The following is a 54,471-nucleotide window of genomic DNA, read 5'->3' on the forward strand; positions in this document are numbered from 1 at the left end:
AGAAGTTGCCCGATAGCGAGTATCTCGAGGCCTCTCTAACGATCTTCCAGGAGCGTTTTATTTTGACGTCTTTTGCTCCCGTCATGCTGCTCCCATTATTCTGTATCTAGCATGGATTATAAAACCTCATCGAACCGCTTAAAAACAAAATGAGTGCAAACTTTTTAAACTTTCATGAGTACCAAACGATGGCGATGAAAATGCGAGTGAGAACATTGGTTGGTCTCATCCTCCTGGTTTCCCTTTTAGTCCTCCCCTCAGCTACCGTTTCAGCCGACCGGACCAGGGTGGTTTACGTTGCCACCTTCGAGGGGGTAATCACCAGCTATTCCGTTGATCAGTTTTCACGGTACATTGAGATCGCAGAGTCCAATCACGCCGAAGCCCTGATAATAGAGCTCGACACCCCCGGCGGAAGGGGAGATGCAATGCAGGAGATAATCCAGCGGATAAAGGAGTCACGGGTTCCGGTTATCATCTACGTCTATCCCCCGGGAGCAATAGCGGCATCGGCCGGTACGTACATAGCCCTTGGCTCCCATCTAATAGCCATGGCGCCCGGAACAAGTATAGGCGCCTGCGAGCCGATACTTGGCTATTCTTCAAACGGGAGCATTGTGAAGGCCCCCGAGAAGATCAGGAACTTCTACATAGCCTACATCAAAAGCCTGGCCCAGGCAAGCGGGAGGAACGAAACCGCGGCTGAGCTCTTCATTACGGAGGATTTAAGTCTCACGCCCGAGGAAGCCCTGAAGAGCCATGTTATAGAGGTTGTGGCGGATGACCTCGATGATCTCCTTCAGAAGGCTAACGGAATGACGACCAAGATTCCCGTCGCCGGAAGAGGCAAAGTAACCCTGAACTTCACAGATGTTCGGGTTGTGAGGATTGGTCCGTCACTTAAAGACGAGGTAGTCAGATACATATCCGATCCGACCGTAGCGTACGTGCTGATAAACATTGGAATCCTTGGACTGATATTTGGATTTCTAACTCCTGGCTGGCATGTTCCCGAGACAGTGGGGGCAATACTTCTAGTTCTTGGCGTTATAGGCCTGGGTTACTTTGGATACAACAGCGCGGGTCTGCTACTCGTTGGGCTCTCGATAATCTTCTTCATAGCCGAGGCACTGACGCCGACCTTTGGCCTCTTTACCGTTGCGGGGGTAGTAACCATGGTAATCGGCGGAATTCTCCTCTTTGGAGGTGGAAACGAGTACCTGATACAGAGTTCAACGTTTTCGACTCTGAGAATAGTCATTATAACAATAGCCCTGCTTCTGGGCCTGTTCTTCGCCTTTGGTGTTGCGGCGATAATCCGAGACAGGAAAAAGAAAGCCCAGACCGGCAGAGAGGAAATGATAGGGGAAACCGGAAAGGTCGTTCAGGACCTCAGCCCGGAGGGAATGGTGAAGATAAGGGGCGAGCTCTGGAAGGCAGTGAGCAGGAACGGGGAAACGATAAAGGCCGGAGAAGTCGTCGAGGTTGTTGATATGAAGGGTCTAACTCTTATTGTTGAGAAAGTTGAAGAAAAGGAGGTGCCGTGAATGGCGGGTGTAGGAAGTTTGATTTTGGGAATTGTTTTGCTTTTTGTTTTGATTTTCCTTGCAAGTGCCATAAAGATCGTGAAGGAGTACGAGAGGGCAGTGATATTCAGGCTCGGTAGGGTCGTTGGTGCAAGGGGACCGGGACTGTTCTTCATCATCCCGATATTCGAAAAGGCCTACATAGTCGATTTGAGAACCAGGGTTCTCGACGTCCCGGTTCAGGAAACCATAACCAAGGACAACGTGCCCGTTAAGGTGAACGCCGTCGTTTACTTCCGCGTTGTCGATCCGGTCAAGGCCGTAACCCAGGTGGCCAACTACATAATGGCAACCAGCCAGATAGCCCAGACAACGCTGAGGAGTGTCATAGGCCAGGCCCACCTTGATGAACTCCTAAGCGAGAGGGAGAAGCTCAACATGGAGCTCCAGAAGATCATAGACGAGGCAACCGATCCCTGGGGAATAAAGGTCTCCACGGTGGAGATAAAGGACGTTGAACTTCCGGCGGGAATGCAGAGGGCAATGGCAAGGCAGGCAGAGGCCGAGCGTGAGAGGAGAGCGAGGATAACCCTGGCTGAGGCAGAGAGACAGGCCGCCGAGAAGCTCAGGGAGGCGGCTGAGATCATAAGCGAGCACCCGATGGCACTCCAGCTGAGAACGCTCCAGACCATAAGCGACGTCGCGAACGACAAGAGCAACGTCATAGTACTGCCACTCCCGATGGAGATGCTCAAGCTCTTCAAGAGTTTTGCCGATGCCGGCGAGGCTGTAAAGAAAGTCCTAGAAGAGAAAAAGGCCTCCGAGTGAGGCCGCTACCTTTTTAAACTCTTTTCTGTCGATTCATTCAGCCAAGCTTTTGAAAGTTTAAACAGGTGTGTCAAAATGAGCGAAAGGGAGAGGCTTATCGAGAAGATGTTCGAGGCGAAGGCCGTTCTCTTCGGCCGCTTTGTTCTGGCTTCAGGAAAGGAAAGCAACTACTACATCAACGTCAAGAAGGTAGTCACCGATCCTGAGGCACTGAAGCTCATAGCCCGCCTGATGGCCAAAAAAGCTGAGTCGGAAGGGATCGAGTTCGACAGAGTGGCCGGTCCCGAACTCGGTGCGGTGCCAATAGCGACCGCCTTATCCCTTGAAACCGGAAAGCCCCTCGTTATAGTCAGAAAGAAGCCCAAAGGGTATGGAACCAACAGTCAGATCGAGGGGGAAGTAAGAGAGGGAGAAAGGATCCTGCTCGTCGAGGACGTTACAACGACCGGGGGGAGTGTTCTGAAGGCAGCCAAGGTTCTCGAGTCTCTTGGAGCTAAGATAGCTGCCATATCAGTTGTCGTTGACCGCGAGGAAGGGGCAGAGGAGAACATAAGAGGGAACGGCTACAGGTTCCTGCCCGTTCTCAGGGTATCAGAGCTGCTGAACTTTAACTCCAGTGAATGACCCTGTGGATGATCTCCATGATCGAGTGCCCGTATTCGCTCCATTTTGACTTTTTGTGATGCTTTTTCCCGAGAGTCCATGTGGCCAGGTTTTCTCCGAGTTCCAGAAGATCCCTAGAAGCTTGAGTTCGGGGGAACTTTGCAAGAACCGGTGTTCCGTAGTTCGAAGCTAGGGGAACATTGCTGTCAAAGGATATAATACCCAGAACGGGTACCTTAACAACGTCCTCAATGAAATCCATGACCTCGTCAAGATCTCCCCTGGCTTCTCGGACCTTGTTGATGACAACGCCCACTTTCAGGCCGAACTCTTCCCCCAGGGCTTTCAGCTTTATGAGCTCGTTTTCCAGCATTCTCTTGAAGCTGTATATCGGTGACCTCTCCAGCTCTAAAACTATCAGCTGGTATTCCACAAGGTTGAACGTCGATAGTGTGTCGAAGGGTATCCCAACCGGGGAATCCACTATTGTCATGTTGTATCTCCTTCGATATTCGGAAACTACCCTGGCCATGTTCCTCGGGTCTAGATGGAGCACGTCGTATATGTTGGAGCTTCCCGGAACTATGTAGACTCCCGTCTTTGGATCCCTGTAAACGGCGCTGAAGGGGTTTGCCTTCGGGTCTTTGAGAATCGAGTGCAGGTTCACCACCGGGTTGTATATCCCAAAATGGAATGCAAGCTTGGGTAAGAACAGATCACCGTCGATAACAACGGTGTCCAGTCCCTCTTCTCGGGTAAAATACACACCAAGGTTGCTGGCTATTGTTGTTTTCCCCGCCCCTCCCCTTCCGGTGATGATGATGCCTGGCATTGTGTGCACCCGTACTTCTCAATGTAACCTTACTGGTAGAAATAGTTTTCTGTACGACCTAAAAACAAAATGGGGTAGAGAGGATTAAACTCTAACGTAATCGGTGAGAGTTTTTGCCTTTACAAAGACGCTGGCCTTGTCCTTTCCGTAGAAGAGCTCAACTAAACCGTCGGATTCAAGTTCTTTCAACGTTGAGAGAAGGGCTGGGCGGGGTGTTTCGAGCTCGGCGCTTAGGTTTTGGAGAGCAACGGCTTTTTTCTTTGTTGCCAGAACCTTGTATACAAGTTCTTTCCTGCGCCCTAACATCCAACAAACACCAGTGTAATGTACGACTCACTATAAATAAACTTTGCTGGAAAAATTTGGGCAATGTGGCAACCGCCATAATTTATAAACCTTTCTTTCCACAGTTAACTCATGCCGTTTGAAATCGAGATCAAAAGCCTGAGTGACGAAGGCCTTGGGGTTGGCTTTCTGGGCAGGAAGAAGGTTTACGTCCCTTTTTCTGCTCCGGGCGATCTGGTTAGGGTTTATAAAACACGAAGAAAGAAAAGAAAAATCCTGGCAGAAGAATTCGAGTTTTTAAGGCGATCAGATCTGGTCGTTGATCCAACGTGCCCCTACGCGGGAAAATGCGGAGGCTGCCTTCTCCAGCACCTCCCCTACGATGAACAAATGCGCTTTAAAGAGGCAAAACTTAGACGGCTTCTTGGGATGGATATTAAAGTTATCCCTTCTCCAAAAATTTTTGGCCACAGAAACAGGATTGACGTTGTCATTTCGACAAGCGGTATTGGGTTCAGACGTTATGGAACCTGGTGGGATGCGGTGGACATAGACCACTGCCCCGTGTTCGGTGACTCCTCCAAGAGGGTTCTCTCTTCTTTGAGGGAGTTTATTGAGGATCACGAGGTTACCCTTTATGAAATCCAGAAAAACGAAGGTTTCCTTCGCTACATTGTTCTCCGGGAAGGTAAGTTTACTGGGGAACTCATGGTGAACTTAGTTACATCACCTGGAGAACTGTCGGAGGAGTTTCCCGACTACTTTGACTACGCTGACTCCATATACTGGAGCATCAATAGAACGCCGAGTGATGTCTCCTACGGAGAGATCGAAAAGTTCTGGGGGGAGGAGTACATAAAAGAAAAACTCGGGGACGTGATCTACTTAATCCATCCAAACAGCTTTTTCCAGACGAACAGCTATCAGGCTGTCAATCTCGTTGAGGTGGTAAGCGGATTCTCTGAAGGCGAGCGGATTCTCGATCTTTACTCGGGTGTGGGCACCTTCGGTGTTTATCTCGCCAAGCGGGGCTTTAAAGTTGAAGGAATTGAGATCAACCCCTTCGCGGTGGAGATGGCCAGAAGGAATACGGAACTCAACGGTGTTGAAGCGGACTTTAAAGTTGGCTCCGACCGCGATGTGGAGAGTCTCTCTCGTTACGACACCGTTGTTGTGGATCCGCCCCGGGCGGGGCTTCATCCCAAGCTCGTTGGGAGAATTCTAAAGGACGAACCCGAAAACCTTATCTATGTTTCCTGTAATCCGAAGACGCTCGCCAGGGATCTCGACGAGCTCTTGAAAAAATACTCCGTATTGGATGTCGTGGGGCTTGACATGTTCCCCCACACTCCCCACGTGGAAGTCGTCGTTAAGTTAGGTTTGAATCGGAACCAATAAGTTAATATACAATTCCGCCATAGTTTGGATTTAGAAGTGAAGAGGTGATAGAAAGTGCTGGATGAGAGAGATAAGATCATCATCGAAATGTTGACCAAAGACGCCAGGACACCGTTTACCGAGATAGCCAAGGTTCTGGGCATAAGCGAGACCGCCGTGAGGAAACGCGTCAGGGCCCTTGAAGAGGCAGGAATCATAAAGCAGTACACAATAGTCGTGGATCCCTCCAAGTTGGGCTACAACTTGGTTAGCATAACCGGGGTCGATACTCTCCCGGAGAAGATCTTTGAAGTGGCCCAGAAGCTCAAGGAGTTTGAGTTCGTGAAGTCCGTCTACCTCACGAGTGGGGACCACATGATAATGGCGGAGATATGGGCGAAGGACGGCGAGGACCTCTCTGACATAATCTCAAACAAAATCGGGAAGATCGACGGAGTTACAAAGGTCTGCCCGGCGATAATCCTGGAGAGGCTCAAGTGAGTTCCTAATTAGAACAGACCAAGGGCCTTTGCTTCGAACTCCCTTTGGATCCTGACCCCTTCGAGGAACAGCCTACGTGAGAACTCCCTTAGTCTTTCGTTTTTTCTTCTCTTTGATTCGTCGAGGAGCTCAACGGCCAGAAACTTCAGGGTTCTCGCGAACAGATAGTCGTTCTTTTCCAGTCCCAGGGCTAGCCTGTACGTTTCTTCATCGTATATCCCTTTAAGGGCAAGCTCCCAGGTAAAGAGGAGTCTCTCTTCTCCCCGAGGGGATTTGGCTAGATAACGTGCGGCTTCTTTTGGCTTATCTATTGTTTGGAACGCCAGCTTTACAGCTAGTTCCCCCGGATATTTCGTTTTCTGATAAATCTCTACGGTCTTTTCGAAGTTTCCGATCTCTAGGTAGATAAGCCCGGCCTTTTCCAGGAGCCAGCTTCTCAGGGGTTCTTCCGTGAGCTCGGCTAACGTCTCCATACTGAAAACGTCCCCAACGTCTTCAAGGAGTTTGAAGTACTCGATGAGGTAATTCTTCCTCTCAAGGCCAAACTCCTTGAACTGGGGCTTTGGAGGGGCTTTTTTGGGCCTTTCAAAACGGGGAACTATTCCGGTTTTAATCTCTCCCCTCATGCGTAGAAGCTCTGCCCCGGGCATTAACTTTCCGTCTTTGAACACTATCCCCTGCGGGAGAGGTTTAATGTGCTCTATATCATCCTCTGTGAGGCCTAATTCACTCAGTGAGACCCCAGCAGTTCCCTTCTGGACTATTACCTTGGCCAACATGTCTGAGATGCTTTTTAGGGCTTTTTTCTTTAGGTACTGGCTTTTGATTTTTGTGGCCGCGTTTATAGCCAGTTTGAACTTTTCAGCCCTGGAAAAAATGTATGAAAGATTTCTGAGGACTTCATCTCGGAGTGATTCGGTCGATATCTTGAGCGCTATCTCAACGGCCCGCTCTGGGACTTTCACTGCGTATGCCTCGACAACTCATTTAAGGGCGTAGTCCCGCCAGTAGGGATTCTTTATCTCCATTGCAATGGAGTATGCTCCATCCAAGTTTTCTCTGTTCAAAAGCTCCCTAACTTTCAGCACTTTCTCGTCCATCTCAACCCCTCAGCCCAGGGAACCATATTTTTTTGCCTTTCCTTTCTTTCTCCTCGTCCCACTCGTGGAGTATCTTCACTGCCTCGCTCGCCACCAAGGCAGCTTCCTTTTCTCCCGCCTTGCCGAACTCGTTGGTGATCCTGTTGGCGAAGACAGCACAAACACAGCCTGCTCTAAGGCCGTAGATGTTGGCTAACGTGTAGAGCGTCGCCGCCTCCATTTCGAAGTTAGTAACCCTCGCCTGCCTGAGGTCGTCGAGGATGTTCCTCGCGAAACTTGGGAAGTAGCCGTTTAAACCGGGCCTTCCCTGCCCGAGATAGAAGCTGTCCGTCGAGGCGGTTATGCCTATGTGGTACCTGACGCCCAGATTCTCGGCCGCTTCAATTAAAGCCATCGTGACCTCTAAATCAGCGACTGCCGGGTACTCAACCCTAACGTACTGCTTTGAAGTTCCCTCGAGCCTTACCGCCGCCTTGGCAATGATTAAGTCCCCTATCTCTATCCCGGGCTGTATCGCACCGGTCGAGCCAACGCGGATGAAGGTGTCTGCCCCTATCGCGGCTAGTTCTTCAACCGCTATGGCCGTGGATGGTCCACCTATACCCGTTGAGGTTACGCTTATTGGGACGCCCTTATACTTCCCGGTGTGTGTCCTGTACTCGCGGTGGAACGCTATCTCCCTCGCCTCGTCCCAGAGCGAGCTTATCTTCGGGACTCTATCAGGATCTCCGGGAAGGAGAACGTAGCGCGCGACATCGCCCGGCTTGCAGGCTATGTGGTACTGGTAGCCCTCCTCTGTTTGAGGCCTCTCGGCGGAGATGAACTTCTCTCCCATGGCAACCACCTTTTTATGTCGGTGAACTATAATAGGGCTTGAAGCTAAAAAGCCTTTGGGGCTGAAAGCATGCTCAGGTGTACGCGGTGTGGTAAGACCTATCCCGAGACATTCAGGCTGAGGTGCGACTGCGGTGGAACCCTGCTGGTGGAGAGGGAGGTCTATGACTTCTTCGGCAACCTCATGCCGTACTTCGACGCCAGAAGATACGTTCAGTTTCTTCCCGTTAGCGGGAGCCTTCTGCCCCCTCCGGTTCCGGCCATAACACCGGTTGTAGAGCTTGAGGTCGAATCTGTTAATGCCCTCTTCAAACTCGACTACCTTCAGCCGAGTGGCTCTTTCAAGGACAGGGGGACGTGGGTAACCGTGGCAAAGCTCATGGAGGAGGGGATAAACGAGGTTGTCCTCGACAGCTCTGGAAATGCCGCCTTGAGTATGGCCCTCTACTCCCTTCCAGCTGGGATTACGGTTCATACGTTTGTTTCTTACGGTGCCCTTCCCGAAAAGCTTGCCCTCCTTCAGAGGCTCGGGGCGGTTATCCACTTCGTAGACGGCGACAGAATGGCCGTTCACGAGAGGGCAGTTGAGTTTGCCGAGAAAACTGGGCTAACCTATGTTTCCCACTGGCTCAACCCCTACTTTCTTGAGGGAACCAAGACGGCCGCCTTTGAGGTTTACGAGCAGGTTGGAGTCCCAGACTACGTTTTGGTCCCAACTGGTTCTGGGACACTGTTCCTCGGCCTCTGGAAGGGTTTCACGGAGCTCAAGAGGATGGGAGAAATAACGGATCTCCCGAGGCTTGTTGCGGTTCAAGCAACTGGCTACGAGAGCTTATGTAATCGCTCGCCCTTAAAGAACAAACTCGCCGACGGAATAGCGATTCCAGAGCCTCCGCGCCTTGACGAGATGAAGCGAGCCCTAAAAGAGACTAACGGCCTCTGCGTGAGCGTTACCTGGGAGGAGACTGAGGAGGCTTGGGAATGGCTGAAGAGAGCAGGCTTTCTCGTTGAGCCCACCTCTGCTGTTGTTCTTGCCGCCCTGTGGAAGCTGGTCGAGACCGGTGAAATCCCTGATGGTTCGAAGGTTCTGCTCCCCCTCACAGGCTCGGGCCTCAAGCTGACCGAAGGGATTTAAACTTTGACGTCGATTACCTTGCGGAGGTGAGGGAAATGGGTGTTAGATACCCTGCCGTCGCTGGGAGCTTCTATCCCGCTGACGAGGAACTGGTAGAGATGCTTGAGAGGTTCTTCAGGGATCTCGGTGAGGAGGGGAGCGAGAGGAAAATCACGGCTGGCGTTGCACCGCACGCTGGCTACGTCTTCTCGGGGTACACAGCGAGCAGAACCTACAAGGCAATCTTTGAAGACGGTCTGCCAGAAACCTTCGTGGTACTCGGGCCGAACCACACCGGGTTGGGCTCACCAATAGCGGTCTATCCAGAGGGTGAGTGGCTAACTCCCCTTGGAAGCATTGAGATCGATGCGGAGATGGCGAAGGCGATAGCTAGACTCTCTGGAATAGCAGATCTCGACGAGATGGCGCACACCTACGAGCACTCCATAGAAGTGCAGGTGCCGTTCATCCAGTATCTGGCCGAGAAGGCCGGAAAGGACGTCAAAATCGTTCCCATAACCCTCGGAATTCAGGACGAGGAAGTGGCCAAAGATCTCGGCAGGGCCATCTTTGAAGCCTCTAAGGAGCTCGGAAGGGACGTTGTGGTCATAGCGAGCACCGACTTTACCCACTACGGCCCCGTTTACGGCTATGTACCGTTTAGGGCCAGGGCTGATGAGCTTCCCCACAGGATAAAGGAGTGGGACTTTCAGGTAATAAGGCACATCCTCGACTTCGACGTCGATGGGATGTTCAATGAGATCAGAAAGCTCGACCACACGATGTGCGGGCCCGGTGGTGTCGGAACCGCGATAGTCTACTCCCGCCTGGCTGGAGCGGTTGAAGCCGAGCTTTTACACTACACGACCAGCTTTGAGGTGAGCCGCTCGACTGATGCGGTGGTTGGCTACGCGAGCATCGTGATGAGGAAGTGAGCGAAAGGGTGATAAGATCCTTTTCTTTATTTATACCATGCAGGTTTCCCGAGTGAGAACCCTTAGGGACGTCCAAAGGATACTCCGCGTGCATAAGGAGGAGCTTAGGGAAAAATACGGAGTTAAGAGAATTGGGATTTTTGGCTCTTATTCTCGAGGAGAGCAAAGGGAAGACAGCGACGTTGACATCCTCGTCGAGTTTGAGAAGCCGATAGGACTCATAGACTTTATACGGCTCCAGGAGTACCTTGAAGGTCTCCTTGGGGTTAAAGTTGACCTTGTGACCAGAGGGGCGCTCAAAAAGAGAATCAAGGAGAGAATTCTCCGTGAGGTGAAGTACGTATGAGAGACCCTCTTTTGTACGTTGAAGATATCTTGGAAGCCATCGAAAAAATAAAGCGCTACACTGAAGGCATGGAATTTGAGGATTTTGAGGACGAGAAGACGGTGGATGCTGTTATATGCAACCTTGAAATCATTGGGGAGGCCGTTAAGAACCTTCCGGAGGAATTTAAAGAAATGCACCCGGATGTGCCCTGGAAGGAAATCGCTGGAATGAGGGACAGACTGATTCATGCGTACTTTGGGGTTGATCTCTCAATAGTCTGGTACACAATCAAGAACGACCTCGATGATATTGAATTTCGCTTAAAAAGTATTCTGGAGGGTCAAAGATGAGGGTTCTAGCTTCGGCTCCCGCTAAAATTATCCTCTTCGGTGAGCACAGCGTGGTTTACGGAAAGCCAGCAATAGCGGCCGCCATAAACCTCCGAACGTATGTCAGAGCCGAGTTCAACGACTCTGGAAGGATAAAAATAGAGGCCCACGACATAAAGACGCCCGGTTTGATAGTTTCCTTCTCCGAGAACGAGATATACTTCGAGAGCGACTACGGAAAGGCCGCTGAGGTTCTCAGCTACGTCAGGCAGGCGATAGAGCTCGTCCAAGAAGAGGCAGATAAAAATGGCAGAGGTATAACCGTCTCGATTACCTCCCAGATTCCGGTTGGAGCTGGACTTGGAAGCTCGGCCGCCGTTGCTGTTGCCACAATTGGGGCGGTTTCAAAGCTCCTCGGCCTTGAACTCACCAACGAGGAGATAGGAAAGCTCGGTCACCGCGTTGAGCTCCTGGTTCAAGGTGCCTCAAGCGGCATAGACCCGACGGTTTCTGCCATAGGGGGAATAATCCACTACGAGAAAGGTAAATTCGAGCACCTTCCCTTCATGGAACTGCCGATAGTCGTCGGCTACACAGGTTCGAGCGGCTCAACCAAAGAGCTGGTGGCGATGGTGAGGAGAACCTACGAGGAGATGCCTGAGATAGTCGAACCAATCCTGACTTCGATGGGCAAAGTTGTGGAGAAGGCGAGGGAGACCCTTTTGTCGGAGCTTGAAGAGGGGCAGAAGCTCGCCCGCCTCGGTAGGCTCATGAACATCAACCACGGCCTTTTAGATGCCCTTGGCGTCTCCACCAAGAAGCTGAGCGAGCTGGTCTATGCAGCTAGAACCGCTGGAGCTCTGGGGGCAAAGATAACGGGAGCTGGAGGAGGTGGCTGTATGTACGCTCTGGCCCCGGAGAGGCAGAGTGAAGTTGCCACAGCTATAACGATAGCCGGTGGGACGCCGATGATAACCGAGATAAGCCGCGAAGGGCTTCGCATTGAGGAGGTTCTACCATGATAATCGTCAAGGTCGGTGGAAGCGTCTTCAGCGACAAGAAGGGGAAGCCGGAGAACTTCGATGTGGAGACGGTGAGAGATATTGCGAGGGAGATAGCGAACTTTTATCCCAGAGAGGACTTTATCGTAGTTCACGGCGGAGGGAGCTTCGGGCACCCGGAGGCGAAAAAATACGGCATAAGAGATGGCCTGCCCGAGGACTGGGAGTCAGCAAGCCTCAAAAGGATCGGCTTTACTCTAACCCACCAGGCGATGCTTAGGGCCAACGCTAAGTTCATAGAGGCCTTCGTTGCAGAGAACCTGCCCGCCTTCTCGGTATCTACCTCCTCCGTCTTCATAACCGAAAACGGGGAAGTGGCCTACGGCGACGTTGAGGTCATCCAAAGGCTCGTCGACCTGAAGTTCATCCCGGTTCTCTTTGGCGACGTCTCCATCGACCTGGCGAAGGGAATAGACATCCTCTCTGGCGACCAGATCATCACCTACCTCGCCAAGATGCTTGAGCCGGAGAAGGTGATCTTCCTCATGGACGTCGACGGGATCTACGACGGAAAGCCCGGAGAGGGGGAGTTAATTCAGAACCTCTCGAAGGACGAGATTGACGCCCTGCTCGAGAGGCTCCACTGCTCCGCCGCCGGAACCGACGTCACCGGCGGAATCTGCAACAAGCTCCGTGAGGCAAAAAAGATAGCCGAGCACTCCGAGGTCTGGTTCGTGAACGGGAAAGTTCCCGGAAGACTGAGCGGGGCGATAAGGGGGGACGGCTTCGGGACGAGGCTGAGGGGGTGAGAGCTTGCTAGCCGAGGTAATGACGGTAGGTGATGAACTCCTCACGGGAAACACCGTTGACAGCAACTCCGCCTTCATAGCGAAGAAGCTCACCGAGAGGGGCTACTGGGTGAGAAGGATCACCACCGTTGGAGACGACGTTGAGGAGATAAAGAAGGCAATCAACGAGGTTCTTGGGAGAAGGCCCGAGGTTCTCGTTATCTCCGGCGGATTGGGTCCGACCCACGACGACGTTACCATGTTAGCCGTCGCCGAAGCTTTGGGAAGGAGGCTCGTTCTCTGCAATGAGTGTCTGGAAAAAATCAAGGCCTTCTACGAGCGCCTTTACAGGGAGGGCTACATAGACGACCCGGCTTTGAACGAGGGAAGGAGGAAGATGGCCTACCTGCCAGAGGGAGCCAAACCACTTGAGAACAGCGAAGGGGCGGCTCCTGGTGCTTATATCGAGCACAATGGCGTTAAGATCTTCGTCCTCCCCGGAATGCCGCGGGAGATGAAGGCCATGCTGGAGAGAGAAGTCCTCCCGAGGCTTGGCGAGAGAAAGTTCGTCCAGCTCAAGTTCCTGGCCGAGATAACTGACGAGAGCAAGCTTGCACCCATATTAAAAGAGGCCCTGGAGCACTTCAATGTCAGAATCCACTCCTCGCCAAAGGGTTTTGGGAAGTACATAGGCGTGATAATCTTCGCCGAGAGCGAGGAGGGGGCAGAAAAGGCCGCCCGCTTTCTGGAGGAAAGGGGGATCTCACTGGAAAGGTGGAAGCTCTGATCATCAAGCTTTTCGTCTTTTTTCGCAGAAATTTCCATCAAGGCTGACAGCTCGGAACCCTCTGCAAAAATTAAAGCATTATAGAAAATAGAAACCTGCACACAACTGACCTTCTCCGCCCTAAAGGACGAAGCTGGCAAAAGAAAAAGGTCAAGCTTAATAGAGCTCTTTCTCGGGCATGAAAATAAGCCCGTCCTTGGTGACCATATAGCTCCAGGACTTGAGGTTGTACTCGAGGAACGGGCTTCTGACGACGGTCAAAACCCTCTTTAAACTCTCACCTTCAACCTTAACGCTCAGTCTGAAGACGCTCAACGAGAAGCTGTTTACGAGCTCCACGATGTTCTCTGGAAACAGCCTGACGTTGAATGTCATCAGTATTCCGTTGTTGCCGCCCAGGGACAGGGTTTTCGTTATTGCGGGGATCATGAGGGGAAGATCCTTGGTGTGCCTGACGCCATAGATGTCGAGGCCCAAAACGACGTAAAGAACGTTGCTCATCCCGCTAAAGGTTACTCTCATGCGTCCTCCTATTATTTCGGGATCGTTGGTACTTAAAACCATATCCGGGTTCATACTCTCCTCCAGGAGGGGGTTTATGGAAACTAAGGCAACGTTTTTGAGAGTGACCTCTGCATCAGGGTAAACCGTCCGTAGATATTTAACTACTGAGTAATAAGCATCGTTGAAGGAGATAACGACGACCTTCTCGTAGTCGGGCTGGAGCCTTTTGATTAAGTGGTAGATTATCAACTCGACGTCACTCCCTATCTCGTGGCTTATTAACGTGGGGCTCAGCTGTCTGGTGGACATCGCCATTATGTCCAGTGGATCCATGATCACTCACCGTAAATCCTCTTGAGCTCGGAAACGAGGTCCTCAAGGCTTTCCACTGTTACAGAACCTCCAAAGCGATCCTTAAGGCTGTCTATGACGACCATCTCAAGCAACCTTGCGCTGTACTCCCCGAAGAGCTTTCCAACGGCGGCCTTGAAAGCTGAAGGATCCTCGTAGGCGAGTTCGAGGCCCTTCCCGGTGGTGACCCTCAGGTGGGTCTCCAGGACGGCCTTTAACCCCGGGTTGACTTTCTCAAGGGCAGCGGAGAGGGCCTTTGTCAGTATCTCGGCGCCTTTACTCATAAATAACCACCCCCTCATCGGTTATCTCGTAGCGGTAAATCTTCCTCGAATGGTTCGAGCCCCTGGCCTTTATAATGGCCAGCCGGCGCTCTATCCTGTCATTGACCACTTCATAGCGGAGGCCGATTATGACGTCGCTGAGGGTGCTGGCTCCGGTCATCGGGACGACCCTAAAGTCGGTCTCATCGTTCAGGGTGAAGTAGATTGTGGTCCTGTACTCCTTGGTGAGCAGGGTAAGGTAGCGGAGCATCTTGGTAAGCTCTTTCTCGTTCATGTGCTGCTTCAACGCGGTGAGGCTGTCCACGACGAGGACTTCCGGCTTATGCTCCTCTACAATCCTCTTTATCCTGATGAAGGTCTGGACCGGGGTATAGGCTTCGGGGATTATGTTGAGAATGGTAAGGCTTTTGTCGTTGAGAACTTTCTCTATTGGGAGGCCGTAGTTCTTGGCCGCCCTGAGGAGCTGATCCATCGGCTCTTCGAAGGCCAGGTAGAGTGCCTTCCTTCCCTCCAGCGCGTTGTTCACGGCGAAGTGGAGGGCGAAGGTGGTCTTCCCAGTTCCCGTCATGCCAACGAGCAAAACGCTGGAGCCCCTGTAGAGGCCTCCACCCACAAGCTCGTCGAGTTTCTTTATTCCCGTGCTTATCTTCTCCCACGTCGGCTCGATCTCAGCCCTCCTGAGCTCGGGGATGTCCAGGAACTCTATACCATGTGAGCTTATGGTGTACTCGAACTGGGGCTTCTTGATGCCCCTGCGCCTCATCTTCCTGACTTCCATCCGCCGGATAAGGGACTCCCCACGGCTCTTCGACTTGAGGACTATAACCCCATCGACCACGAACTCCTCCATACCGCAACCGACCTTTTCCTCGCCCATGGGCTTCTCGGCTATGAGAAGAACCGTGGCACCGGTGGCCTTCATGAACCTTCCCAGTGTTGTATGGAGGAACGCTCTGAGCTTTGCCTGTCCCATGAGCTGGCCGAAGACGCTTATGGAGTCTATGACCACCCTCTGGGGCTGGAAAGTCAGTAACTCGCTCATTATGAGCTCTATCTCCTTCGCTATGGCATCAGAAGAGACCGTGACCAGGTCTATGAACTTGAAGAGGCTCTTCTGTTCGAGTTCCCCGAAGTCCATTCCAAGCTGCTTCATCTCCTCGAAGAAGTCCTCCCTGGTCTCGGCGAACGATATGTAAACGCCCTTCTCACCAAATTTTTTGGCACCGTTGTAGAGCCACGTAGCGGAGAAGATAGTTTCCCCGAACCGGGTTCTCCTGCTACGAGGACGAGCGCTCCCTCTGGAAAGCCTCCCTCCACAACCTGCTCATCGAAGAAATCTATATCCATCTTTCTCATGCATTTCTCACCGTTTTTATTATGTAGTCTGGGTCTTTAAGTTTATCTTTCGAACCTCTCATACTTTCAGGTAACGAGGACATAACCCCCAGAAGATATTCAGTAACACCTTTTGGGGCACCAAACCTAGAATGAACCATAATAAAGTCTACTCGAACGTGAAAATGAAACTAAGCCCCTGGGCTCTCTTAACTACAATGTCCAAGCATCTATCCTAAAGCATGCCATGACAGTGACAAAAACTTTTTATTTCTCTTGGTACTAATTAAATTGGATAACTATGTCGCGTAAGGTATACCTCTTTGTAATGTTCTTTGTCCTCACACTGTGGGGACTCCAAAAAGCATCTTCCAAAGGGTACTTGAGTGAATTCGACGCCCCTCCTGAGAACCTGAACCTGAGTGTAAGAGCATACAACACCACGCTCACCGTTGAGTGGACGCTTAAGGGTGGAGAATTGGTTAGAACACTCGCTAGAGGTAGGGACGCGGTGATTCTGATTTATCCCGGCTGGATAAGGGAAAAGGAAGACGATGTTGGGTTCAGCATTGCTGATGTCTCTAACGTCTCGGTGATTTTGGGCGACAGAAAAGTTGAATTCAATGTCATGTATCATCCCTATAATATCATCGTTTCAAACGGGAGTAAAAACGGGGAAATTTGGGTCGTTGATGTCCCCTTTGACTTTCCTTCAACGGTAAAATCAGGAAAGATTGAGCTCCGCTTTAGTACCTACCACACATGCAACAACATCACAGTGGGCGTTATCTACTTCCACAGCACGGGCAGGGGACAATACCACGACCTCGTGCTCCCCATGTCAATAGACCTGGGCGAGGGATTTCCAATGTTTCCCAACTTCAGGTCGGAGTTCAACTTCACGATCGATTCCTCCAAGATGCAGCACTTCTTAAGCTCCGCGGTGAACGCCCATTACCTGGTCGACTGGATTGACGAGCCCCGCGGCTGGCTGAGTGTGAAGACTGTGAACGTCAGGGTCTGCCCACCCAAAACCTCTTAACTTTCCCTGCCCTTCTCCTTCCGGTGGTGTGAATGCAGACATTTGATAAAGAGGAACTCACGGTCATCAGGAAGTTCGAGCACATAGAGCACTGTCTCAAGAGGAACGTGCAGGCACACGTTTCCAACGGTTTTGAGGACGTCCACTTCGTCCACATGAGCCTTCCCGAGATCGACAAGGATGAAATCGACATGAGCGTCGAGTTCCTTGGAAGGCGCTTTGACTACCCGATTTTCATAGCGGGAATGACCGGCGGAACTAAAGGCTCCCAGCTGGCTGGAAGGATAAACAAGACCTTGGCCAAAGCCGCCCAGGAGCTTAACATACCCATGGGCGTCGGAAGCCAGAGGGCGATGATAAGAAAGCCAGAAACGTGGGAGAGCTACTATGTCAGGGATGTTGCTCCAGACATTTTTCTCGTTGGTAATCTTGGTGCCCCCCAGTTCTCTGAGACGATTCCAGAAAGGTATGGCATTGAGGAAGCATTGAGGGCAGTTGAGACGATTCAGGCCGATGCCCTTGCTATTCATATGAATCCACTCCAGGAGAGCGTCCAGCCCGAGGGAGATACGCAGTACAGGGGCGTTCTAAAAGCCCTAGCAGAGCTTAAAGCCGAGTTCCCGTACCCGATAATAGCGAAAGAAACAGGGGCGGGAGTTTCCAAGGAAGTTGCAATAAGGCTTGAGAGCATAGGGATTGACGCGATAGACGTCGGCGGCCTCGGCGGGACGAGTTGGAGCGCGGTCGAGTACTACCGCGCAAAGGACGAGATTGGAAAGGACTTGGCCCTGCGCTTCTGGGACTGGGGGATTAAAACGGCCATAAGCGTTGCCGAAGTGCGCTATTCGACCGACCTGCCGATAATAGCCACGGGCGGAATGCGCGATGGAATAACGATGGCGAAGGCTCTGGCAATGGGTGCCACCTTCGCCGGCGTGGCCCTTCCGCTCCTCAAGCCGGCTGTAAAGGGCGACGTTGATGGGGTGATCAAAATCCTGAGGCGCTACATCGAAGAGATCAGGAACGCGATGTTTTTGGTTGGGGCTAGGAACGTTGAAGAGCTGAGGAAAGTTCCGCTCGTGATTACGGGCTTCACAAGGGAGTGGCTGGAGCAGAGGATTGACCTTTGGGCCTACCTCCGAGATGGCAGGCTCTGACCTTTTTTCTCCCTTTGAAATGCACACCTTTTTAAACCCTTCAGAGAAGTAATGCCAACGCAGCCCCACGCCTCATGAGAGGCCTGGGGCGGGAGGCTGGTGAGGATGATAAAAATCTACACGATTAGCGGCTACGAAGAAGTCGGCAAGAACATGACAGCGGTGGGCTACAGCGACGGAGGCAGGGAAGAGGTAGTTATAATCGACATGGGTATTCGCCTTGATCGCGTTCTCATCCACGAGGACGTTAATATTCAGCAGTTCCCGACAAAGGAGCTCCAGAGGCTTGGAGCTATTCCCGATGACTCGATTCTCAGGAATAAAAAGGTAGTGGCAATAACCTTTACCCACGGCCACCTCGACCACATAGGTGCCGTTGCAAAGCTGGCCCCTCATTATCCCGATGTTCCAATCTACGGCACACCCTACACTGTAAAGCTCGCCAAAAGTGAGGTCAAGAGCGAGCAGTACTTCGAGGTCAAAAACCCGATGTACGAGACCCAGTTCGGCGAAATAGTCCAGGTCAGCGAGAACCTCGCGATAGAGTTCGTTCGCTCAACTCACTCGATACCGCAGGCGGCGATGGTGGTCGTTCACACGCCTGAAGGGGCGGTGGTTCACACCGGCGACTTCAAGTTCGACAACAACAACCCGCTCGGCGAGAGGCCCGACTACAAAAGGCTGAAGGAGCTCGGAAAGGAGGGCGTTAAAGTCCTGATTCCCGAATCCACGCGTGTTGCTGAGCCCACAAAGACACCCAGCGAGGCCGTTGCCCAGATGCTCCTTGAGGACTTCTTCCTCTACGAGGGAGCCGACGAGAAGGGCTTAATAGCGACGACCTTCGCTTCCCACATAGCCCGCCTTCAGGAACTGATCTGGATAGCCAACAAGATGGGCAGACAGGCGGTTTTTGTGGGCCGCTCCCTCGCGAAGTACACGGGCATTGCCAAACAGCTCGGCCTCATAAAGATGAAAGGTGCCAGGGCAGTTAGAAGCCCCAACGCGATAAGGAAGGTTCTTGCAGAGGTTTCTGGCGCGAGGGAGAACTACCTCCTCGTCGTTACCGGCCACCAGGGCGAGCCCGGGGCTGTCCTCACGAGGATGGCAAACGGCGAGCTCTACGACATAGGAAAGGACGACACTGTGGTCTTTTCCGCTGGAACGATACCGAACCCGCTCAACAGGGCCCAGCGCTACGTCCTCGAGACGAAGCTCAAGATGAGGGGCGTCAGGATGATAAAGGATCTCCACGTTTCCGGACACGCAAGCAGGGAAGACCACCGCTATCTCATCAGGATGCTTAATCCTGAGAACATCGTTCCGGCCCACGGCGAATTCAGGATGCTGACCCACTACGCTGAACTGGCCGAAGAGGAAGGCTATCTCATCGGCAGGGATGTCTTCGTTTCGAGGAACGGCTACACCGTGGAGATACGATGAGGGACTATCGGGGAATCCTTCAATGGGGCAAAAAACTGATAAAGGGTTTGCCCTTTTTTCTCTCGGCTTAAGATCAACGCTCATTCAAGGGGTGATAGGATGGGCAAGTACGATGAACTGTTTGCGCGGATCAAAATCGCCGCGAAGGACGTTGATAGGGTTATCCTTGACCTGATTCCGGAGAAAGAGCCCAAGAACCTTTACGATGCCGCCAGACATTACCCTCTCGCCGGCGGAAAGCGTGTAAGGCCCTTTGTTGTTCTCCGTGCGGCTGAAGCAGTTGGCGGTGACCCTGAGAAAGCCCTTTATCCAGCTGCCTCGGTTGAGCTAATCCACAACTACTCCCTCGTCCACGACGACATAATGGACATGGACGAGCTCAGGAGAGGAAGGCCGACCGTCCACAAGCTATGGGGAGTTAACATGGCAATCCTTGCCGGCGACCTCCTCTTCAGCAAGGCCTTCGAGGCGATAGCGAAGGCCGACGTTTCCCCGGAGAAGAAGGCCAGAATTCTGGACGTCCTCGTCAGGACTTCCAACATGCTCTGCGAGGGACAAGCTTTGGACATAGAGTTCGAGACGAGGGAAGAGGTGGGCGTTGACGAGTACCTCAGGATGATAAGCGGAAAGACCGGTGCACTGTTCCAGGGCTCGGCTGAAATAGGGGCCATAGTCGGAACCGATAACGAGGAGTACATTCAGGCTCTGTCAAAGTGGGGCATGAACGTCGGCATAGCCTTCCAGATATGGGACGATGTTTTAGACCTCATAGCGGATGAGGAGAAGCTGGGCAAGCCCGTCGGCAGCGACATAAGGAAGGGCAAGAAGACCCTCATCGTGAGCCACTTCTTCGACCACGCGAGCGAAGAAGATAAGGCCGAGTTTCTTAAGGTCTTTGGAAAGTACGCCGGCGATGTCAAGGGTGATGCGCTCATACACGACGAGAAGGTGAAAGAAGAAGTTGCCAAGGCCATTGAGCTCCTCAAGAAGTACGGGAGCATTGACTATGCCGCTCAGTACGCCAAGAACCTCGTAAAAGAAGCAAACGAAGCTTTGAAAGTCCTCCCGGAGAGTGAGGCGAGGAAGGATCTGGAGCTTCTCGCGGAGTTCTTAGTGGAGAGGGAGTTCTGAATCTTATCCCTCTTTTCCTGCCACAATCCAGCCTACCGGCGGATGCTCCGCACCGGATCGAAAATTTTATACATTCTCACTTCCAATTAATGTCTCAGGGATACCCAATGGATATTCCATGGATTGTCTCCACTGTGAACATATTGAATATTGTAAGTGACGTAAGGGCATTTAAACAGTGACTTTTAGACTTTCATGGAATTGACGTGGAAACGGATAGGAAAAAGGCCTCAGAGATTATACTAGGATACAAGTTTTTCTTTGATACTGCTTTTAGGGAACTTTTAGAAGATTTAGCACACGTAGAGGAATTTGGTGAGGCAGACATTGTTCTTCAAAGAGCCACATTTAAAGGTATATCCATAGAAGACCTTCCAAACTCATGTGAAAAAATATTGCTATTGAAGAACCTTTGGTACAAATATTTTGAAAAAGTCTTAACTGCGCGAAGCTGGAGAGACCTAGAAAAACGACTTGACGTGTTAAGAACACGAGTATTGTCAAAATTCCTCAAACTATTTCAGTGCTGGATAGTTCCCGAGAAAAATCATTCATTAGAGGAGTTATATAAAGTTTGGAGTATTAACGGCGCTTTAGTATGGTTTACTGACACTGGAAAAGGAGGTCCTAAGCCATATTATTATGGCTTACTGCCAATAAGGAAAGAGTACTATGGCAACAACAGTTATTTCATGGATACGGTATTCAGAGGATATGCATATACTTTACAGTTTCTCTGGTATTCACTATTAGGAAAGGACTCTTTTAAGAAAGTGCCTCACTTGGATAAAATGCATATTGCAGAGGAGATATTTTATGACGACTGCAGAGAATTATTGGCACTGTGGAATCTTGGTGGATCTTCTGAGGAGGGCTCTAAAACTTATTTAAAATGGAAGTGTTTAGATAGGTTTTTTGGAATCCTACAGGAACATGTTGTTGAGAAGATCGAAGAACAATATGGTGTTTCTTTTGGAATATCCGACTATAAGTTATTCCAATTAAATCCAAACTGCTCGCAGAAAGAGTTCCTGGCTGGATTGTATTCTGACAAAGTTCCAGAGCCTTCATACATTAAAGCTAAATCCTCTCCTGAAGAGTGGCAGAAATGGCTAGACCTCAAGTTTTTGTGGTATCCCTTTGAAGTACTGGACACCTTTGGTACTAGAGTGTTTAATGGTGCAATTGCATTTGTGTACATCCTGACAGGAATGCTAGAATATAGATAAAGTCAGGGAATCTTTGACCCGATTAGAGTGTTAAGAATAAAACATCCTGAAGATGTAGGGAATGTTATATCCTATGCAGTCCTTGTTGAAGTTTCAAGCTTCATTGCAGACTACTCTGGTTGGATAGTTTTCTATCAAGTGGGCACTGATTTTTCAGGGATGGGAGGATTTTTACACAACTTAGCAGAGAGTGTCATTGAAAAATACCAAGACTCTCTCATTGTCGAAGAAATAACCGTTGATGGAGAGATTTTCGAGCAGTATCTAACTAGAAACCACTCTGATAAATTCCCAGAGGACCTCCAATTTCAGTTTGAGAAGCTCAGTCGAGATATTATCAAATATCAAGGGGATATAACTTCACTTGAACGATTACTAAGCATTCATAGGGGAGTTTTTTCAGAACTTTTAACTTATTATTTATTGTCCTCCAATAGATTGCATAGATCTTGGGAAAAAGTTGATTGGAATGTTCCCGTCGGCGGTGAACAAATTGATGTATTCGCAATTGACGCAGAAGGACATCCATGGATATTTGAGTGTAAGTTTGATGTACACAAAGAAGATTTTCCACAAGATTTTAAATCAGGTATCTCGAAAACGTAAGGCAGTACTTGAAAAATACAAGAAAGATCCTACTGTCATGGTGGTTTATGTACGAAACAGACACAAGTACCAAATCAATACTCTAGAAGAGCATGGAATTCATGTTCTAGTTCTAGAACCACTTCTCAAAAAATTACTAGAAAGCAAAGATTTGGATACACTAAAAGAAATACTAAAGGAATAAAAATCCTCACTCCACAAACACCGCGGGCTTCAGTGGCATGGCCTGCCTCTTCTTTCCTCCCTTGTCCTCCGCGGCGTTGATGATTATCTCCAGGCCGAGTTCTTTCTCCATGAAGTCCTTCGCCTCTCTCAGCGCTTTCTCCTCGTTGATGCGCTTCACTTCAAAGGCGCGCTCCTTGATGAGCCTCTGGATGAGCTTGCTTACCTCCTTGCCGTGCTTCCTCATCTCCGGGTCCTTCATCAGCTCGGCCATAGCTGACTTGAAGTCCTTCTTTTCTGCAACAACTTCAACTACCTTCCACTTCCACTCTGGAGCAGTGTAGATGTAGGCCCTCTTGGCGTCTTCGAGCTTGGCAACCCTTATTATCTCCTTGATGTCCTCGATGACGGACTGGACGAACTGCTCTTCAGCCTCTACCGTCTCGTTCCACCACTCCTCAACGGGTTCGGGCCACTTTGCTAAGCTCACGAAGCCCTCCCCTCCGAGCTTCTCCCAGAGTTCTTCGCTTATGTGGGGTGTGAAGGGCGCCATGAGCCTGACCCAGACCTCGGCGAGCTTTCTAAGCATGTAGCGCTTCGCCTCGTCGTCTCTGCCTTCTGTTCTCCTTAGGTACCAGCGCAGGTCGTTCAGAACCGTGTAGAACGCCCACTGCACTGCCGTCCTCGTCCTGAACTCCTCGAGGGCCTTTGTTGTTTCTTCGATGGCCTTGTTCAGGCGGTGGAGCATCCAGCGGTCGATGTCCCTGAGCTCAACCCCCTCTCTGGCCTCATAGCCCGCGAACTCGCTTACGAGCTCGTAGAACCTCTCAACCTGCCTGCGGAGCTTTCCGACCTCCTTCCTGCGCCAGTCGAAGTCGCTGTCGTGCTCGGCAAGGCCCATTATGTAGAGCCTCACGACATCTGCCCCGTTCTCCTCGATGGCATCGATGAAGTTCAGCACGTTGCCCTTGCTCTTGCTCATCTTCTGGCCTTCGAGGGTTCCGAAGCCGTTTACCGCTATGCCCTTCGGCCAGTGTTCCCTCTTGAATATCGCCACGTGGTTGAATATGAAGAACGTCAGGTGGTTCGGGATGAGGTCCTTGGCGGAACAGCGCCAGTCGAGCGGGTACCAGTACTCGAACTCCTCCTTCATCTCGTGGATTATCTCCGCTGGAATTCCGGTCTTCTCGGCGAGTTTTCTCTCCTTCTCTTCGCTGAATTCCTCGCGGAAGATGTAGTCAAAGAACTCCCTGTCGAGCTTCTCTGGGTCGAGTTTACCCTCTTTCATGAGCTGGTTGATGTGCCTGCTTATCGTGTAGTAGGCCATGTAGATTGTTGAGTCGCTCAGGCTCTCGATGACCCAGTCAGGGTCCCATGGTAGGGGAGTTCCCAAACCAACTTTTCTGGCGCAGGCCTTCTTGTCGAGCCAGTCTATTACCGCCTCGAACTGGGCGCGCCTGCTCTCTGGGAGTATCTTCATGTTGGCCAGGGCCTCCTTCGCCTTGGCCTTCCATTCGGGGTTGCCGTAGTCTATGAACCACTGGTCGTGGATTATCTTGATTACCGCTCTGTTCCCGAAACGGCTTATGACGGGTTTATCGGCGAACTCGTACATTATCTCGGCAATTCCCTTCTCCTGGAGCTCCTTCGCTATGATATCTTTTACCTCCTGGACTGGTTTGCCCGCGTAGGGCTCTACCTTGAAGATTCCCTTATGATACTCTGCCTTGTAAATGTTCTTAGTCGCTTCTTCAAGCTTCTCCTTGTCCTTCTGGCTCTTGACTCCGAGCCTCTCGGCCTCTTCAACTGCCGGGAACTCACCGTAGCCTTCAAGTTTGATCAGCGAGATGTAGCTTATCTCCTCAACAACGCGCGGGTCAATGTCGTATTTAAGGAGTATCTCAGTCTCCTTCTTCAGGTCTTCCAGAGCGATGTGGTCGAAGGGGGCATGGGCTGGGACGCTCATGACAACGCCGGTAGCGTTGTCCGGGTCAACGAACTCCGCTGGCAGAATTATGACCTCGTCGCCCGTTACCGGGTTCTTCACGTACTTTCCGATGAGCCTCTCGCCCTTGAACTCCTCGATTACCTCTATCTCCCTGTCCTGGAAGGAGAGCTTGTAGGCGGCCTCCTTGCTGACTATCCAGGTTTCCTCTTTTCCGTTGCACCTGACCTTCGCCTTGACGTAGGTAGCGTTGGGGTTCAGCCACATGTTTGTGACGCCGTAGACTGTCTCGGGCCTCAGCGTTGCCGCGGGCAGGTAAATAACCTCGCCGTCCTCCTCGAGGATGAACTTGATTATGACGTACTCCAGAATCTGGATGTCCTCACCTTCCATGATGTCGTGGTCTCCCAACGGCGTCCCAACAACGGGGTCCCAGCGAACCCTGTGTGCACCTTTAACCACCAGCCCCATGTCCTTGAGCGTCCAGAACTGCCACTCGATGAACTTGCTGAAGGGCGGGAACAGGCTTGTGGTGTGGAACTCCCTCGTCCAGTCAACGCTAAAACCTGCCCTGATGAACGTCTCCTTCGCGGCCTTCATGAAGTACTTCACTATTTCCTTCGGGTCTTCGAACTTCCAGAGGATTTCCTCGGGGACTTTGTAGACGTCGCGGTAGATGTGGATGGTCTTCGGGTCGCGGTTCTTTATTCTCTCGGCGATGCCAACTATCGGCGCGCCGGTGATGTGCCACGCCATCGGGAAGAGCACGTTGTAGCCCTGCATTCTCTTAAAGCGCGCTATTACGTCCGGAATCGTGTAGGTTCTCGCGTGGCCGACGTGGAGGTGGCCCGAGAGGTATGGAAACGCGACGGTTATGTAGAACTTCTTCTCCTTGGGCTTCGCGTTCCTGTCGGGCTCGAAAATCCTCGCCTCCATCCAGCGCTTCTGCCACTTCTCCTCAATGGCCTTGAAGTCGAGCTCAGCCATGGCTAAAACCTCCTTTAGCTTCGATTTTCACCGCTAAAAAGGAACTGCCAGCTTCAAAAGCGCGAGAGTCCAAAATAGGGGGGTTATCGGTGAAATCAGTTGCTGCTGGAATTACGGTGGAGAAGACACTCCCCCCTCATCGGCATCGGAAGCGGTAAAGGCTTTGGGTATTTAAGGTTTTTGGATGAAAAAAGAAGAAAAGCAAATCAGGAGTGAGCCACTATGAACTTCTCAACATCCTGGAGCAGACCCAGGCCGATCCCAAAGTGGGCCTTTGCCTCCTTGGGCCTCCCGCGTTTCGCAAGCTCAAAACCGAGCTTGAACTCTTGGATAGCAGTCCTGAGCTTCAGCTCAGCCCCCTTGACGTCCACTCCCTCTCTCTTGAGCTTTTCCAGCGCCCTGGAATCCTTCCTGATGCGTTCCTGGACCTCCTGTCCAAAGGCTTTCAGATCCTTCATCTTCTCCTCCACGACCCTCTCCCTTGCCTCTCTGAGGATGAACCCAACGGCCTTGTAGAACTCCCTCACCGTTTCGCGGTTCTCATGGATGAGCGTTAAAGCCGCAGTGTAGTTGCCCTGGTCGGCCAGCTCCTTCACCTGGTCGTATAGGGCTCTGAAAGCGTCCAGCCTCTCCTGGAGCTCGGTGGTGTTTCTATCTGTCTCGTTTGCCTTTGAGATGACATTCTCGACGAACGCCATGGCCTTCTCTCCCTTGGCCAGGAACGCGTTCACGATCTTATCGGAGTGAGCATAGGCCAGTTCCTTTCTGAGCTCTCTGAGCTCGGCATCAAGCTCCTTCTTGAGTTCGCGGGCCTTTTCCAGGTCTTCCTTAGCCTTTTCAATGTTCTTCTCCTTTATGTCTTCCACGACCTGCAGGTAGGCCTCCTTAGTTTCATTTAAGAGCTCCTTGGCCTTTGAGGTGTCAAGACCGGCTTTCTCCGCAGCAGCGATGGTTCTCTGGGCAGCTTCGAAGTAGCCGCGCATCCTCTCCATTGAGACCCTAACCTCTTCCCTGGCATTTTTGATGCTCTTAAGAACTTCCTTGTACTGATGCATGGCCAGCAGTCCCTCAGTTACTGCCATCGGGTAATCTCCGTTCTGGTAGGCGGTCTCCGCCCTCTCCCTGTACTCCTCGGCGAGGCTGTAGTGCTCCATCACGCTTGAGTTCTCCGGCAGGGTGGCATTCTGGAGGAGCCTTTCCGTTATGTTGTGGAGCTTTTCAACTATGTTTATTATCCTCTCCGCCAGCTCCTTCTCGGGTGTTGTGTTAGTGGTATTGGAAACCGGTGAGTATGCCTCAATCTGCGTTGATGTGTTTTCAGCTGCTAAGCTCATTCCAGCCGGGATCAAAGACCCGACCAGTACGGTCAATACTACGAGGGCCTTCACCCATTTCATGGCAACCACCTCGTTCAACCCTACGAACTTCGACTATTTTAGGGATTCGAGAGAAAAGAGGTCGAAACGACCGTTTCAGCACCAATCTGCGTCCAACCCGCTCAAATTAGTGGTTTCATCGTTTCCATAGTATTTAATCCTAAAAGAAAGGGTTAGAAACCAGAAAAATTATCTCAAAGCACCACAAGCTCTCTCTCGGCCTTCGTTAATCTTGTCCCTCTCCCATCTATTACGGCCACGTCATCCTCTATCCTAACGCCGCCGAGTCCTGGCACGTAGATCCCTGGCTCTATCGTAAAGGTCATGCCGTTTTTGAGGACAACTTCCCCGTCGGGGCCAATGTACGGTTCCTCATGCACGTCCAGACCGAGGCCGTGGCCCGTCCTGTGGGTGAAGTATTCACCGTAGCCCGCCTTCGCTATCGTCTCCCTAGCTACCCTGTCTACTTCTTTGGCCTTTATCCCCTCTCTTACTGCCCTGTAAGCGTTCTCCTGGGCCTCCTTAACGACGTTGTATATCCCAATTAGCTTCTCGTTGGGCTGACCCACCGCTATCGTCCGGGTTATGTCTGAGCAGTAGCCCCCAACCTTCGCACCGTAGTCGAGGATTACCATGTCCCCTTTCCTGATACGCCTTTCCCCGGGGGCATGATGCGGATTGGCGGCGTTTTCCCCGCTGGCCACGATAGGTTCGAAGGATATCCCATCGGAAAGTTCTCTGATCTTCAGCTCGATCTTAAGGGCCAGCTCCTTCTCGCGCATGCCAAGGATGTCCCAGCTTAATACCTCTTCAAAAACCCGATCCACTACCTTGGCGGCGTGCTTCATCATTTCTATTTCCTGGGAGTCTTTTATCATCCTCAGTTCCCTCATTACTAGGCTTAATGGATGAAACTCGAAGGAATTGTTTCCGAGCCTCATAATGCCTATGAGCCAGTCGGCCCTCATGGTGTCCTCAATTAAAATCCTTCCTGAGGACAGTTTGAGATCGGCTAGAATCCAGGAGAGCTTCTCATAAGCGTTCTCCCCGTCACGCCAGAACGTGGTGGGAAAACCCTGGATGACGTTTTCGTAGAGGCTCGGGGCTAAGAGGTGGTAGTCCCCGTTGGCGTTTACGGCCAGAACCGTTAATCTCTCACCAACCTCGTGGAGATTAAGCCCCGTGAGGTAGTAGAAATTTGTGCTTGGACTTATGAGTGCCCCGTCAAAACCTTTCTCCTCGATCAGGGAAACAAACTTTCCGATCCGCAAGTCGATCACCGCTGTTCTTTATCCTCCGGAGTTAAAAAAATTCCTGGAGTACCGATCAACTAGCCATCCCAAGAAGATTCCCGAAAGGGCGTCCCAGAGCCAGTGCTCTGCAAGGAGAACCGTTGAGAGGGGAATTAATACAACCAGAAAGGCCATGATCCTTGCGAGAACTTCCTTTCTCCTAGCCAGAGCTAGGAAACTTATCGTGTCGATGGTGCAGTGAGGAGATGGAAGAACGAACTGGGGTCTAGCATCCCAGCCGGGCGGGGCGTACCTTCTGGGGAGATCGGGATAAACCAGATGGGGCGGAAAAACGTACGCAACCAGGAAGATCGCACTCAACACCAAGAACGAGAGAAGGTAACTCTTTGCAGTTCTTTCGGCCTCCGTGGGGCTGATATAGAGAAGGTAAGCGACGGTACCTACCATCACCCACGTGAAGCCAAGCTTGTAGAGAGCGTCCATCAAGAGATACAGGAAGAAATGGCTTTTTGTCCACAGGAGAAGGCCGAGAACAAAGTCATGAGAGGTTCCAGGGAGTCTAAGGAGGAAATCGGTATAATTGACACTCCAACGGCCAACGATGGGGTAAATCAGGCTGTAAAAAGTCCAGTAGGCATATGCCATCAGAAATAGAATTATCGAACGGCGGTTGGACTCTTGGGGGATTGAACAGGCCTTCCTTTTCATGTCAAGCCCTATGGTTATGAGACCGCAAGATTTATAAATGCACCCTGTGTTCCCTACATTGGGTCGAGCCGCCGTAGCTTAGTTGGTAGAGCGCCGGACTGTTAATCCGGCGGTCCCCGGTTCGAATCCGGGCGGCGGCGCCAGTGAGTGGGCCCGTAGCTCAGCCTGGTCAGAGCGCGCGGCTCATAACCGCGTGGTCGGGGGTTCAAAGCCCCCCGGGCCCACCATAGCTTTTCAGTAACAGTCCTTCTCAGTAAAAAGTTCAAAAATGTAGAGAACTCAAAGGTTTCTAAGCTTCTTGACCTTTCCAGCCTTCCTGTCCACGTAGCCTTTCTTTTCCAGAAACCGCAGAAGATCTTCAAGGAACTCTCTGGAGGCGTTTATCACAAGGGTTCCCCTTTCCGTTGGTATCTCCATCGGCATGGCCTTCAAGAACATTGTTTTTAGTTCCTCCTCTTCGATCTTCCGTTCTCCTATAACACGAAGAAGCTCTGAGGACAGTATAGCCCTGCTTATTAACCCAAAATAGAGTTTTAGCACCTGCTCCTCGGGGAAGTACTTCCCGAGTATCGAGGCTAACTCGTTGATCTTGCCTATATCAAGTTCGTTTATTTCAAATTCGTACTCTTCTACCAGATCCGTGAACACGAACTGCTTCGCTATTTTTTCCACCTTTTCTGGGTTGTGGACGAGTTCGAACGGAAACTTAAATTGGAACCTGACGGATGACACGTCAAACCCGTCTTTGAGTTTTACAGTGCCGTTGGAATACTCCAGCGCTCCCGCCCTAAAGAGCTGGTCAAGAATGTCAGCTACCCACGGTCCTTCGGCCAGGATTTCGTCTACTTTTTCTCCTTCCTTCAAGTGGCCCAGCAGGTGATCCAGGTTCTCTTTGAAGGCGTTGAATCCTTTCAGAATCTCTTCTTTTTCAACGCTTTCCATGGCCTCTATCTTTGCCCTTATCTCTTCCAGGGTACCTTCGATTGCATACCCCACGAAGGCCTCATAGGACTGTCTTTCCCTTGTCTCAAAGGAGATTCCCCTTCCTTTGAACTCCCTCAGGAGGGCTTCCTTTATTGCCGGACTTTTGGTTGCAATCCTCATGCCTTCCACCTATGGCGGAAAGGCTAAAAAGCCTTTTAGACTTTTGGTCGTGGGAGGTGATTTCATGGGGGAAAAGCAGTATCTCCTCGACAGAACCCTTGAGAGATGGAGGGGTAAAAGGATAGCTGTTGGAATCGGAAGCGAGATAAGCTTCTCCGGTGTCTTGACTGATTTTGACGAAGAAGTCATTCTCCTTACAAACGTCACTGATTACGCCGGCAACAGGGCTAGGGAACTTATAGTCAAAATTGACGACATCAACTGGATAACCCTCTTGTGAGGTGCCGCCGATGAGGGCGGTTGCTTTCGTGGGTTATAAGAAAAGCGGGAAAACTACCACCGTCGAGGCAGTCGCAGGAATTCTGAAAGAGCGCGGCTACCGCGTGGCTATAGCCAAGAGCATGCACTCCGAGTTCGACAGAGAGGGGAGCGACACCTGGCGCTTCTCGAGGGTGGCCGATTCTGTTCTTGTGAGGGCAAACGACACCGACGCTCTGCTTTTTAAGGCTAAAGACATCAACGCGCTCTTCTCGATGGTTTCTGCAGATTTCCTCCTGCTGGAGGGCTTTAAGTCGATAAAACACGTTCCGAAGGTAATATGTGCCAGAAATGAGAAAGATGTTAGGGAGCTCAACGATGGGCTTGCTATAGCCGTGAGCGGGGTTATAGCCTCTACTGGAGTGAAAGAGGTGGATGGTCTTCCGGTCATTGACGCCACGAAAGAAACCGAAAAACTGGCAGATCTGGTGGAAAAACGGGCCTTCATGCTACCCAACATAGACTGCGGCCTCTGTGGTTTCAGCTGTGCCGAGATGGCAAGGATGATAGTCAAGGGTGAGAAAACCCCGAGGGATTGTGTGGTTCTAAGTTCGAAGCCGAAAGTAACAGTCAAAATCGATGGCCAGGTTCTCCCCATGAAGGACTGGGTGCAGGAGCTCGTTGAAAAAACGATAAAGGGCATGCTCTCTGCAATGAAGGGCTACCGTGAGGGGAAGAGGATAGAAATAGTTATACGGGAAGATTAATGGCCCGACTTGCTTCTGTGGGCATTGGATTGAATTAGCATTCAATTTTTGTTTATAAATGTAAAAACAAAATGGGCTTTTGCTACTATTTTAACAATACCTTTTTGGGGAGTTTCCCGATACTTTTGAATAAACTTCGGCAAATGTTGGATTGTAGGTGTACTTTTTTGGATCCTCGGCCCAGTAAAAGTTTGCAACCGTAAAGTATATAACTGAACACTTAGAAACAAATGTTCTGAAATGAACTTTAGATTAAACAAACGAACATATATGGTGAATGAGGTGAAGAACATGAAAATGAAAGCACTAGGTCTGGTTGCCATTTTGGTGGTTGCCCTAGTGGCAAGCGGTTGCATCAGCAGTGGTGGTGGAGAAAAAGTTACAATCTACACCGGTGGCACCAGTGGTGTCTATTTCCCACTTGGTTCAAAATACGCGGAGATACTCAATAAGAACGGCATTGAAGCTAAAGCAGTTACAAGTGGTGCGAGCGTTACCAACGCCAAGGCCATTGGGGAAGGAAAAGCTCAAGCTGCTATCCTTCAAAACGACATTGCCTATTATGCCTACCATGGGCTTTACATGTTCGAGGGGCAGGCTGTAAAGAACATACGTGGCGTTGCGGCACTCTACCCCGAGACAGTCCAGTTCGTCGTAAGGGCTGACAGCGACATAAAGAGTCTGCAGGATCTTAAAGGTAAGAAAGTCGCTATAGGTGCTCCCGGAAGTGGAACCGCGGTGGCCGCTGAGCAAATTCTTAAGGCCGCTGGCGTATGGGACAGCATACAGAAGGTCAACCAGAAGTTCAGTGAGGCAGCTCAGAGCCTTAAGCTTGGCCAGATAGATGCTGCCGTTATTGTGTCTGGTGCTCCAACGCCTGCAGTTAACCAGATAGCTGTACAGACCCCTGTCAGAGTTCTTCCAATTCCCGATGATATTCTCGACAAGCTTCACCAGCAGGGTTACATCTTCTACGTCAGGCAGGTACTTCCAAAGGACACGTACAACGGCATGACTGAGGACACCCCGACGGTTGCCGTTAAAGCCATTCTCGCTGTCAGTGCTGACCTCTCCGACGATCTTGTCTACAAAATGACCAAGCTTCTCTTTGATCCAGCTAACCTGGAGGAGCTCCACAATGTTCATGCTAAGACGAAGTTCATAAGTTTGGACACCGCTCTCGACGGTATGAGCATACCTCTCCACCCAGGAGCCATTAAATTCTACGAGGAGAAGGGCATAAATGTTCCAGACAACATCAAGCCGTGATAGGTGAGGTAATTGAGGAGACGTTTTCTTTTTTTAACGGCTCTCTTAGTTTTTTTAATATTGTCACTTACGCTCCCCAGAAAAGTCCTGATAATAAATGATGGCAAATTGGAGAAAATTTATCCCCTCGGGAGCCACTTGCTCGTTGTTGAGTACGTCCACAGCGTTGAGAGAAGCAGAGTAATCGAGATCCTGGAGGTCAATAAAAGCGGCATTTATGCCGTTGGGATGAAATGGCAAGACTTTGGTGCTGGCTTGCCCGAAGATTTCCAGAGGTGGAACGGGGAATGGTACGAGAAGAAAATCAGCATCCCCCTGGGGAAAAGCCTAGATTTCTGGTTTATTCCATTGAACCAGGCCAATATAAGCGTCGATGGGTCTCTAGCTCTAGCTCCTCGGTCTGATACACTGGTTAAGTTCGAAGTTAAATCTTGTCCCTTACTCTTGACGACTTTGAGGAGGTGCTGAAAATGGGTGAAGAACTCCCCAAGCTGGAAAAAGCCAAGGAAGTGGTCATAGAACGTGTAAGAACCCTCCCCCCTATGCTTGAGAACGTTGTTAAGTTAGCTGCTATACTCATAGGTATATACGAAATACTGTTCATTTTCAACTTTAATTATACCCTGTACGACATGTTCCAGAAAATAGGCATTAAGATTGGTATTCTCCAAGTTACCTTCCAGACGAAGCAGGGTGAAGCGTTCGTTCTGGCCATGATCCTGATAATAACCTATTTGCTGTACCCCGTAAGGCGCAAGGAAAAGTACCTCCAAAAAGTTCAGTGGTACGATTACATTTTGGCTATCCTTGGTGCCATCTCAGCTCTGTATCTCTTCGTTGTTTACCAGAGGTACGCTGAGTTCGCTGAGGTCTACCCGAGGGATGTTATCTTTGGAATACTAGCAATAATCCTCGTTCTTGAAGCAACCAGACGGGTTCTGGGCTGGGTTCTACCCACTGTTGTCGTGGTGTTTCTTCTATACGGTATCTACAACATAAACTTTGATTGGATCCGCTTTACCCAGCAGCTTTACTTTGATGAGGGAATATTCGGGATTCCCTTCTTTGTTATGACTATCTATGTTTTTGCCTTTGTGTTCTTTGGTGCCTTCTTGCTTAAGATCGGGATAAGTGATTACATAACCGAATTTATGATAACCCTCTTTGGTTCTAGACCCGGGGGTCCGGCCAAGGCTGCAGTGATATCAAGTGGTCTCATGGGTACTGTAAGTGGATCAAGCGTTGCAAACGTTCTCACCACGGGCACCTTTACGATCCCATTGATGAAAAAAGCAGGTTATCCTCCTGAGATAGCCGGTGCCGTTGAACCCGTTGCATCGACTGGAGGTCAGCTTATGCCTCCGATTATGGGTGCGGCAGCGTTTATTATGGCCGAGTTCTTGGGGGTTCCCTACAACAAGATCATCATTGCAGCCGTTATTCCCGCTCTAGTATACTACGCCGGAGTTTATCTGTTCATTGACCTCGAGACCAAAAGACTGGGCCTGAAGGGGATGCCACGCGAATACTTCACTGGACTCGAATATTTTCTTAGAAAACTTTACATACTGCTGCCCATAGTTGTCATCACTATCGCCTTAGTCTGGGGGATTCCACCCCATATCTCTGCAGTGTCCTCCCTAGGCGTTGCCATCTGGGTTGCTTGGATCTCAAGAGACGAGATACCAGGTCACGAGGGTCTGTACGTTTTGATAGTCCTTATAGCAACGGCACTCATGTTCACGGGCGCTTCAATCTCCACCGCCGTCTCCGGGATCATGATTCTCATGTTCTTTGGTCTCATGGCAATGGCTTTCCTTACCGACGGGGTGGAGTTCAACGAGAAGTTTTACATCACCTCGCTTTTCCTTCTCTTCATAGCTTTGACCAAATACATAGGGATGACGAAGGAGCAAATACTCTTATTGAGCGGTGTTTTTGGAATAATCTTTTCCCTTATCGTCGGCTGGTACTCCAAGAGCGAAAGTGGAAGAGCCATGTATTCGGCCACGTACGAATCCATGATCGACGCAGGAAAGACCAGTACTAGTGTAATGCTTGCAGCTGCCAGCGCTGGCTTAATACAGGGAGTTCTGACAATGACGGGTCTGGTAACTAGTCTTGGTTATCGCCTCGTGGATTTAACGGCCGGTAACCTCTGGCTCCTCTTGATGCTAACTATGATCTTCAGTCTTATCCTTGGAATGGGCGTGCCAACGACTGCCAACTACATTATAACCTCACTTGTGGCCGCGCCCGCAATCTTCAACGCCGTCCAAGGACTCCATCCGTACTCCGATCCGGTGCCGGGTTTCTCAACTCCCATAGCCCTTTTGGCAGCTCACTTTTTCGTGTTCTATTTCGGCATCCTAGCAGATGTAACCCCACCAGTAGCGCTCGCGAGTTACGCCGGTTCGGCCCTCGCCGGAGGGGACTTCTGGAAGACCGCTATGAACGCCGTTAAGTATGCCTTGGCTGGCTATATAGGGCCGTACATATACTTCACGCATCCAGAAATGTTCCTGATAACGGTAAAACACTGGACCGCAGTTACTGCCCTCCAAGTACTCTACGATCTTGGGGCAACTCTCGTGGTAATGTACCTTCTCGCCGTGGCTCTGACCGGCTGGTTCGGGAAACAACTCAGGAGAGAAGTTAGAAGTCTTGCAGGAATCCTTGGCCTTGCTTCCGCCACGCTTAACCCTGTGTTAGTTGGGGCAGGTTTTGTCTTTATTTTGGCGTTTAAATTTTTGGTCGATAAGTCTTAATTTTAAATGCCCTCTTCTTTTTTGTCTTTTCGACGGATGACGTTGAGTTAAGCTTATAAGTTCTTGACATTTTGGCAACTAATGTGATACCATGAGGTGGGAACTTACCCTCCATGGTGGAGATGACCACGGAAAGAGAATAATCTTTGAGGCAGAGTCCGTCGAGGAAGCTAAAATGAGAGCCGTCGAGGAAGTAAAAAGGAGAAACGCCAGGCTCTATGAGCTCTCCAGGTTGCTTTGATTCTATCGGTTGTAGTCTTTGGCTTCCATTCTCTGTTCTTCCCTCAATGTCCAAATTAGTACCTTCCTTAGGATAGTGTTCATCAAAGCCCGAATGTTTCCAGAAATTTATGGACATTTAAGTACTTACCTGTTCAATAAAGCTTTTAAAGAGTATCCAGTGCATTTCACTCAGAGTGATATATGGAGGTGTCAGAATGCTGGCGAGGATAGTTTATTACCGCAGGGACTCCCTTCCAGAGGAGGTCGTAGTTGTTACCAACGATCTGGAAAAGGCTAAGAGACTGGCGAGAGATAGAGCAAAGGAGTTCAACGCCTTTGATTATGAAGTTGAATGGGTTGCCTGACGCTCCTCCCCTCCTCCAATAAGTGAGCGCTAAAATAACAGACAATGGGAGAGCTCAGCTCTCTCCCTCTATCTCTATAACCTTAACGTAGATCGGCATGTTCTGGAGCTCAGATACCATTCTTTCTGCGGCCCTGTTGGAGCGGGCGAGCATGACGAAGGCAACGTCGCCCTTGTACCTTGCCTCGGTGAAGCTTATTATGTCTCCCCTTGCTATCCCGTAACCTATTGCCTTTCTAACTTCATCCTCATACTTGGGAACTAACTTTTCGGGAATGCTCAGCAGAACCCCATAAATCATCCTATCACCTCCCTTGGGAATAGAAAAAGGGCTAAAGCCTAGGGGGCATCAGCCCCTTGACTGTTTGAACTGTTCCTGTATCTTCCTGTAGTACTCCATCGTCTCCTTGCTCACGCTCGGGCCGATCTTCTTCAGTGCCTCCTCGAAGTCCTTCATGGTGACCTTGACCTTCTGCCTTATCTCGTCGGCCTTCATGCCGGGCCTTATGATGCCCTCCTGGAGTGCCCTTCTCATGGCGAGCATCGCTGCCTCTCTGACCACTGCCGCTATGTCTGCACCCGTGTAGCCCTCAGTTCTCTTGGCCAGCTCCTCGAGGTTAACGTCCTCTGCCAGCGGAACCTTCCTGGTGTGAACCTTGAATATCTCGAGTCTCGCTTTCTCGTCCGGCGCTGGAACGAGGATGAGCCTGTCGAACCTTCCTGGTCTGAGGAGTGCCGGGTCGATGATGTCCGGCCTGTTGGTAGCACCTATGACAACCACGCCGCTGTTCTCCTGGATTCCGTCCATCTCCGTGAGGAGCTGGTTGATGAGCCTGTCGGTGACCCTGTTCACATCGGTTCCCCTTCTTGGGGCTATGGCATCAATCTCGTCAATGAATATCACCGTCGGAGCCGCCTGACGGGCCTTCCTGAAGATTTCACGGATGTTCTTCTCGCTCTCACCGACCCACTTGCTCAGCACCTCTGGACCCTTGATGGCTATGAAGTTGGCCTCGCTCTCGTTCGCTACTGCCTTTGCAAGGAGAGTCTTACCGGTTCCAGGCGGACCGTAGAGGAGGATTCCCTTCGGCGGTGTGATGCCGAGACCTATGAACGCCTCAGGATACTTGAGCGGCCATTCGACTGCTTCTCTGAGTTCCTGTTTCACGTCCTCCAGTCCGCCGATGTCGTCCCAGCGAACGTTCGGAACCTCAAGCAGGACCTCCCTGAGTGCTGAAGGCTCGACCATCTTCAGCGCCTCGTAGAAGTCCCTCCTGGTTACCTTGAGCTCCTCCAGGACTTCCTTGGGTATGTACTCGGCCTCGAAGTCGATCTTGCCCTCGTTTATGAGCCTTCTCAGTGCGGCCATTGCAGCTTCTCTCGCCAGAGCGGCGAGGTCGGCACCGACGAAGCCGTGAGTGACCTCTGCCAGCTCGTCGAGCAGGGCATCGATGAGCTTTGCTTTGACCTCATCGTAGAGCTTCTCGTCTATCTCCCTCAGGACCCTCTTGATCTCCTCCTCGTCCTTGGCCTCTTTGACCTTTCTTATTGCCCTCTCGACGAGGTCTCTGTAAGCGTCGTTCTTCTCAAGCTCCTCGAGTATCTCGATGACCTTGCTCTTCCTGAACTCTGGCTCAATGGGCATTCCTCTGGTGTGGATCTGGAGTATCTCCTTCCTTCCCTGCTTGTCGGGAACGCCAACTTCAATCTCCCTGTCAAACCTTCCAGGCCTCCTCAGGGCCGGGTCAATGGCATCCGGCCTGTTGGTCGCGCCTATGACTATGACCTTGCCCCTGCTCTTCAGACCATCCATGAGGGTGAGCAGCTGGCTAACAACCCTCTTCTCGACCTCGCCGTGGGTCTCCTCTCTCTTTGGTGCAATGCTGTCAATCTCGTCGATGAAGATTATGCTCGGAGCGTTCTCCTCAGCCTCCTTGAAGACCTCCCTTAGGCGCTCCTCGCTCTCACCGTAGTACTTGCTCATTATCTCTGGACCGTTTATGGCTATGAAGTGGGCGTTTGCTTCGTTTGCAACGGCCTTGGCAAGGAGGGTCTTACCCGTTCCAGGCGGACCGTAGAGGAGAACACCCTTCGGCGGCTCAATGCCGAGCTTCTCGAACAGCTCCGGGTGCTTGAGCGGGAGCTCTATCATCTCCCTAACCTTCTGGATGACGTCCTTAAGGCCACCGATGTCCTCGTAGGTAACGCCGAGGGCGGTTGCCTTGCTTACCTCCTTAACGGGCTTCTCACTTATCTGGAAGTCAGTAAACTCGGTTATCTGGACTATTCCAGCCGGAGTCGTTGCCGTAACGACGAAGGTCAGCTCCTGTCCGAGGATACCGACCTTTATGTAGTCGCCCCTGACAACGGGCCTACCAACCAGCCTGCTGTGAAGCCACTCGACGAAGTCTCCGCCAAAGCGTATTGGCTCGGTTGGGGCCACTATGACTTTCTTGGCCTCTTTAACGTCGGCCTTCCTGACAGTTACCTCGTCACCCAGGCCAACGCCCGCGTTCTTCCTGATGGTTCCGTCCATCCTGATGATGCCAAGTCCTTCATCCTCTGGGTAAGCTGGCCAGACTACTGCCGCGGTGTTCTTGGTTCCTATGATTTCGACTATGTCACCTGACTGAACACCAAGTTCTCTCATGGCCTTTCTGTCAATCCTAACTATTCCCCTGCCAACGTCCCTCTGATAAGCGGACGCGACTTTAAGTTTGACTTCTCTCCTCTCACTCATGATCATCACCTCACGATTTTTGATTACCATTGGTTACTAAATCACTAATCCTTTATAAACTTTTCGATTTTTCTAAGGGATGGTTATTAAAACTCAAAACCGTTCTCTAAACAGGTCAGAAAAAAGATTAGACCGAGACTGTAAGAAGGTTAAAAATGTCAAATCACTCGATCTTGACTTCAAATCCCTCTTTCTCCGGCTTGGTGGGATTCTTCTTTGGAATCTCGATCTCAAGGACGCCGTTGTTGTACCTTGCTTTGGCCTTCTCCGGGATGACCTCCTCTGGCAGTCTGATGACCCTCCTGTAACCGCTGTAGTAGCGCTCAATCCTTATTGCACCCTCGCGCTCGAGCTCCTTCTCGCGCCTCATCTGGGCTTCGATGTAGACAGTGTCCTCTGTGACTCTGAGCTTGATGTCCTCCTTGCGGACTCCTGGGAGCTCAACGGTTATGACGAACTTGTCACCGCGGTCGAAGATGTCGGCGAAGGGCTCCCTCCAGGTCTCGCTGATGGCGATGCTCTCCTCCGGCTCGCGCCAGCTCCAGATCCTCGGACCGCGCATGATGTCCCTGAATATGGCGTCAATCTCCTCCTGTATCTCCCTCATAAGGTCAAAGGGGTCCCAGTAGCGGTCCCTCCTCCAGGCCATCGGCACCACCTCCCGGTGCCTTTTTGATTACCGTTAGTTACTAAAACGTCACCCTTTATAAACTTTTCGATTTTAGTATGCGGTGGTGACTAAAATCTACCTTGTTATAGCTTCAGCCTGGAGTCGGATTTGATTGGAAGGGCATCGTAACCGAGTCCCCTGAGAATCCTCGCGAACTCATCCGCGAAGCCGTAGACCGTGAAGATTTTCTCCGGCTTAACCCTCTCTACGATTTTCATCAGCTCCCAGAAGTCGGCGTGGTTGCTCAGCTTAAGCTTTCCAAATCCCGAAACGGTAAGCTCCCAGGGAGAAGGCGAGTTCTCAACCCTCGGCGAGCGGTATGAGCGGAGCACAACCTCGCCGTCTTTATCAACGTTCCCGAACTTGACTCCGAACTTGGAGTAAACCCTTGCCACCTTCAGCATTGTTCTGCTCGGCCTAACTGTGTAGCCGTGGACGTCGAGTATCTTCATGACCTCCTGGGCTTTTCCCATTTGATTAACGTAGAGAACCGGCCTCTTTCCACTGTCAAGAGCCTCCTCAACAAATGCCACCAGCTTCTTTTCCGCCTCTCTAGGTGAGGGAAAGGTAAATCTCGGGACGCCGAAGGTGGCCTCGATTATCAGAAAGTCTGCCCTTGGAAAGCGGCTCTTTTCAGCGGTCCTCAGCTTGAACCACTTGGTGTCTCCGGTGTAGAAGAGCGTCCCGCCCTCGAGCCAGAGCTTTATTCCGGCGGAGCCAAGCATATGGCCGGCAGGATAGAGCTTGGCCTTGAAGTCCCCAAGGTAAAAGGTCTTCCCGAAATCGATTTCCCTGTAAAAGCCGCCTTTCCTGAGGTGGCTGAGGTATTTTGTTGCCTTAGTTGAGAAAATAACCTCTCCACTGACGAAGTGGTCTGTGTGGGCGTGGCTCTGGAAGGTGAAGCGCGCCGAGCTGTCGAGGCCGACTTTTCCGATTATCATTGTTATTGAATACGCCCCGATCAATATAACCTTCCCGCCCGAAACCCTTAATTACATCCGTTTCGATAGCACTCTGGGTGTTGAAATGGAGACCTACGTCATCGAGACCAGAGACCTCACCAAGTTCTTCGGCAAGAGGAACATCGTTTATCACCTGAATCTCAAGGTGCCTAAGGGCGTGGTCTACGGCTTCCTCGGGCCAAACGGAGCGGGAAAGACGACTACAATTAAGATGCTCACAGGTGCCCTTAAACCTACCTACGGCGAGATAAGGATTTTCGGCATGGAGATGCCGCACGAGAGGGTTGAGATAATGAGGAAAGTAGGCTACATGCCTGAAAAGCCTATAGCCTACGATGATATGACGATCTTCGAGTTTTTGACCTATATGGGGCGCCTCCTCGGGCTCAAAAAAGAAGAGGCCGTGAGGCAGGCCAGGGAGCTCATGGCCTACACTGGAGTCGGAAAGCTGGCCTTCCACAGGATAAAGGAGCTCTCCAGCGGGCAGAGGCAGAGGGCCATATTCGCGGCTTCCCTCCTCGGGGATCCAGAACTCCTCATTCTGGACGAGCCGACGAGCAACCTCGACCCGGTTGGAAGGATGGAGTTCATCGGGAAGGTTCTTGAACTGGCCAAGTCAGGAAAGACGATATTCATAAGCTCCCATATTGTTAGCGAGATAGAGCGAACCTGCAACTACGTTGGGCTCATAAAGGACGGCCAGCTCATCGAACAGGGCCGCGTGAGGGATCTAGTGAGCATGGAGAGCAACGACTACGACATTATGGTCTCAGACAACTCAAGGCTCATTGACTTCCTCAGGGACAAGATCTACGTCAGGGAGGTCTGGGAGGAGGAAGGCGTTGTCAGGGTCAGACTCGACGAGAGGTTCTCTGAGCGCTTTTTCCTCGAGGTTCCCCAGTTCATAGCCGGCGAAAAGCTGGCCCTCAAACTCTTCAAACCCCATACCAGCCCCCTTGAAAGGATCCTCATGAAGCGCTTCAATGTGGGGTGGAAGGAATGAACCTGAGAGTGAGGCTGAAAGCTGATAAACTGTTCCAGTCCCCGCTGTGGGTCGTCTTTTCCACTGAAATCACAAAGCTCCTCCGTTCGAGGAAGTTCAAGGTTCTTCTCGCTATAACCCTGTTCCCGGCGGTGATTTACCTCCTCAGTCCAAATCCAACCGGAAGCGGTCTGGAAGCTATGAAAAGGGCCTTTGAAGGCCTGATGCTCGACCTGCTTCCCAACTACTGGCTCGGGATAATAGGCCAGCTCATAGTCATAATCCTTATGAGCGACCTTCTTGCCGGTGAGATCGACAGGGGCACAATAAGGCTCCTAATAGCGAAGCCCCTCCGCCTCTCGGAGCTCGTGGCGGCCAAGTTCCTCGCGGGATTGGGCACTTTGGTACTCCTGTTTGGCATCCCCTACGTGGTGATCTGGCTCTACAATCCCGTCGTTTACGGAGTAGGAGTTAGTGGGCTCTGGGAAGGCTTCAGTGATCTCCTCTACGTCCTCGGTGTGACACTTCTTCTGATGGCCAGCATAGGGGCCCTCTCGATGCTCCTGTCAGTGGTTATAAGCCGCCCCCTCTACGCTTCCCTCGCGACCTTTGGCCTCATCTTCCTGCTCCAGTTCCTCATACCTCAGATTCCTTACATCAGCAACCCCGAGAGCTACACCCTCGGCTACAGGGCGGTTCTCCTCCTCAAGGGGGGATTCCACGAGGTTGACCTGTCAGGATTCCAGGGAAGTCCGGAATACACCGCCATCTTTTTCCTGTCTTCGACAGTCCTCCTGTTGGTACTAACGTGGGCCGCCCTCGAAAGGAGGGAGTTCCCCGACTGATGGACTTTTTATCCAATGCAAAGGAAGAGCTTGAGCTATGTAAAAGGTTTTTATACTCCGATGCCCAAGTAGGGGCAGGTGATCGGAAATGACCTTCGATAAGGATAAGCTCGCCAAGATCCGCGAGGAGGAGAAGCGCTGGGAGGAAACCACCGTCACAAAGTTTCTCCAGAAGGCCCCGGAGAGAAAGGAGAAGTTCATGACCGATGACGGCTTCGAGATTAAGAGGCTCTACACTCCCGCTGACCTCGGCGAGGACTGGGACTACCTCGAAAAGCTTGGCTTTCCGGGGGAATACCCGTTCACGCGCGGTGTTTACGCGACGATGTACCGCGGCCGCTTCTGGACGATGAGGCAGTACGCCGGCTACGCGACCGCTGAAGAGAGCAACAAGCGCTACAAGTACCTTCTCGAGCAGGGACAGACGGGTTTGAGCGTCGCCTTCGATTTGCCGACCCAGCTCGGCTACGACAGCGACCACCCGATGGCAGAGGGTGAAGTCGGTAAGGTCGGAGTTGCCATTGATTCCCTCTGGGATATGGAGATACTCTTCGATGGGATTCCGCTCGACAAGGTCTCCACAAGTATGACGATAAACTCCACCGCCGCAAACCTTCTCGCAATGTACATCCTCGTTGCGGAAAAGCAGGGCGTTAGCCAGGACAAGCTCCGCGGAACGGTCCAGAACGACATCCTCAAGGAGTACATCGCGAGGGGAACCTACATATTCCCGCCCCAGCCGAGCATGCGTCTTACAACCGACATCATAATGTACTGCGCTGAGAACATCCCGAAGTGGAACTCGATAAGCATAAGCGGTTACCACATCCGCGAAGCTGGAGCAAACGCCGTCCAGGAAGTTGCCTTCACCCTCGCCGACGGTATAGAGTACGTTAAGGCCGTCATCGAGAGGGGTATGGACGTCGACAAGTTCGCCCCGAGGCTGAGCTTCTTCTTCAACGCCCACAACAACTTCCTTGAGGAGATTGCCAAGTTCAGAGCGGCGAGAAGGCTCTGGGCCTACATCATGAAGGAGTGGTTCAACGCCAAGGACCCGCGCTCCATGATGCTCCGCTTCCACACTCAAACAGCAGGTTCAACCCTTACCGCCCAGCAGCCCGAGAACAACATCGTTAGGGTCGCGATTCAGGCTTTGGCTGCCGTCCTCGGAGGAACCCAGAGTTTGCACACCAACAGCTACGACGAGGCCCTCTCGCTCCCGACAGAGAAGAGCGTCAGGATAGCCCTTAGGACCCAGCAGATAATAGCCTACGAGAGCGGTGTCGTTGATACCGTTGACCCGCTCGGAGGAAGCTACTACATCGAGTGGCTCACCGACCACATCTACGAAGAGGCCCTCAAGTACATCGAGAAGATTCAGAAGATGGGCGGAATGATGAGGGCCATTGAGCGCGGTTACGTCCAGAAGGAGATAGCCGATGCCGCCTACAAGTACCAGAAGGAAATAGAGGAAGGGAAGAGAATTATTGTCGGCGTGAACAAGTTCCAGACGGATGAGCCGATAGAGGTCGAGATACTTAAGGTTGACCCGAGCATAAGGGACAAGCAGATCGAGAGACTCAAGAAGCTGAGGAGCGAGCGCGACAACAAGAAGGTCGAAGAGGCCCTGGATAAGCTCAGGAAGGCGGCCGAAACAGAGGACGAGAACCTCATGCCCTACATCATCGAGGCCCACAGGCACCTCGCGACCCTCGGTGAGGTCACCGACGTCCTGAGGGAGATATGGGGCGAATACAGGGCACCGCTGATATTCTGATCCTTTCCTATTTGTTCCACTTTTTGGGTTTTGAGGTTCTACAAAAAAGCTTAAAAACGGGTGGCTGAAGGAAGGTTAGGCATTCACGATTATTCGGAGGTGTGGTCATGGCGAGGAACAAGCCACTTGCAAAGAAGCTTAGACTTGCGAAGGCAGCAAAGCAGAACAGGCGCGTTCCGGTTTGGGTTATCGTTAAGACCAACAGAAAGGTTATGACTCACCCGAAGAGGAGGCACTGGAGAAGAACCAAGCTTAAGGAGTGAGGTGATCTAAATGCCGATAAAGCCCGGTGAAGAGGTCATATTCGTTGTCCCCCTCAAGAAGATAAAGAAGCGCGTTCCACGCTGGAAGAGGGCACCGAGGGCTGCTCGCTTCCTCCGCGAGTGGATAGCGAGGCACGCCAAGGCCGACGAGGTTGTTATTGGTACCGACGTCAACGAGAAGATCTGGGAGCGCGGCGCTGAGAAGCCGCCCAACAAGCTTCGTGTCAAGGTCGTCGTCGAGGAGAGCGAAGGCAAGAGGATTGCCAAGGTCTCCCTCGCCTGAATCCTTTACTTTTGCCGCGAGGGATAATTATGCACATAGAGAGGCTTGATTTTGAGAACTCCCCATATCTCGGTGTTTACGGCGTTGCTACCGATAGGGTAGTCCTGGTTAGGGAAGGCCTTGGTGAGAAGAAGCTCAACGTTCTTCGGGAAGTCCTTAAAGTTCCGGTAGTTGAGACGAGCGTTATGAAGTCGCGCATAGTAGGTATATTCTCCGCCGGCAACTCGAACGCTATACTAGTCCCGTGGTACGTATGGGATGCTGAATTGGAGCACATAAAGAATTCCTTTAGGGAAAACGGAGTTGACACCGAAATAGTTCCCTTTAAGAGCACGCTGACGGCACTTGGGAACCTAATCTTGGCAAACGACAGGGCTGCTCTGGTCAGCTCAAAGTTCACCAGGGAAGAGGCGAAAGAGATCGGAGATATCCTCGGTGTAGAGGTCGAGAGGGGAATGATAGCTGACTATCACGCCGTCGGTAGTGCCGGTGTTGTTACAAATAAAGGCGGTCTGGTTCATCCTGAAGCTACAGATGAGGAACTTGAATGGCTTAGGGACCTCTTCGGGGTTGACATATACGTTGGCACTGCCAACATGGGCGTTCCGTTCGTCGGCTCGTGCATGCTGGCCAATTCCAATGGCGTTGTTGTCGGCCACTTGACCACTGGACCCGAGATAGTGAAAATTGAAGAAGCTTTGGGATTCCTTGACTGATGGGAGGTGTGAAGAATGGAGGTTAAGGTCTTCCGCGTTAAGGGTACCTTCGAAAGACTCGGAAAGAAGCAGCCCTTCACTAAGGAGTACAGGGCTTTGAAGGAGGAGCACGTTAAGGAGCTTGTTTACTCCGAGATAGGAAGCAAGCACAGGGTTCCCAGAACTAAGATCTGGATAGAGAGCATTGAGGAGATCAGTCCCGAAGAAGCAGAGGACATGGTAGTTAGAAGGCTCAGCCTTGAACTCTGACGGCAAGTTTTTTAACCTCTGATTTTTTACAATTATAAGTGGTTACCATGGGCGGGGAGGCTCTCTATTTTTCCGGCGGAGTCACTTGGGTTGTAAAGACCCCCAGTGCGGTCTATGGGGAAGTTCTGGATGATTATGCTTATCGGGTAAAAATCGACCTCTCCACGGGTTCCTCTTTTTGCACGTGTCCAAAGGGTGGTTCTTGCGAACACGTAGATGCCGTGAAGATCGCCCTTGAGAGAGGATTCTACTTCGAATGTAACACTAACGTCTTTCCCGAAGCATGCGCGCTTTCAATGATGGAGGAGGTACCTGCTCTCGCGCTTGAGTATTCTATTAAAATGCTTAGATATGAGCTTCAGACGGATGAGAGTGGTAGTAAGTCCGCTTACTTTTTCATGCTTTCCATGGACCTCGAAAGAAAGCTTAGAGACCCAAGAAAATTGCCCATTCTCCAGGAGTTGCTTGATGAATACACCCGTCTGTTTCCAGATTATCCGCTTACAGAAAGGCTTAAATCCGAGTTCAAGCGTTTAAAAAGTGAGTTAATAAAAGCCCGGGAGTAACGGGGAGGATGGACATGAAGGCGATCTATCGGGGAATGTGCCCGAACTGTGAAGGTAGAATATCCGACGATAGGCTTGTGATGAAAAATCCCTGTAAGGAGTGTCTTGACGAACCCGTTCACGCTGATTCCTATTTTCAACTCGTTTCCGCCGTTCGAAACGCCCTCAAACTCAGGGGGACCCTGAAAGAGTGGGAGAGGATATACCAGCTTGAAAGCAATACAAGAGAGATCGAGGAGTTATTCAATAAGGCGACGGGCTTCACCTTCTGGAGTGCTCAGAGGACTTGGGTGAAGAGGCTTCTCAAGGGAAGGAGCTTTTCGATAATAGCCCCTACCGGTATGGGTAAGAGCACCTTTGGGGCTTTCATGAGCCTCTGGCACGCGAAAAGAGGGAAGAAGAGCTATATAATCGTCCCGACAACGCCCCTCGTCATTCAGACGGTCAAGAAGATAGAAGCGATGCGCGAGAGGCTCGGGCTAAACGTTAAGCTCGCCTACTACCACGGCAATCTTAGGAAAAAGGAAAAAGAGGAAATGCTTGCCCTCATAGATTCGGGAGAGTACGACATCCTCGTAACGAGTGCCCAGTGGCTGGCCAGAAACTTCGAGGACAAGCTGAAGGGGAGGCACTTTGACTTCATCTTTGTTGATGACGTCGACGCTTTTCTGAAGGCGAGCAAGAACATAGATCGCTCCCTTTATCTGCTCGGTTTCAACGAGGAGACCATCCAGAAGGCCTGGGAGATAGTGAGGCTTAAGAAGGGCATGGCCCGCTACCTCAATGGGAACTCAGAGGACAAAAACGAGAAGCTCAAGGAGCTAAACGAGCAGATAGAGAAAATCCAGAGGGAGATCGAGTCCTACAAGAGGAAGAATAGGATAGGCGTCATGATAATAGCCTCGGCCACAGGTAGTGCCAGGGGAGACAGGATAAAGCTCTACCGCGAGCTGCTGGGCTTTGAGGTCGGGAGCGGAAGGAGCGCTCTCAGGAACGTAGTTGACAGCTATCTTAAGCCGACCAAGGACGTCAAGGAACACGTGGCAGATCTGTTGGAAAGGATCGGCAGAGGCGGGCTGATTTTTGTTCCCATCGACCAGGGCCTTAGCTACGCCGAAGAACTCGTGAATTACCTCCGCGAGCGCGGTTTTAAGGTGGAACTCGCGAGCTCAAAGAACAAGAAAGCCGTTGAGAGGTTTGAAAACGGCGAGGCTGAATACCTCGTCGGCGTCGCTACCTACTACGGCTCAATCGTTAGGGGCCTCGATTTACCCCATCTAATACGCTACGCCGTCTTCACCGGCGTACCCAAGTTCCGCTTTTCAATAGACCTTGAGAGGCCGACAATCTACAGAGCTCTGGGCCTGCTCAGCGAGGTCATGGACTTTCTGAGTGACGAGGACAGGAGAACCGCCGAGAAGCTATACTCAAGGCTGAGGCGGCTCATAAGGAACATACCTCAGTTTGAACTTCTGAAGATAGAGGAGGCCCTTGCCGAGGGCCTGCCAATAGAGAATGAGTTCCACAACCATGTATTGGGCGTTTTCCGCGAGCTGGTCGAGTTTCTGAGAAGGGTTCTTCACGACAAGGAAGTTCTGAAAAAGCTTGCCGAAGACCCCTTCGTCAGTCTGACGGAGGAAGAGGGCAAGTGGTTCATCGAGATACCCGACGTTAGGACATACATTCAGGCAACTGGAAGGACGAGCAGGCTCTTCGCGGGCGGAATAACCAAGGGTTTGAGCGTTCTCCTTGTTGATAACGAGAAGGTCTTCAACGGCTTAGTGAGGCAGATGCGCTGGCGCTTCACGGAGTTCAAGATGGTGCCCTTCGAGGAGCTGGATCTCGATGAGGTTCTCAGACAAATCGATGAGGACAGGGAGAAAGTTAAACTCGTAATGGAGGGCAAGATAAGCGCCAGGGTCAAGGACCTCGTTAAGTCCTCGCTCATGATAGTCGAGAGCCCCAACAAGGCAAGAACCATAGCAAACTTCTTCGGCCAGCCGAGCAAGACGAGGATAGGCGATCTGGTTGCGTATGAGGTGAGCATAGGGAACAGAATGCTGACGATTTTGGCTAGTGGAGGACATATGTTCGACCTTGTGACGAACGAAGGCTATCACGGCGTTCTGATTGAGAAAAAAGATGATATTATGAAGTTTATTCCGGTCTACGACACCATAAAGCGCTGCCGCGACTGCGGACATCAGTTCGTTGACTGGGAGAAAAAAGGCGTCTGTCCGCGCTGTGGTTCCACAAACGTGCGTGATGCCCTGGAGAACGTAGTTGCGATGCGCGAGCTGGCGCAGGAAGTTGATGAGATTCTCATCGCGACCGACCCGGATACCGAGGGTGAGAAAATAGCATGGGACATAAGGAACGTGCTGAGCCCATACACACCGAACATCAAGAGGACGGAGTTCCATGAGGTTACGAGGCCGGCCATACTGAAGGCAATCGAAGAAGCAAGGGACGTAAACGAGAACCGCGTTGAGGCCCAGATAGTAAGAAGAATAGAGGACAGATGGATAGGCTTTGAGCTGAGTCAGGAACTCCAGCGCGTCTTTGAAAACAGGAACCTCTCCGCTGGAAGGGTTCAGACGCCCGTTTTAGGCTGGATAATTGAGAGGTATAAAGAGTTCAGTGAGAGCGAGACTTACTTCCTCGGCTTAACCCTTGAGAACGGCCTCCAGGTGACGGTTGAGATAGGCAAGGATGGACAGGATGTCGAGCCTCCCGAGTACGTCACGGTTGAGGAGGTTCAGCTTGAGGAGAGAGAGCTCAACCCCTCTCCACCGTACACTACCGATGCAATGTTGAAAGACGCCTCGACGTTCCTGAAGCTTTCAGCGCCGGAGACGATGAGACTAGCTCAGGATCTCTTTGAAATGGGTCTGATAACCTACCACAGAACGGACTCAACCCACGTCAGCAACACCGGAATAGAGATAGCGAAGGAGTACATAACCCAGGAGATAGGCGAGGAGTACTTCAAGCCAAGGCCGTGGGGCGAAGAGGGAACCCACGAGGCGATAAGGCCGACGAGGCCAATAGATACAGGAAGGCTGATGCAGCTCATTCGCGATGGAATAATCCAGCTCCCGAGGAATCTGACGAGGAACCACTACCGCTTGTATGACATGATATTCAGGAAGTTCATGACGAGCCAGATGAAGTCAGCAAAAATACTCTACGAGAGGGCCGTCATAAACGCTGGGGTTGAAAAGGCCGAGGTTGAAGGCTACGTTGAAATCATCGAGGACGGCTGGACGAAGCTCAGGAGCCCACCGCTCAGGCAGATACCGAGGCTTGAAAAAGGTGCGAGACTGAAGGTCGTCGAGGCCAAGAAGTGGAAGGCTCCCAAGGTTTCACTCTACAGCCAAGGTGACATAATAGCCCTGATGAAGGAGAGGAAGATAGGAAGGCCTTCAACGTACGCCAAGATAGTTGAGACCCTTCTCAGGAGAGGCTACGTCGTAGAGACCAAGGGCAGGAAGAAGCTTGTACCTACTGAGAAGGGCATAAAGGTCTACCACTACCTCGTCAGCAAATACCGCGACCTCGTCAGCGAGGAAAGGACGAGGGAGCTTGAGGAGATAATGGACAGGATAGAAGAGGGCAAAGAGGATTACCAGGAAGTCCTCAACGGGCTCTACTCGGAGATAACGGAATTTATAGGCAAAGCTTGAGCTTGACTATTAGGACATCAACTATTAGGACATCATTTTGTTTTTCTCCTTACTCTTTGTTTCCGATATCCGGATACTCAGCTTTTGGGACTGCGCCAAGATTTTAAATATCAGGCCGGTAGTAACTAGCTTGCATGGTCGTGCATTCCTTGTAGGATTTTCGAAAGTTATTCACATTATGTCTTGTCCATGAACTGATTCAACATAATATGGGAGGAAAAAATTTATATGGTCTAAAATCGATATCCCATTGACAGATACATGGTGGTGGTAAAGATGGTGCAGGAGAGAATGGTAGAGCTTCTTCAGGAGCACTTTGAGTTGAACCTCTACGAGGCAAGGGCGTACGTGGCCCTCGTTGGGTTTGGCGTACTCACCCCCGCCGAGCTGGCAAGTGTATCAGAGGTTCCTGCCCCGAGAACCTATGATGTCCTCAGGAGCCTTGAGAAGAAGGGCTTTGCCATAAGCCAGCCCGGCAAGGTCAACAAGTACAGGCCCGTTCACCCCCAGAACATCCTCGAAAAGTTCATTGAGGAGTGGCAGGAGCGCGTTAAGGAGGAGCTTGAAGCCAAGAAGAAAGCGAAGGAAGAACTCCTCGAGCTAATGACTCCCCTTATCGAGACAGAAATTCCAAAGTACGGTGTTGAAAGGGTCTGGGTAGTCCGTGGGATAAGGAATGCCACTCTCAAGACGAGGGAGATGTTTGAGGAGGTTAAGGAGAAGATACTCCTAGCTGACAACGGCTACATCGCAGTTAACCTGGAGAATGAGATAATTTCTGCGGTCGACAAGGGCGTTAAGGCAAAGATCATAGTGGCGGAGAACCTCCTTCCGAGGCTCAGAGGATCAAAACTCCTTGAGTACGCCAAGAACGGAAAGCTTGAGCTGAGAACTCTGGACAAGTTCGATCTGCCAATGCTCATCTGTGACGATGAGGTCTTCTTCGCCCTCGAGGACATGGCGGCAAGGTACTTCAACTACGAGACCCAGGTCTGGATCAGGGACTTCAGGGTCAGGGCTCTCTTTGAGACTAAGTTCAACGAGTACTGGGAAAAGGCTAAGAAAGTCTGATTGCCCCTTCTTAACTTTTTTAAAATTTTGCTTCAAACGCAAAACGGATTTGAAAGTAAAAGGTTTCAAACATATTTAAACTCCTCTTCCAGTTCGTCCTTCTCCTTAATCTTCCAGTAGATTTTCCCATCTTTCTCAAAGCTTTTGACTTTTCCCTGTTCAGCAAAGCGAAGTAAGTACCTCCTCACTTCCATGGCGGGGAGGCCTGTCTTCTCAGATATTTCTTCAACGGGTAGGGGCCCATCTTTTAGAGCCTCAAGAACCCTTCTGTTCTTCATCCTCAACCCTCCAGTTCTTTGTACTTTTTCAGGACATCTATTATTTTCTCCATAACCCTTAAGTATTTCTCCATCTCCTCCGGATCACTCGGAAGGGAATTTGTTACCTCCACGAGTTTCTTCATGAGGATTCCTTTTACGTCATCTATCTTCTCCTTCTGTTTCTTTGCCCTGTACTCACATACGGGGCAGAAAACTCTCCCATCCTTCTCAAAGAGGGGTGAACCACATTTTGGACAGTGTCTGTCGAGCATCTTTGCCCCCGAGAGCATTAAGGGCATTATCACGTTTTTGATCTCCTCTTCCGTTGGTCCCCTCAAGTAATCACCCCCTCAGCGCTGAGAAGACTTCGATTAATGCTTTCTTGCCAGCTCTAGATCGCTTTATCCTGTCTGAAATCTCGGTAATGTCGAAACTCAGAACTTTGAATTTTTCTTTGATCCCTTCGAGTATATCCAAAAGCTGGTCAAGCGTTAGTTCCCCGTGCTGAAACCTTGCAATCCGGTATTCCGGTCTCAGTACGTCCAAGTCTACGGTTATATAGACCTCTTTTCCCAAGTATCTTTTTACATCCTCGAGTACTTCCTCAACGTCGTGGTTCGTAAGGTTTAGATAGCTTTTCCAGCCCCGGTTAGACCTCCGGGTTCTGGGGAGCGCGGGATATATTCTTACCCTCCTCGTCCACAGCTTTGTCCTTTTGCTGGTTGGTATCATAAGCACGGGTCCGGTTACAGCCGCCCGGTGGACCTTTCTCTCCTCTAGGGCATATGCCAGCCAAGAACCATGATCCAAGTAGTCGTGGAGAAGATCCGTATGGGCATCGAGGCTTATTAATGAAGCCGGCCTAAGCTTTTCGAGGATGGCGTAGGTAACGAGATGTTCGCCCGTGATGTAGCAACAGTCGGGGTTTATTTTTCCGGCTATGGTCTCCAACTTGTTTCCTTCTACAGTTTTAACTTCGGACTCTTCCACCAGCCCCTCTCGAATTAAAAGCTTGGCAGCATATTCTACGCCTTCCCTATTTGGCCTTTCGCCAAAAGGTATAAACGTGACCATATATCATCCACCGTTTCTTCTTCCCCGGAGGATTTTTAAATATGCCAGTGGCTTTATGGTTGAGGTAAACTTTTAAATCCCGACTGGATATCCCAACGGGCGATGGCGTCCGCCCGGGGCTTCGAGCCCGAACCGCCCGCAAGGGCTGATGACGCCTGTTCTCCGCTAAAAAATTTGGAGGCGGTAGAATGGGCTCGAAGCTAGACCTGCTCGGACGATACGTTGATGTTAACTCTGCACTCAAGTATATTGAGGAAAGGAGGCACGAGGACGGTGGCTACTGCTTCGTGAGCGTCCTTAATGACACCAATGTGAACGACACCTACTACGCCGTCAAGACCTACGAACTGCTCGGACTGGAAGTCCCGGAGAAGGAAAAGACAATCGAGTTTCTTGAGAAGGCCATCCAGCCCCAGACAGCCGTTGTTGCGATAGCCATGGCCCTCGAAAGCCTTGCAATACTTGGAGCTAAGGACATCGCCAAGGGGCACCTTGACATTGTTTACACCAAGTACAATCCCGTGGAAGGCAAGTTCGCCGTCGGTCTCGGCGGGAGCGAAGAGTTTGGAACGGCGACACCGCTTGAAGCTACGTACTGGGTCGTCAAAGCGTTCAGGGCCATCGGGCATGACTTTTCAAAGGAGGAAAGGGATGTGATAAGGGCTTTCGTCATGAAGTTTAGGAAGGGGAACGGCTACGGCGTGAAGCAGGCGACAACAACGATGACCTATCAGGCTCTTTACACCCTCTACGCCCTCGGCTACAGGCCCCCTAAAAGCCCACACTTCAGGAACTGCGAGCTATGCGGTGACTGGGGAGGCTTTACGGAGGTTCCCTACAGCCTGCCACCTTACCTTGAGCCGACCTTCTACGCCACTAGAGGTCTTGAGCTCCAGGGAGAAAGGCCAACCTGCCCGAGGAGACATATCTGGTTCATACGCCAGCTCCAGAATTCTAATGGAGGTTTCAGGCGTTCTTTGGAGCTCGGCATCTCAAACTTCCAGAACACCTACAGGGCTCTGGCTGTCGTGGACTCGATGAGCAGGTTCGTGTGAGCCATGGACTTCGTCGGAGTAAGGCTCTCTGAGGCACTCCTAGCCGGGGATTGCCCAGTCCGCAGGGTGATGGAGAAGTTCGAGGAGAGGGCCAGAAGGGCAAGGAGTTCATGCTGAACCTCAGGAGGGAGCTGAGCCTTGAAGAACAGGGGGCTCTGAGAGAGGCTCGGTAGTGGGAGATGAAGATAACAGTCTGGGCAATACAGCCTTCCGGGATGCTTGCCGAGAACCGCAGGCTCAGAAGGGAGCTGGGTTTACCCTCTAAAGAGCACCCCGACGTTGAGGAAAGGATACGATACTACCTCAATTTTGGAAAGAAGGGATGAGGGTCATGCAGTTTTTCTCCGTATTCCCCTCAGTTTGGACTTTACTGCCAGCTTCTTGGAGTCTATGATTATTACTTCCCCGACGCTTCTAACAGCGCTCACGGGAATCAGAAGAAGCCCCTCGTGATCTACCACGAAATCGCTCTTGTCGAGGTCTTCATCCGGCTCTGCCACAATAACCAGTAATTCACCACTTTTTTCGTCGAAGCTAAGGTCGTAAACCCATCCGAGCCTTACCCCGGTGTCGGTTATCAGCTCAACGTCCCTGAGCTTTGAGGCAAGTATTCTCACCATTTTATTCACCCCTGCTTTTTGTAGCCTGATGTAGTTGTTGGCACCATTGTATAAAACTTTTCCGGCAACGTTATTAAGGAGAGTTATGTTAAGGGAGTAGGTGGTTGGTATGGAGAGGGAAGTTATCCTGTTAACTGGCCCTCCGCTCAACGGGAGGGATGAGTACATAACTCAAGCTTTGACAGGCGTGGATGATAAGGAGTACAATTACTACCATGTTTTTGACTACATCAAAGAGGTCGGAAAGGAGAGGGGCGTCAAAATAACAAGAAAGAACGTTTTAGACTTTGCCATAAGCCATCAGGATATAATGAACGAGATTCGGGATGAGGCCTTCGAGAGAATCAGGCGAGAAATAGACAAAAGCAACAAGAGGTTTCACCTTGTTTCGACTCCGAGTCTCTTCAGGTGGGGAAGTGGCAGCGTCATTGGTTTTACCCTCAGCAACCTCAAGCTTTTGAAACCCGACAGGGTTATCATAGTTCTTGATGATGTCCTCTCCGTTAGGAGGAGGATAATCAACGATCCCGAATGGTTTGAACGCTTTGGAATGGATCCCGACAACATAAAGCTTACAACTTTGGTAATGTGGCGTGAAGATGCCATAAACCACGTCAAAACTCTCGTCCACGAGCTTAAGAAAGAGGGAATCAACGTCCGCTACATCCTTCAGTTCGGCATAAGGCATCCCCCCGAGGTTTTTCTGGATCTGATATTCCGTGAAAAGGAAAAGCCGCTCGTTTACCTCAGCTATCCCATGACCGGTCACGAGGAGGAGTACTACTACCGCGTTAGAGACTTCTACAACAAGCTGAGCCAGCACTTTACGGTTCTTGATCCCGGAGCCTTGGACGACTGGTGGGTTGTTGCTGAATACGATAACCAGGTCAATCGGAACCCAGAGATCAAAAAGATTCGGATAAAGCACCTGCTCGATGGTGATGTCGTTGAGGAGCTTGACAGAGAAGACATAGAACAGGCCACGGACATCCTCAGAAGACAGCTGGTTGAGAGGGATTTTAACCTGGTGAACGTCAGCAAGGCAATAGCTGTTTATCACTACGCAGAAGGCGTTTCCGCAGGAGTAATCAGTGAAATGGCTGAAGCTTACAGAACGTTTGCGGCGATATACCTCTACTATCCCTTCAAGAGGCGGCCGAGTCCTTTCATGGAGTTTTACGGTATGCAGAACCCGTCGAGGAGGACGATGTTCAAGGATGAG

At 51.1% G+C, this 54,471-nt stretch carries 60 protein-coding genes, 2 tRNA genes and 1 riboswitch (2 of these 63 running past the window's edge); of the genes, 40 read left to right on the plus strand and 22 right to left on the minus strand.

The window, feature by feature from the left end:
* Nucleotides 1–85, minus strand: the 5' portion of a protein-coding gene (locus tag A3K92_RS01305) for a hypothetical protein (RefSeq protein WP_088884552.1). It extends 182 nt beyond the left edge of the window; only the first 85 of its 267 coding nucleotides appear in the window; it begins with the start codon at nt 83–85; the stop codon falls past the left edge of the window.
* Between the two features lie 109 nt (nt 86–194).
* Between A3K92_RS01305 and A3K92_RS01310 the strand changes: the two genes are divergently transcribed.
* The 3 genes from A3K92_RS01310 to pyrE all read left to right on the plus strand — a co-directional run bounded on the left by A3K92_RS01310 (nt 195) and on the right by pyrE (nt 2,978).
* Nucleotides 195–1,547: an NfeD family protein gene (locus A3K92_RS01310; RefSeq protein WP_088886001.1), complete on the plus strand. Its 1,353-nt coding sequence runs from the start codon at nt 195–197 to the stop codon at nt 1,545–1,547.
* The gene (locus tag A3K92_RS01315; RefSeq protein WP_088884553.1) at nt 1,548–2,354 is read left to right on the plus strand and encodes a slipin family protein; all 807 of its coding nucleotides are present in this window, start codon (nt 1,548–1,550) and stop codon (nt 2,352–2,354) included.
* 75 nt (nt 2,355–2,429) lie between these two features.
* The gene (gene pyrE, locus A3K92_RS01320; RefSeq protein ID WP_088884554.1) at nt 2,430–2,978 is read left to right on the plus strand and encodes an orotate phosphoribosyltransferase; all 549 of its coding nucleotides are present in this window, start codon (nt 2,430–2,432) and stop codon (nt 2,976–2,978) included.
* Here pyrE and A3K92_RS01325 read toward each other — a convergent pair.
* A complete protein-coding gene (locus A3K92_RS01325; protein ID WP_088884555.1) occupies nt 2,962–3,789 on the minus strand; it encodes a MinD/ParA family ATP-binding protein in 828 nt (275 codons plus the stop codon). The genes pyrE and A3K92_RS01325 overlap by 17 nt on opposite strands.
* A gap of 84 nt (nt 3,790–3,873) precedes the next feature.
* Entirely contained in the window at nt 3,874–4,095 is a 222-nt protein-coding gene (locus A3K92_RS01330) for a hypothetical protein (protein ID WP_088884556.1), read from the minus strand.
* Nucleotides 4,096–4,206: 111 nt separating this feature from the next.
* Between A3K92_RS01330 and rlmD the strand changes: the two genes are divergently transcribed.
* Both rlmD and lrpA read left to right on the plus strand, forming a co-directional pair.
* Nucleotides 4,207–5,472, plus strand: coding sequence for a 23S rRNA (uracil(1939)-C(5))-methyltransferase RlmD (gene rlmD / locus A3K92_RS01335; RefSeq protein WP_088884557.1), 1,266 nt, complete (start codon nt 4,207–4,209; stop codon nt 5,470–5,472).
* A 54-nt stretch (nt 5,473–5,526) separates the two neighbouring features.
* Nucleotides 5,527–5,952 carry an HTH-type transcriptional regulator LrpA gene (gene lrpA, locus A3K92_RS01340; protein ID WP_088884558.1) on the plus strand — a complete coding sequence of 142 codons (426 nt, stop codon included), beginning with the start codon at nt 5,527–5,529 and terminating at the stop codon, nt 5,950–5,952.
* A gap of 8 nt (nt 5,953–5,960) precedes the next feature.
* Here lrpA and A3K92_RS01345 read toward each other — a convergent pair whose 3' ends face one another.
* Together A3K92_RS01345 and udp are read right to left on the minus strand one after the other, a co-directional pair.
* A complete protein-coding gene (locus tag A3K92_RS01345) occupies nt 5,961–6,917 on the minus strand; it encodes a hypothetical protein (RefSeq protein WP_088884559.1) in 957 nt (318 codons plus the stop codon).
* Nucleotides 6,918–7,053: 136 nt separating this feature from the next.
* The gene (udp, locus tag A3K92_RS01350) at nt 7,054–7,887 is read right to left on the minus strand and encodes a uridine phosphorylase (RefSeq protein WP_088884560.1); all 834 of its coding nucleotides are present in this window, start codon (nt 7,885–7,887) and stop codon (nt 7,054–7,056) included.
* A 69-nt stretch (nt 7,888–7,956) separates the two neighbouring features.
* Here udp and A3K92_RS01355 point away from each other — a divergent pair, with 69 nt between their 5' ends.
* From A3K92_RS01355 to A3K92_RS01385, 7 genes are read left to right on the plus strand one after another with little or no spacing between them, the layout of a single operon-like run.
* The gene (locus tag A3K92_RS01355) at nt 7,957–9,021 is read left to right on the plus strand and encodes a pyridoxal-phosphate dependent enzyme (RefSeq protein ID WP_088884561.1); all 1,065 of its coding nucleotides are present in this window, start codon (nt 7,957–7,959) and stop codon (nt 9,019–9,021) included.
* Between the two features lie 35 nt (nt 9,022–9,056).
* Nucleotides 9,057–9,935, plus strand: coding sequence for an MEMO1 family protein (locus A3K92_RS01360; RefSeq protein ID WP_088884562.1), 879 nt, complete (start codon nt 9,057–9,059; stop codon nt 9,933–9,935).
* A gap of 37 nt (nt 9,936–9,972) precedes the next feature.
* Nucleotides 9,973–10,281 carry a nucleotidyltransferase family protein gene (locus tag A3K92_RS01365; protein WP_088884563.1) on the plus strand — a complete coding sequence of 103 codons (309 nt, stop codon included), beginning with the start codon at nt 9,973–9,975 and terminating at the stop codon, nt 10,279–10,281.
* On the plus strand, nt 10,278–10,613 hold the full coding sequence (locus tag A3K92_RS01370; RefSeq protein WP_088884564.1) for a HepT-like ribonuclease domain-containing protein: 336 nt from the start codon (nt 10,278–10,280) through the stop codon (nt 10,611–10,613). Before A3K92_RS01365 ends, A3K92_RS01370 begins: the two co-directional genes overlap by 4 nt.
* Entirely contained in the window at nt 10,610–11,614 is a 1,005-nt protein-coding gene (locus A3K92_RS01375) for a mevalonate kinase (protein ID WP_088884565.1), read from the plus strand. Before A3K92_RS01370 ends, A3K92_RS01375 begins: the two co-directional genes overlap by 4 nt.
* Nucleotides 11,611–12,402: an isopentenyl phosphate kinase gene (locus A3K92_RS01380; RefSeq protein ID WP_088884566.1), complete on the plus strand. Its 792-nt coding sequence runs from the start codon at nt 11,611–11,613 to the stop codon at nt 12,400–12,402. Before A3K92_RS01375 ends, A3K92_RS01380 begins: the two co-directional genes overlap by 4 nt.
* A gap of 4 nt (nt 12,403–12,406) precedes the next feature.
* Complete coding sequence (locus A3K92_RS01385) at nt 12,407–13,168, plus strand: molybdopterin-binding protein (RefSeq protein ID WP_088884567.1); 762 nt, start codon at nt 12,407–12,409, stop codon at nt 13,166–13,168.
* A 156-nt stretch (nt 13,169–13,324) separates the two neighbouring features.
* Here the strand turns inward: A3K92_RS01385 and A3K92_RS01390 are convergent, their stop codons facing one another.
* The 4 genes from A3K92_RS01390 to A3K92_RS09505 are packed head-to-tail and all read right to left on the minus strand — an operon-like array spanning nt 13,325 to nt 15,663.
* Complete coding sequence (locus A3K92_RS01390; RefSeq protein WP_198361947.1) at nt 13,325–14,005, minus strand: hypothetical protein; 681 nt, start codon at nt 14,003–14,005, stop codon at nt 13,325–13,327.
* Nucleotides 14,006–14,007: 2 nt separating this feature from the next.
* The gene (locus A3K92_RS01395) at nt 14,008–14,307 is read right to left on the minus strand and encodes a NitrOD5 domain-containing protein (RefSeq protein WP_088884568.1); all 300 of its coding nucleotides are present in this window, start codon (nt 14,305–14,307) and stop codon (nt 14,008–14,010) included.
* Complete coding sequence (locus A3K92_RS01400) at nt 14,300–15,559, minus strand: ATPase domain-containing protein (protein ID WP_232460925.1); 1,260 nt, start codon at nt 15,557–15,559, stop codon at nt 14,300–14,302. The genes A3K92_RS01395 and A3K92_RS01400 overlap by 8 nt, the downstream gene beginning before the upstream one ends.
* Nucleotides 15,457–15,663 (minus strand): hypothetical protein, encoded by a 207-nt coding sequence (locus A3K92_RS09505; RefSeq protein ID WP_232460886.1) that lies wholly within the window; start codon nt 15,661–15,663, stop codon nt 15,457–15,459. The genes A3K92_RS01400 and A3K92_RS09505 overlap by 103 nt, the downstream gene beginning before the upstream one ends.
* A gap of 280 nt (nt 15,664–15,943) precedes the next feature.
* On the opposite strand from A3K92_RS09505, the gene A3K92_RS01405 reads away from it, so the two are divergent.
* From A3K92_RS01405 to A3K92_RS09360, 6 genes are all read left to right on the plus strand, one after another.
* Nucleotides 15,944–16,684 carry a hypothetical protein gene (locus A3K92_RS01405; RefSeq protein ID WP_088884569.1) on the plus strand — a complete coding sequence of 247 codons (741 nt, stop codon included), beginning with the start codon at nt 15,944–15,946 and terminating at the stop codon, nt 16,682–16,684.
* 32 nt (nt 16,685–16,716) lie between these two features.
* A complete protein-coding gene (fni, locus tag A3K92_RS01410) occupies nt 16,717–17,841 on the plus strand; it encodes a type 2 isopentenyl-diphosphate Delta-isomerase (RefSeq protein ID WP_088884570.1) in 1,125 nt (374 codons plus the stop codon).
* 105 nt (nt 17,842–17,946) lie between these two features.
* Nucleotides 17,947–19,281 (plus strand): RNase J family beta-CASP ribonuclease, encoded by a 1,335-nt coding sequence (locus A3K92_RS01415; protein WP_088884571.1) that lies wholly within the window; start codon nt 17,947–17,949, stop codon nt 19,279–19,281.
* Nucleotides 19,282–19,380: 99 nt separating this feature from the next.
* Nucleotides 19,381–20,412 (plus strand): polyprenyl synthetase family protein, encoded by a 1,032-nt coding sequence (locus A3K92_RS01420; protein WP_088884572.1) that lies wholly within the window; start codon nt 19,381–19,383, stop codon nt 20,410–20,412.
* 206 nt (nt 20,413–20,618) lie between these two features.
* Nucleotides 20,619–21,641 (plus strand): hypothetical protein, encoded by a 1,023-nt coding sequence (locus A3K92_RS01425; RefSeq protein ID WP_088884573.1) that lies wholly within the window; start codon nt 20,619–20,621, stop codon nt 21,639–21,641.
* 27 nt (nt 21,642–21,668) lie between these two features.
* A complete protein-coding gene (locus tag A3K92_RS09360) occupies nt 21,669–22,247 on the plus strand; it encodes a hypothetical protein (RefSeq protein WP_157722399.1) in 579 nt (192 codons plus the stop codon).
* Nucleotides 22,248–22,437: 190 nt separating this feature from the next.
* Here A3K92_RS09360 and leuS read toward each other — a convergent pair whose 3' ends face one another.
* The 4 genes from leuS to A3K92_RS01450 form a co-directional block, all read right to left on the minus strand.
* On the minus strand, nt 22,438–25,341 hold the full coding sequence (leuS, locus tag A3K92_RS01435; RefSeq protein WP_088884575.1) for a leucine--tRNA ligase: 2,904 nt from the start codon (nt 25,339–25,341) through the stop codon (nt 22,438–22,440).
* 206 nt (nt 25,342–25,547) lie between these two features.
* A complete protein-coding gene (locus A3K92_RS01440; protein WP_088884576.1) occupies nt 25,548–26,738 on the minus strand; it encodes a coiled-coil domain-containing protein in 1,191 nt (396 codons plus the stop codon).
* A gap of 173 nt (nt 26,739–26,911) precedes the next feature.
* Complete coding sequence (locus A3K92_RS01445; protein WP_088884577.1) at nt 26,912–27,988, minus strand: M24 family metallopeptidase; 1,077 nt, start codon at nt 27,986–27,988, stop codon at nt 26,912–26,914.
* Between the two features lie 18 nt (nt 27,989–28,006).
* A complete protein-coding gene (locus A3K92_RS01450; protein WP_088884578.1) occupies nt 28,007–28,678 on the minus strand; it encodes a phosphatase PAP2 family protein in 672 nt (223 codons plus the stop codon).
* 67 nt (nt 28,679–28,745) lie between these two features.
* Here A3K92_RS01450 and A3K92_RS01455 point away from each other — a divergent pair.
* Both A3K92_RS01455 and A3K92_RS01460 read left to right on the plus strand, forming a co-directional pair.
* Nucleotides 28,746–28,821, plus strand: a tRNA-Asn gene (locus A3K92_RS01455).
* A 6-nt stretch (nt 28,822–28,827) separates the two neighbouring features.
* Nucleotides 28,828–28,905: transfer RNA gene (locus A3K92_RS01460), tRNA-Ile, on the plus strand.
* A 52-nt stretch (nt 28,906–28,957) separates the two neighbouring features.
* On the opposite strand, the gene A3K92_RS01465 is transcribed toward A3K92_RS01460, so the two are convergent.
* Entirely contained in the window at nt 28,958–29,782 is an 825-nt protein-coding gene (locus A3K92_RS01465; RefSeq protein WP_088884579.1) for a hypothetical protein, read from the minus strand.
* A 64-nt stretch (nt 29,783–29,846) separates the two neighbouring features.
* On the opposite strand from A3K92_RS01465, the gene A3K92_RS01470 reads away from it, so the two are divergent.
* From A3K92_RS01470 to A3K92_RS09365, 7 genes are all read left to right on the plus strand, one after another.
* On the plus strand, nt 29,847–30,062 hold the full coding sequence (locus A3K92_RS01470) for an LSm family protein (RefSeq protein WP_088884580.1): 216 nt from the start codon (nt 29,847–29,849) through the stop codon (nt 30,060–30,062).
* Nucleotides 30,063–30,072: 10 nt separating this feature from the next.
* A complete protein-coding gene (mobB, locus tag A3K92_RS01475; RefSeq protein WP_088884581.1) occupies nt 30,073–30,807 on the plus strand; it encodes a molybdopterin-guanine dinucleotide biosynthesis protein B in 735 nt (244 codons plus the stop codon).
* A gap of 291 nt (nt 30,808–31,098) precedes the next feature.
* Nucleotides 31,099–32,076, plus strand: coding sequence for a TAXI family TRAP transporter solute-binding subunit (locus A3K92_RS01480; RefSeq protein ID WP_088886003.1), 978 nt, complete (start codon nt 31,099–31,101; stop codon nt 32,074–32,076).
* Between the two features lie 12 nt (nt 32,077–32,088).
* On the plus strand, nt 32,089–32,544 hold the full coding sequence (locus tag A3K92_RS01485) for a DUF1850 domain-containing protein (RefSeq protein WP_088884582.1): 456 nt from the start codon (nt 32,089–32,091) through the stop codon (nt 32,542–32,544).
* Nucleotides 32,545–32,546: 2 nt separating this feature from the next.
* Entirely contained in the window at nt 32,547–34,844 is a 2,298-nt protein-coding gene (locus A3K92_RS01490; protein ID WP_198361948.1) for a TRAP transporter permease, read from the plus strand.
* 91 nt (nt 34,845–34,935) lie between these two features.
* Nucleotides 34,936–35,085 carry a hypothetical protein gene (locus A3K92_RS09445; RefSeq protein WP_198361949.1) on the plus strand — a complete coding sequence of 50 codons (150 nt, stop codon included), beginning with the start codon at nt 34,936–34,938 and terminating at the stop codon, nt 35,083–35,085.
* Between the two features lie 175 nt (nt 35,086–35,260).
* Nucleotides 35,261–35,431 (plus strand): hypothetical protein, encoded by a 171-nt coding sequence (locus tag A3K92_RS09365; RefSeq protein ID WP_157722400.1) that lies wholly within the window; start codon nt 35,261–35,263, stop codon nt 35,429–35,431.
* Nucleotides 35,432–35,485: 54 nt separating this feature from the next.
* Here the strand turns inward: A3K92_RS09365 and A3K92_RS01495 are convergent, their stop codons facing one another.
* The 4 genes from A3K92_RS01495 to A3K92_RS01510 form a co-directional block, all read right to left on the minus strand.
* Nucleotides 35,486–35,731 carry a hypothetical protein gene (locus A3K92_RS01495; protein WP_088884584.1) on the minus strand — a complete coding sequence of 82 codons (246 nt, stop codon included), beginning with the start codon at nt 35,729–35,731 and terminating at the stop codon, nt 35,486–35,488.
* A gap of 48 nt (nt 35,732–35,779) precedes the next feature.
* Nucleotides 35,780–38,170, minus strand: coding sequence for a CDC48 family AAA ATPase (locus A3K92_RS01500; protein ID WP_088884585.1), 2,391 nt, complete (start codon nt 38,168–38,170; stop codon nt 35,780–35,782).
* A 163-nt stretch (nt 38,171–38,333) separates the two neighbouring features.
* Nucleotides 38,334–38,819, minus strand: coding sequence for an Hsp20/alpha crystallin family protein (locus A3K92_RS01505; RefSeq protein ID WP_088884586.1), 486 nt, complete (start codon nt 38,817–38,819; stop codon nt 38,334–38,336).
* Between the two features lie 104 nt (nt 38,820–38,923).
* Nucleotides 38,924–39,781, minus strand: coding sequence for an MBL fold metallo-hydrolase (locus A3K92_RS01510; RefSeq protein ID WP_088884587.1), 858 nt, complete (start codon nt 39,779–39,781; stop codon nt 38,924–38,926).
* An 85-nt stretch (nt 39,782–39,866) separates the two neighbouring features.
* Here A3K92_RS01510 and A3K92_RS01515 point away from each other — a divergent pair, with 85 nt between their 5' ends.
* The 10 genes from A3K92_RS01515 to trmBL2 all read left to right on the plus strand — a co-directional run bounded on the left by A3K92_RS01515 (nt 39,867) and on the right by trmBL2 (nt 50,240).
* Nucleotides 39,867–40,805, plus strand: coding sequence for an ABC transporter ATP-binding protein (locus A3K92_RS01515; RefSeq protein ID WP_088884588.1), 939 nt, complete (start codon nt 39,867–39,869; stop codon nt 40,803–40,805).
* Nucleotides 40,802–41,629: an ABC transporter permease gene (locus A3K92_RS01520; RefSeq protein ID WP_088884589.1), complete on the plus strand. Its 828-nt coding sequence runs from the start codon at nt 40,802–40,804 to the stop codon at nt 41,627–41,629. The genes A3K92_RS01515 and A3K92_RS01520 overlap by 4 nt, the downstream gene beginning before the upstream one ends.
* 88 nt (nt 41,630–41,717) lie before the next feature.
* Nucleotides 41,718–43,406 carry an acyl-CoA mutase large subunit family protein gene (locus tag A3K92_RS01525; protein WP_088884590.1) on the plus strand — a complete coding sequence of 563 codons (1,689 nt, stop codon included), beginning with the start codon at nt 41,718–41,720 and terminating at the stop codon, nt 43,404–43,406.
* Nucleotides 43,407–43,513: 107 nt separating this feature from the next.
* Nucleotides 43,514–43,669 carry a 50S ribosomal protein L39e gene (locus tag A3K92_RS01530; protein WP_010477181.1) on the plus strand — a complete coding sequence of 52 codons (156 nt, stop codon included), beginning with the start codon at nt 43,514–43,516 and terminating at the stop codon, nt 43,667–43,669.
* Between the two features lie 10 nt (nt 43,670–43,679).
* Nucleotides 43,680–43,952 carry a 50S ribosomal protein L31e gene (locus tag A3K92_RS01535; protein ID WP_088884591.1) on the plus strand — a complete coding sequence of 91 codons (273 nt, stop codon included), beginning with the start codon at nt 43,680–43,682 and terminating at the stop codon, nt 43,950–43,952.
* A 29-nt stretch (nt 43,953–43,981) separates the two neighbouring features.
* Nucleotides 43,982–44,668: a translation initiation factor IF-6 gene (locus A3K92_RS01540; RefSeq protein WP_088884592.1), complete on the plus strand. Its 687-nt coding sequence runs from the start codon at nt 43,982–43,984 to the stop codon at nt 44,666–44,668.
* Between the two features lie 15 nt (nt 44,669–44,683).
* Nucleotides 44,684–44,917, plus strand: a complete 234-nt coding sequence (gene rpl18a, locus A3K92_RS01545) for a 50S ribosomal protein L18Ae (protein WP_088884593.1) — start codon at nt 44,684–44,686, stop codon at nt 44,915–44,917.
* Nucleotides 44,918–44,964: 47 nt separating this feature from the next.
* Nucleotides 44,965–45,483, plus strand: coding sequence for an SWIM zinc finger family protein (locus A3K92_RS01550; protein WP_088884594.1), 519 nt, complete (start codon nt 44,965–44,967; stop codon nt 45,481–45,483).
* Between the two features lie 14 nt (nt 45,484–45,497).
* Nucleotides 45,498–49,169, plus strand: coding sequence for a reverse gyrase (gene rgy / locus A3K92_RS01555; protein WP_088884595.1), 3,672 nt, complete (start codon nt 45,498–45,500; stop codon nt 49,167–49,169).
* Between the two features lie 276 nt (nt 49,170–49,445).
* The gene (gene trmBL2 / locus A3K92_RS01560) at nt 49,446–50,240 is read left to right on the plus strand and encodes an HTH-type transcriptional regulator TrmBL2 (RefSeq protein WP_088884596.1); all 795 of its coding nucleotides are present in this window, start codon (nt 49,446–49,448) and stop codon (nt 50,238–50,240) included.
* 65 nt (nt 50,241–50,305) lie between these two features.
* Here the strand turns inward: trmBL2 and A3K92_RS01565 are convergent, their stop codons facing one another.
* Genes A3K92_RS01565 through A3K92_RS01575 form a run of 3 tightly spaced genes read right to left on the minus strand, consistent with a single transcriptional unit; the run spans nt 50,306 to nt 51,574 of the window.
* Nucleotides 50,306–50,518 carry a DprA-like winged helix domain-containing protein gene (locus tag A3K92_RS01565; protein ID WP_088884597.1) on the minus strand — a complete coding sequence of 71 codons (213 nt, stop codon included), beginning with the start codon at nt 50,516–50,518 and terminating at the stop codon, nt 50,306–50,308.
* A 2-nt stretch (nt 50,519–50,520) separates the two neighbouring features.
* Nucleotides 50,521–50,838, minus strand: a complete 318-nt coding sequence (locus tag A3K92_RS01570) for an Sjogren's syndrome/scleroderma autoantigen 1 family protein (protein WP_088884598.1) — start codon at nt 50,836–50,838, stop codon at nt 50,521–50,523.
* A gap of 4 nt (nt 50,839–50,842) precedes the next feature.
* Complete coding sequence (locus A3K92_RS01575; RefSeq protein WP_088884599.1) at nt 50,843–51,574, minus strand: arginase family protein; 732 nt, start codon at nt 51,572–51,574, stop codon at nt 50,843–50,845.
* A gap of 89 nt (nt 51,575–51,663) precedes the next feature.
* Nucleotides 51,664–51,739, plus strand: a riboswitch (Fluoride riboswitch).
* A gap of 23 nt (nt 51,740–51,762) precedes the next feature.
* On the opposite strand from A3K92_RS01575, the gene A3K92_RS01580 reads away from it, so the two are divergent.
* Both A3K92_RS01580 and A3K92_RS09370 read left to right on the plus strand, forming a co-directional pair.
* On the plus strand, nt 51,763–52,629 hold the full coding sequence (locus A3K92_RS01580; RefSeq protein ID WP_088884600.1) for a prenyltransferase/squalene oxidase repeat-containing protein: 867 nt from the start codon (nt 51,763–51,765) through the stop codon (nt 52,627–52,629).
* A gap of 179 nt (nt 52,630–52,808) precedes the next feature.
* Nucleotides 52,809–52,955: a hypothetical protein gene (locus A3K92_RS09370; protein ID WP_157722401.1), complete on the plus strand. Its 147-nt coding sequence runs from the start codon at nt 52,809–52,811 to the stop codon at nt 52,953–52,955.
* A gap of 3 nt (nt 52,956–52,958) precedes the next feature.
* On the opposite strand, the gene A3K92_RS01585 is transcribed toward A3K92_RS09370, so the two are convergent.
* Nucleotides 52,959–53,249, minus strand: coding sequence for a PRC-barrel domain-containing protein (locus A3K92_RS01585; protein WP_088884601.1), 291 nt, complete (start codon nt 53,247–53,249; stop codon nt 52,959–52,961).
* 109 nt (nt 53,250–53,358) lie between these two features.
* Here A3K92_RS01585 and A3K92_RS01590 point away from each other — a divergent pair, with 109 nt between their 5' ends.
* Nucleotides 53,359–54,471 carry the 5' portion of a hypothetical protein gene (locus tag A3K92_RS01590; RefSeq protein ID WP_088884602.1) on the plus strand. The gene runs 54 nt beyond the window's last position, so 1,113 of the gene's 1,167 nt are visible here — the first part of the coding sequence; it begins with the start codon at nt 53,359–53,361; the stop codon falls past the right edge of the window.

The organism is Thermococcus gorgonarius (assembly GCF_002214385.1).
GTDB lineage: Archaea > Methanobacteriota_B > Thermococci > Thermococcales > Thermococcaceae > Thermococcus > Thermococcus gorgonarius.

Excerpts from the sequence above, each read along its gene's own strand:
- A3K92_RS01310 (WP_088886001.1), top strand. The coding sequence starts at position 195 with ATGAAAATGCGAGTGAGAACATTGGTTGGTCTCATCCTCCTGGTTTCC.
- A3K92_RS01315 (WP_088884553.1), top strand. The coding sequence starts at position 1,548 with ATGGCGGGTGTAGGAAGTTTGATTTTGGGAATTGTTTTGCTTTTTGTT.
- pyrE (WP_088884554.1), top strand. The coding sequence starts at position 2,430 with ATGAGCGAAAGGGAGAGGCTTATCGAGAAGATGTTCGAGGCGAAGGCC.
- A3K92_RS01325 (WP_088884555.1), bottom strand. The coding sequence starts at position 3,789 with ATGCCAGGCATCATCATCACCGGAAGGGGAGGGGCGGGGAAAACAACA.
- A3K92_RS01330 (WP_088884556.1), bottom strand. The coding sequence starts at position 4,095 with ATGTTAGGGCGCAGGAAAGAACTTGTATACAAGGTTCTGGCAACAAAG.
- rlmD (WP_088884557.1), top strand. The coding sequence starts at position 4,207 with ATGCCGTTTGAAATCGAGATCAAAAGCCTGAGTGACGAAGGCCTTGGG.
- udp (WP_088884560.1), bottom strand. The coding sequence starts at position 7,887 with ATGGGAGAGAAGTTCATCTCCGCCGAGAGGCCTCAAACAGAGGAGGGC.
- A3K92_RS01355 (WP_088884561.1), top strand. The coding sequence starts at position 7,957 with ATGCTCAGGTGTACGCGGTGTGGTAAGACCTATCCCGAGACATTCAGG.
- A3K92_RS01360 (WP_088884562.1), top strand. The coding sequence starts at position 9,057 with ATGGGTGTTAGATACCCTGCCGTCGCTGGGAGCTTCTATCCCGCTGAC.
- A3K92_RS01365 (WP_088884563.1), top strand. The coding sequence starts at position 9,973 with ATGCAGGTTTCCCGAGTGAGAACCCTTAGGGACGTCCAAAGGATACTC.
- A3K92_RS01370 (WP_088884564.1), top strand. The coding sequence starts at position 10,278 with ATGAGAGACCCTCTTTTGTACGTTGAAGATATCTTGGAAGCCATCGAA.
- A3K92_RS01375 (WP_088884565.1), top strand. The coding sequence starts at position 10,610 with ATGAGGGTTCTAGCTTCGGCTCCCGCTAAAATTATCCTCTTCGGTGAG.
- A3K92_RS01380 (WP_088884566.1), top strand. The coding sequence starts at position 11,611 with ATGATAATCGTCAAGGTCGGTGGAAGCGTCTTCAGCGACAAGAAGGGG.
- A3K92_RS01390 (WP_198361947.1), bottom strand. The coding sequence starts at position 14,005 with ATGGATCCACTGGACATAATGGCGATGTCCACCAGACAGCTGAGCCCC.
- A3K92_RS01395 (WP_088884568.1), bottom strand. The coding sequence starts at position 14,307 with ATGAGTAAAGGCGCCGAGATACTGACAAAGGCCCTCTCCGCTGCCCTT.
- A3K92_RS09505 (WP_232460886.1), bottom strand. The coding sequence starts at position 15,663 with ATGAGAAAGATGGATATAGATTTCTTCGATGAGCAGGTTGTGGAGGGA.
- A3K92_RS01405 (WP_088884569.1), top strand. The coding sequence starts at position 15,944 with ATGTCGCGTAAGGTATACCTCTTTGTAATGTTCTTTGTCCTCACACTG.
- fni (WP_088884570.1), top strand. The coding sequence starts at position 16,717 with ATGCAGACATTTGATAAAGAGGAACTCACGGTCATCAGGAAGTTCGAG.
- A3K92_RS01415 (WP_088884571.1), top strand. The coding sequence starts at position 17,947 with ATGATAAAAATCTACACGATTAGCGGCTACGAAGAAGTCGGCAAGAAC.
- A3K92_RS01420 (WP_088884572.1), top strand. The coding sequence starts at position 19,381 with ATGGGCAAGTACGATGAACTGTTTGCGCGGATCAAAATCGCCGCGAAG.
- leuS (WP_088884575.1), bottom strand. The coding sequence starts at position 25,341 with ATGGCTGAGCTCGACTTCAAGGCCATTGAGGAGAAGTGGCAGAAGCGC.
- A3K92_RS01440 (WP_088884576.1), bottom strand. The coding sequence starts at position 26,738 with ATGAAATGGGTGAAGGCCCTCGTAGTATTGACCGTACTGGTCGGGTCT.
- A3K92_RS01450 (WP_088884578.1), bottom strand. The coding sequence starts at position 28,678 with ATGAAAAGGAAGGCCTGTTCAATCCCCCAAGAGTCCAACCGCCGTTCG.
- A3K92_RS01465 (WP_088884579.1), bottom strand. The coding sequence starts at position 29,782 with ATGAGGATTGCAACCAAAAGTCCGGCAATAAAGGAAGCCCTCCTGAGG.
- A3K92_RS01470 (WP_088884580.1), top strand. The coding sequence starts at position 29,847 with ATGGGGGAAAAGCAGTATCTCCTCGACAGAACCCTTGAGAGATGGAGG.
- mobB (WP_088884581.1), top strand. The coding sequence starts at position 30,073 with ATGAGGGCGGTTGCTTTCGTGGGTTATAAGAAAAGCGGGAAAACTACC.
- A3K92_RS01480 (WP_088886003.1), top strand. The coding sequence starts at position 31,099 with ATGAAAATGAAAGCACTAGGTCTGGTTGCCATTTTGGTGGTTGCCCTA.
- A3K92_RS01490 (WP_198361948.1), top strand. The coding sequence starts at position 32,547 with ATGGGTGAAGAACTCCCCAAGCTGGAAAAAGCCAAGGAAGTGGTCATA.
- A3K92_RS09445 (WP_198361949.1), top strand. The coding sequence starts at position 34,936 with ATGAGGTGGGAACTTACCCTCCATGGTGGAGATGACCACGGAAAGAGA.
- A3K92_RS01495 (WP_088884584.1), bottom strand. The coding sequence starts at position 35,731 with ATGATTTATGGGGTTCTGCTGAGCATTCCCGAAAAGTTAGTTCCCAAG.
- A3K92_RS01500 (WP_088884585.1), bottom strand. The coding sequence starts at position 38,170 with ATGAGTGAGAGGAGAGAAGTCAAACTTAAAGTCGCGTCCGCTTATCAG.
- A3K92_RS01505 (WP_088884586.1), bottom strand. The coding sequence starts at position 38,819 with ATGGCCTGGAGGAGGGACCGCTACTGGGACCCCTTTGACCTTATGAGG.
- A3K92_RS01510 (WP_088884587.1), bottom strand. The coding sequence starts at position 39,781 with ATGATAATCGGAAAAGTCGGCCTCGACAGCTCGGCGCGCTTCACCTTC.
- A3K92_RS01515 (WP_088884588.1), top strand. The coding sequence starts at position 39,867 with ATGGAGACCTACGTCATCGAGACCAGAGACCTCACCAAGTTCTTCGGC.
- A3K92_RS01520 (WP_088884589.1), top strand. The coding sequence starts at position 40,802 with ATGAACCTGAGAGTGAGGCTGAAAGCTGATAAACTGTTCCAGTCCCCG.
- A3K92_RS01525 (WP_088884590.1), top strand. The coding sequence starts at position 41,718 with ATGACCTTCGATAAGGATAAGCTCGCCAAGATCCGCGAGGAGGAGAAG.
- A3K92_RS01530 (WP_010477181.1), top strand. The coding sequence starts at position 43,514 with ATGGCGAGGAACAAGCCACTTGCAAAGAAGCTTAGACTTGCGAAGGCA.
- A3K92_RS01535 (WP_088884591.1), top strand. The coding sequence starts at position 43,680 with ATGCCGATAAAGCCCGGTGAAGAGGTCATATTCGTTGTCCCCCTCAAG.
- A3K92_RS01540 (WP_088884592.1), top strand. The coding sequence starts at position 43,982 with ATGCACATAGAGAGGCTTGATTTTGAGAACTCCCCATATCTCGGTGTT.
- rpl18a (WP_088884593.1), top strand. The coding sequence starts at position 44,684 with ATGGAGGTTAAGGTCTTCCGCGTTAAGGGTACCTTCGAAAGACTCGGA.
- A3K92_RS01550 (WP_088884594.1), top strand. The coding sequence starts at position 44,965 with ATGGGCGGGGAGGCTCTCTATTTTTCCGGCGGAGTCACTTGGGTTGTA.
- rgy (WP_088884595.1), top strand. The coding sequence starts at position 45,498 with ATGAAGGCGATCTATCGGGGAATGTGCCCGAACTGTGAAGGTAGAATA.
- trmBL2 (WP_088884596.1), top strand. The coding sequence starts at position 49,446 with ATGGTGCAGGAGAGAATGGTAGAGCTTCTTCAGGAGCACTTTGAGTTG.
- A3K92_RS01565 (WP_088884597.1), bottom strand. The coding sequence starts at position 50,518 with ATGAAGAACAGAAGGGTTCTTGAGGCTCTAAAAGATGGGCCCCTACCC.
- A3K92_RS01575 (WP_088884599.1), bottom strand. The coding sequence starts at position 51,574 with ATGGTCACGTTTATACCTTTTGGCGAAAGGCCAAATAGGGAAGGCGTA.
- A3K92_RS01580 (WP_088884600.1), top strand. The coding sequence starts at position 51,763 with ATGGGCTCGAAGCTAGACCTGCTCGGACGATACGTTGATGTTAACTCT.
- A3K92_RS09370 (WP_157722401.1), top strand. The coding sequence starts at position 52,809 with ATGAAGATAACAGTCTGGGCAATACAGCCTTCCGGGATGCTTGCCGAG.
- A3K92_RS01585 (WP_088884601.1), bottom strand. The coding sequence starts at position 53,249 with ATGGTGAGAATACTTGCCTCAAAGCTCAGGGACGTTGAGCTGATAACC.